The sequence below is a fragment of the Gelidibacter salicanalis genome, assembly GCF_016469035.1.
Lineage (GTDB): Bacteria > Bacteroidota > Bacteroidia > Flavobacteriales > Flavobacteriaceae > Gelidibacter > Gelidibacter salicanalis_A.
This window is the reverse complement of sequence record NZ_JAEHJZ010000053.1, coordinates 1-46,838: the sequence shown is the minus strand read 5'-3', so window position 1 is coordinate 46,838 and position 46,838 is coordinate 1. Positions and strand designations below refer to the sequence as shown.

The following is a 46,838-nucleotide window of genomic DNA, read 5'->3' as shown; positions in this document are numbered from 1 at the left end:
ATGGTATGCGTAGCGCACATAAAAAAACCCCTTGCATCCAAAAAACAAGGGGTTCGTGATTTAATTGATTTTGTCTCCATATTTATCGTAAAAATGGTATTCAAGATATGTGTAAGCATCTCTGGGCAGTACTTTTACCCATTTTTTATGTTCTAAAAACCATTTTTACTACACTGACTGTAAGAAATCGGTTAAAACAGAATTGTTTTTAATTGTTTTTCAAAATATAAGCAATCCAGCAATCGCAACGATTACTGGAGAATTTGTTGAAAATTTTTAGCTTAACAAGATATATTGTCAACCCGCGCAAAATGGAAATAGTACGGTTTTACCTTACTATGGTTACGGAAAAACCGTAATTAATAGTAAATTTTAGTTTGTAGATTGTATTTGAATAAATAAATCTCGAAGCGGAGCCGTCAGGGTATTCAACTGAAGAAAGTATTAAAATTCAATGAAAACCAATCGTATTCAAATTTTCCTCTGATAGCTTCAATGCAGAGCATCGGCGAATTCAATTTATTAAAAACCTTAAATTATGAAACAAAATTCCAAAAACCTAATTAAACTTAGCGTACTGCTATTTATTATGACATTTTTCGTCATTAGTTGCCAAAAAGAAAACGATTTAATTACTGATGTTGAAAATCAAGAAAAAAATTTTACTGTTACCCATAAAAGCTTTAGTTTCATAAAGGATAACACACCACTACTCAACAAACTGAATCTTCTATCCAAATCTAAAAGAGAAAAAGATGGATACGCTTCCAGAAGCAACATTATAAGAACAGATAATTTCACAATATTTACAGATAGAGTAACCCACATAGCGGCAACAGATGGCACAAAGGAGTCCTATTCATTTTACGTTGAAAGACCGTATGAACTGGAAGATAACATCATAGAAAACTTAGTTCTATCAAAAAAAACGATACATACTGAGTACAGTGCGTACATAATCACTTATCTCTTTCCCGGTGGATTGACCAATGAGAAAAAAAGTTTTGAGATCATTGGTTTCCAAGAGATTGATGTTGAAAGTGTTTCAGAATTGTATGCCAACAGATGTGAGGAAAGTTACGAGGTAAATATTCTTGAAATAAAACACAATTGTTATTCGGGTGAGCATTCAGGAGCAGGTCAAGCAGGGAGCTGTAACTATCAATCCGCGGGCGGAAACGCGCCTTATTCTTCTTGGATCGTACAAATGACGCTGTTTACTACGTGTGACGGTGAATCAGGCGGCGGCGGCACTACGGGAGGACAACCCGACACCGGAAGCCCAAATGGAAACAATCCACCATCGGGCTACCCTGATGGTGTAGATACCGGCATTACCTTGCCACCTAACTGCCAAACAAATGATTGTGGAGAAGATATTATTGCAAATGACATCAATGACCTGTTGGACAACACACTTTCGTATGAGCAGCTGCTTTGGCTGTACGAGAACGATGCTGAAGCCAATCTTATTAAAACGTTTTTGGGGAACAATCCAACTACAGAAATGAAAGCGATTTCGGTTATTGGTATTGATGCTCTCCAAAATGACGGTGAGATAGATTTAACTAATAGATTAATCTACAATCCATTGGTTGCACAAGATTATAAAACACGAATGTCAGAAGCTGAGATCACAATTTTTGAAGCACTTCCCACTGTTACTCAAGGTTTATATTTAAAGGCAGCCACACAAGCCTATATTTACTCCGAATCCAAATTTCCTAATCCTGTAAGGAACAGAAAAGGAGATGCGTTTAAGCACACATTTTGGAATGCCCTGAGCACTGTTTATATTGGCGAGACTCTCACTAAAAAGTTAACTACTGCTCATGAAGCTATAGATTATGATCCAAATTATTCAAATCATTATAAAGAAACTCAGATGGATTTATACAACAATACCCAAGGTAGACAAATTGCAAACGGTGCTGGAAGACTGTACCAATTGGTGCAACAAGCATTAGACGATGGAGAGTTGCGCTACTTAAATCATTTAGAATTTACAACAGGCTTTTGGAAAGCCACAGATGCTTCACAATTAACACCTACAAACAAATAGACAATGAGAAAACTTAAATCTTTAATATGGACTCTTCTCATACTCTTATCATCATGCGGTCAAGATAATAAGATCTTAATAATCGATGACTTTACCGATTCTAAAATCATTGTCTTAAAACCATACAAAAACTATCCATATGCTATGATGAATATTTGGGTAAAGGGATATACCAATGATACAATTTTAATAAAACTTGATTCTAAAGATAGTAAACCTATTTTAAAATTATCGGGAGATATAGATGAAAGATGGTATACAGACTATTATGGCGAGGGCAAAAGAATTATAATATTTGAACCTTACAAAGCATCTGATGGAAAAATAGAACTCAAAACGAAACTATAATATAGGTGGAATAAATTATTCTAAGTCAAATTAATGGTTTATATAATAAGCTTCGAGTTTAAATTTATAGAAAAAATAAAAACCCCTTACTTCCAAAGAAATAAGGGGTTTGTGATTTAATTGATTTTGTCTCCATTTTTATCGTAAAAATGGTATTCAAGATATGTGTAAGCATCTCTGGGCAATACTTTTACCCATTTTTTATGTTCTAAAAACCATTTTGACCTGATGGACGGGAATCCTTTGGTCAAAAAGGCTGCTATAAAAGGATGTGTGTTTAAGGTCACCTTTTTGTAGTCTTTTTTGAAAATCCGTTCCATGTCTTGAGTGATGCGTTGTACCACCTTAATTGGCGCTTCAATCTCCTCCCCACTAACATTCGGGTTTTCTTCTTTTGTTTCAATATTCCTTTCTGGGCGCACGCGTTGTCTGGTAATTTGGATCAGACCGAATTTGCTAGGAGGTAATATCTTATGCTTTGCTTTATCATCTTTCATTTCGTCACGAAGATGATTGTACAGTTTCTTTCGATTCTCTGCATTGCCCATATCAATAAAATCGACTACTATAATACCTCCCATATCGCGTAAACGCAATTGTCTGGCAATTTCAGTAGCTGAAATCATATTGACTTCTAAAGCAGTATCCTCTTGATTTTTTTCTTTATTGGATCTATTGCCACTGTTCACATCAATAACATGGAGTGCTTCGGTGTGTTCTATTACAATATACGCACCTTTAGCCATAGAGACTGTACGTCCGAAAGAGGTTTTTATTTGCCTCTCAATACCATGTTTTTCAAAAATGGGCACGCCATTTTGGTAATGTTTTACAATAGATTCCTTTTTTGGTGCAATTTGATGCACGTAATCTTTGATTTGCATATATAACTCTTCATCATCTACAACAATACTTGAGAACGAATCGTTGAAGATGTCCCTCAAAATTGAAGATGCTTTGTTCATCTCTCCAAGTACTTTACTCGGGTGAGGGGCCTTGTTGAGTTTCTTGCACATTGCTGTCCAACGGCTCAATAGGTTCTGCAAATCAGTATCTAGCTCAGCCACTTTTTTACCTTCAGCAACCGTACGGACAATAACGCCAAACCCTTTAGGCGTAATGCTTTTGACCAATCGTTTTAAACGATCTTTCTCTTCTTTTGATTCTATTTTTTGAGAAATAGAAATCCGATCAGAAAACGGTACCAAAACAATATACCTTCCGGCAATTGACAACTCGCTACTAATGCGAGGCCCTTTGGTTGAAATAGGTTCTTTTACAATTTGAACTAAGAGCGATTGATTGGATTTTAAGGCGTCAACAATGCTACCATCTTTATCAATATCTTTTTCAAATTGAAAGTTTTTGAGTAGAAAATCTGTGTGTTTCCCTGTGCTTACACGTTTTACGAATTTTAAAAGCGAAGGTAATTTTGGACCTAAATCATGATAATGCAAAAATGCATCTTTCTCATAGCCTACATTAACAAATGCAGCATTTAGTCCAGGAACAGCTTTACGGATTTTGGCAATAAACACATCACCAACCGCAAAGTTGTTATCCTCTTCATCTTTATGTAATTCAATAAGTTTTCCATCTTTTAATAAGGCAAAATCAACAAAGTCTGAACTTGAACGAATAATTAATTCCTTATCCATGTTGTTAATTTAAATCCGTCCTAAAATACATCAGAACAGATGGATTATACTAAATTTTTTTGACACAGGATTCCCGATAAACAATCGGGATAATTCCGGTAAATATAAGCCAGCCACAACCAGCGGTCTCACTTAAATTTTATATCAAAGAACGTTACTGTAAAAACCGAAAAAGTAGTTAAAAACTACTTTTTCAATTTATTTTTTCTTGTGACGGTTAGCGCGTCTACGTTTTTTACGCTTATGCGTCGCTACCTTATGTCTTTTTCTTTTTTTACCACTTGGCATAAATCAAGTCTTTTTTAAATTAATGTTTCCTTTTATATGTTTACTATACTTCAACATTAGATTTAACGCCTTCTACAAAAACTTTTGCAGGCTTAAATGCTGGAATGTTGTGTGCTGGTATTTTAATTGTCGTGTTTTTAGAAATATTTCTACCGGTTTTCTCAGCTCTTGTTTTAACAATAAAGCTTCCAAAACCTCTTAAATACACATTGTCTCCACTCTCTAAAGATGTTTTAACTTCCTCCATAAAGGTTTCAACGGTCGCTTGAACATCTCCTTTTTCAATTCCTAATTTCTCAGAAATTTTCGCTACTATATCAGCTTTTGTCATTGTTATTAATTTTAGGGTTTATCTATTAATTATAAGGGTTGCAAATATAGGGATTTTAATTTCAATATTTCAAGCCTAATTAATTAAAATTTAAGCTTGTAAAGGATTATTTTTGTAGAGATTAAAAAAAATAAATGGATTTTAACAAGACTTTAACTATTTGGTATTCAGAACATAAGCGCGACCTCCCCTGGCGCAAAACCAAAAACCCCTATCACATCTGGTTATCGGAAATAATTTTACAACAAACCCAAATCGCTCAAGGACTCCCATATTACGATGCTTTCGTTAGCAAATATCCCACCGTTTTTGATCTTGCCAATGCTCAAGAAGGCGAGGTTTTAAAACTTTGGCAAGGTTTGGGCTATTACTCTAGAGCCCGAAATTTACACACCACAGCCAAACATATTGCCAATGATCTTAATGGCATCTTTCCAAACACCTATAAAGACCTCTTAAAACTAAAAGGTGTGGGCGACTATACCGCCAGTGCCATAGCGTCCATTTGCTACGGAGAACCCACTGCAGTTGTTGATGGTAATGTTTATAGAGTATTGTCGCGCTACTTTGGGATTGACACCCCTATAAATTCCACAATTGGGATAAAAGAGTTTAAAGCACTTGCCGCATCTTTAATGGATCATGAACACCCATCAGATTATAATCAGGCCATTATGGAGTTTGGCGCCGTGCAATGCAAGCCTAAAAACCCCTATTGCCACACCTGCCCTTTAAATGAAAGTTGCGTAGCACTTCAAAAAAACCGGATTGATCAGCTGCCTGTAAAACTTAACAAAACAAAAGTCAGCACAAAGTATTTTAATTTTCTGGTCCTATTATCTACCGATAAAAAAACGATTTTTCAAAAGAGGGCAAGCAAAGGCATTTGGCAAAATTTGTATCAATTCCCATTATTAGAAACCGATCAGAAACTAAAAATAGCGGATTTTAAAAAGCATCCTTTTATAAGTGCTTATTTTGAAGACGCTGCTTTCGATTTTAGTCTCTATAATAATAAAGACATCGTACACAAACTTTCCCATCAGCATCTGCATACCAAATTTTGGATTGTTGAAATAGATCAGCTTCCTCAGAAGGGTATTCCCATCACCGAAATCAAAAACCACCCCACACCAATATTGATCAGTAATTTTATTGATGAGTTTTTTTAAGCCTTAAGTTTGCAATGGGCTATGACACGGGCGTTAACCGAGGCGTGGATATAAAAACGATCATCAACACCCCATAACAAATTCAAACGCAATAAATAATAACTCACATTTTTTTATTACTTTTAATAAAGTCCGTGCAAATGGTTAATTTTGCACTTAAATTCTAATAACTGTTATGTCAGGAACTTTAAATAAAGTCATGTTAATTGGTCACTTAGGTGATGATGTGAAAATGCACTATTTTGATGATAAAAACTGTGTAGGACGCTTCCCGTTGGCCACTAACGAGACCTATACAAGTAAACAAACCAATGAGCGCATTAGCAATACGGAATGGCATAATATAGTGGTTCGCAATAAAGCGGCTGAAATATGTGAAAAATATTTAAGCAAAGGCGACAAAGTGTATATTGAAGGGCGGATCAAAACAAGAAAATGGAATGATGACAAGGGTATCGAGCGGTATTCTACAGAAATCCAATGTACAGACTTTACATTTTTAAGCACTAAAAATGACAGTCAAGAACATGCGTCAAACCAGACACCTCAAGCATCAGACCCAAATAAAAATGGTGCTGAACCTGAACAGAATGATGATTTACCATTTTAAAAAATCTAAATAACTTCTTTTCTATTGGACCCTGAACCCATACAATTCCTTATCCTTCTTCAGTCTTCTGACAACATCTCCTTAATTATTGGTGTTGTCTTATTATTTATATTGCTTGCTTGCTCTGCCCTTATTTCTGGGGCTGAAGTAGCCTTTTTCTCTTTATCCCGTTCTGATATTGATGACGGATTGGCGCAAAACCCAACGACATTTCAGACCATATCAAGGCTTTTAGAACGCCCTAAAAAGCTATTGGCCACCATCTTAGTTGCCAATAACTTTATTAATATTGCCATCGTCATCCTGTTTGCTTATCTTGGAGAGTTTCTGTTTCATCAAATTAGCATTATGTGGCTAAAATTCCTGCTGGAAGTAGTTGTAGTTACCTTTCTTATTTTGCTCTTCGGCGAAATTATTCCAAAAATATACGCCAACAGAAACCGAATTAAGTTCGCCATGTTTATGGCGCAGCCGGTAAGAGTTTTAGATGTGATTTTTTCGCCCATCAGTTTACCCATGCGCTCCATCACTATTGGCATTCACAACAGATTGGGAAAACAGAAATCAAACCTTAGTGTAGATCAGTTATCACAAGCCTTAGAGCTTACTGGCGAGCATGAAACCACTATGGAAGAACATCGCATTCTGCAAGGTATTGTGTCCTTTGGAAATACAGATACGAAACAAGTAATGCGACCGCGTATTGATATTTTTGCATTGCATACAGAACAGAAATATTCTGAAATCATTCCAGAAATCATCAAAAATGGCTATTCCAGAATTCCAGTTTATAAAGACTCCATTGATTCTGTTGTGGGTATTTTATATGTAAAAGATCTGCTGCCTTATATCGATAGAAAACAATTTGATTGGACCGCATTGTTACGTGATCCGTTCTTCGTCCCTGAGAATAAAAAACTCGATGATTTAATGGCGGAGTTTCAAGAGAAAAAAGTGCATTTAGCCGTTGTTGTTGACGAGTATGGAGGCACTTCAGGCCTGGTGTCTTTAGAAGATGTTATTGAAGAAATTGTTGGAGATATAAGCGACGAGTTTGATGATGACGATTTGATCTACACCAAAATTGACGATAATAATTACTCTTTTGATGGCAAAACTCCACTGAAGGACTTTTACAAAATTGTGAATCTGGACTCTGACACCGATTTTGAAAACCATAAAGGTGAAGCCGAAACCATTGCTGGTTTTGTACTCGAAATTTCTGGACTTTTCCCGAGGCACAATAGTAAAATAAATTTCAAGAATTACGTGTTTACTATTGAAGCTTTAGATAAAAAGCGGATTAAACAAGTAAAATTCACCATTTTAAAATGATAAAAGCCAAATTTTTTGTTCTCACCTTAACGCTTGCGCTCTGCTTTTCATGTGGAGGGGATCCTGTTCCTAAACCAAAAGGCTTTTTGCGGTTAGATTATCCGCAAGCAAAGTACGAAGAAATTTCGCTCAACCTACCGTTTACCTTTGAGAAAAACAAACTTGCCACAGATATTAAAAATATTAAAGTGGACGCCAAGAATGAGACGTATGGCATAGATATTAACTACCCGTCTTTAAAAGGCACCATTTATTTGACCTATATAAAAGTAACTGAAGATAACCTGATCCCGCTAATTAGAGATTCTCAAAACCTGACCCAGGAACACACCCTAAAAGCTGATGCCATTGAAGGCAATCTCTATACCAACACTGATCATAAGGTGTACGGCATGTTTTATGAAATTGGTGGCAATGCCGCATCACAATCCCAATTTTATGTTACGGATAGCGTCAATCACTTTCTTAATGGGTCACTTTATTTTTATGCCAAACCAAATTTTGATTCTATATTACCGGCGGCAGAATACTTAAAGAAAGATATCAAGCACATCATGGAAACCTTAAGATGGAATTAAACAAGTTCTACTTTTGTAAATTACAATAATCGCTATATTTGCTAAACTTTTCAAAACAACACATGAAATGAGCATGCTAAAAATTTTAATATCCAACAGAATGATGAATGGCGAGCAGCATGTGTCCATTGAAAAACAATATGTAAACACATGAAATACAAAAGAATTCTCCTCAAATTATCTGGCGAAGCATTAATGGGAGATCGTCAGTACGGAATTGATCCGCAACGATTGGCAGAATATGCTGCTGACATTGCGACCATCACCAAATTAGGGGTAGAAGTAGCCATTGTTATTGGTGGAGGAAATATTTTTAGAGGTGTTGCAGGAGCAAGCAACGGAATGGACCGCGTACAAGGCGACCACATGGGCATGCTCGCCACAGTAATCAACGGGCTGGCCCTGCAAAGCGCCTTAGAAGATGCTGGTATCCCAACACGTTTACAATCTGCTGTGCATATCAACCAAGTTGCAGAACCTTTTATTAGAAGGAAAGCCATGCGTCATTTAGAAAAAGGCCGTGTGGTCATTTTTGGTGGTGGCACGGGGAATCCTTATTTCACCACAGATTCAGCTGCCGTTTTACGCGCTATTGAAATAGAAGCGGATGTTATTTTAAAAGGCACTCGTGTAGATGGCATTTACAATACTGATCCTGAAAAAGACACCACAGCTGTAAAGTTTGACCACATCACTTTTGACGATGTCTTACGCAAAGGACTAAAGGTTATGGATACCACCGCTTTCACCCTGAGTCAAGAAAATGAATTGCCAATTATTGTTTTTGATATGAACAAGAAAGGAAACCTCTTAAAAGTGGTTTTAGGCGAAAAAATTGGAACTAAAGTTAATTTATAACCCTAAAACGAAGCCATTTGGCTCATTTTTTGATGTTTTAGAATTTAAAATTTTTAATGATGAACGAAGACATTAAATTTATATTAGATAGTACACAAGAAGCAATGGATAATGCCATTAAGCACCTTGAAAAACAATTTACAAATATTAGAGCTGGTAAAGCCAGTCCAGCAATGTTGGGCAACGTAATGGTTAATTATTACGGTGCTCAAACGCCACTATCTCAAGTGGCCAACGTCAATACTCCTGATGGTAGAACAATTTCAGTTCAACCATGGGAAAAAAAGATGCTCCAAGAAATTGAGAAAGGGATCCAAATTGCAAATTTAGGTTTTAACCCAATGAATAATGGTGATCTTATTATTATCAACGTACCACCACTGACAGAAGAACGTCGTCGCGACTTAGCAAAACAAGCTAAATCTGAAGCTGAAGACGCTAAAATTGGTGTCCGTAGCGCTAGAAAAGATGCGAATACAGAAATCAAGAAATTGGAGGACGTGTCTGAAGACCTTCAAAAAGATGCTGAGCAAAGCGTACAACAATTAACAGATAAATACGTTAAAAAGATTGACGATTTCTTAGAGGTAAAAGAAAAGGAAATCATGACCGTCTAAATACAAAGCGACTCGCAAGTCGCTTTTTTTTAGTTCTAAATTAATAATCAGCCATCCTCACTATGCAAAAATACTGTGCTTATCTCTTTTTTATTGTTTGTATATGGTCAGCACAAGCGCAAGTCCCTTCTAAAGTTGGAGATACACTCACCGTAGTACAACAAGACTCTCTCAAAAAGAGTAAATTCTTCAAACAGATTGGAAATGGCTTTTTCCCTACCAAATATATTGATATTGACCTGAGATACTTGTTTAAATACAATCAATATGAAGGTGTAAGAACTGGTTTGGGAGGACGAACCAATGACAACCTTTCAGACAAATACCGCATGAATGGGTATGTGGTGTATGGTTTTAAGGATCATAATTTCAAATACAGTATTGGTGGCGGATTCAGAGTTTCCAAAACGTCACAAACATGGGTCAACCTTTCCTATACAGACGATTTACAAGAAACTGGAAGCTCCACTTTTTTGACTGATAAACGATTTTTTTCGTTCTTTGAGCCGCGCCTATTGAATATTGATCTTTTTCATCACCACATTACCAAAGCAATTTCTCTAGAACACAGAATTACACCGTATTTACTTTCTGAAACCCAGCTTTCAAGAAGCAATGTGACCACAACCTATAACTATACGTTTTTTGTGGATAACACAGCTTACACGGAATTTAGGATGAGTAGCGCACAACTTTCCTTACAGTGGAACCCTTTCAACACCTTCGAAACCATTGGCGATGTAGAAATGGAAAAAGAAGGATTTCCAAATTTCACCTTGCAAATGACCAAAAATTTTAAAGATGTATTGGGGAGCGATTTTAATTTCTTTAAAGCCGATTTTAGGACTATTTACAAATTAAATCACGATGAGATTGGCGACACTTTTACCGAAGCCACGCTGACTAGTGGCATTGCGACCGGCAAAACCCCGCTGACCCATTTGTACCATGCTTACCCCAACAATATTGGTAAAGAAACCATCCTGCAACGGTTTTCAGTAGCGGGTATCAATAGTTTTGAGACCATGTATTTTAATGAGTTCTTTTCGGATAGGTTTGCAACATTGCAACTGAAACACTATTTTAAGCCTTTTAATATTGCCAAACGGTTACAACCACAAATGGTATTGATTTCTCGTTTCGCCATAGGGGATATGCATGATATTGATAGGCATCAGGAAGTGAGTTTTGGCACGCTCAACAAGGGCTACTCTGAAGCTGGCTTTGAAATAAACAAAATTCTTTTCGGTTTTGGATTGAGTTTTGCCTACCGTTACGGAGGCTATCATTTACCAGAGTTTGCTGATAACGTGGCGGCCAAGTTCACTTTTAATATTACCTTATAAACGAACGGCAAATCTTTTGTTTTTTTAACTTTGCTCCAGTAAAAATTGCTATGTCTAAACTGTTTACAAAAAGTTTTTGGGAAGTTGTGGCGCGACTAATATTGCGTAACAAAATTGTGATACTCGTCGTTATCGTATTGATAACCCTGTTTTTTAGCACCCAATGGAAAAACATGCGGTTCACTTTTACCGAAGCGAATCTTCTGCCAAATGATCATGAGGTCAACCAGACCTATAATAAATTTCTCGATATTTTTGGAGAAGAAGGCAATCTTGTGGTGCTTGGGGTTAAAGATTCATCACTTTTTACGGTTGAAAAACTTAATGCATGGAACAGACTTTCTGAAAGTTTTAAACAGTATGATGAAGTTGAAACCGTTCTCTCAATAAAAGACCTACAAAAACTTGTCAAGAATACGGAAAAGGAAAAGTTTGATCTGCAACCTTTCATATCAGACTCCTTGACGTCTTTGGCACAGATTGACACCTTACAGCAAGAGCTTTTTCAGCAATACCCCTTTTATGACAACTTCCTTTTTAACAAAGAAACACGTACCATAAGAACTGCTATTTACCTTAAAAAAGATATTGTCAATACGGCCGCCAGGAAAGATTTTATCATGGACGTTCTGGAAACTAATGTCAATGCATTTGAAGAGGAATACGATTTAGATGTCAGAGTTTCAGGGATGCCTTATATCAGAACCCTCAATTCGCAAAGTATAGTGGATGAAATTGGCTTGTTTATTGGCGCAGCCCTTTTGGTAACCTCCTTTATTTTCTTTTTGTTTTTCAGATCGGTTAGGGCCACGCTCATTGCGCTTCTTGTGGTGTCTGTGGGCGTTATGTGGACTTTTGGAATTATAGGGCTCTTGGGGTATGAAATTACCGTACTGACCGCTCTAATCCCACCATTGATCATTGTTATTGGCATCCCTAATTGTATTTTTCTCATCAACAAGTATCAGCACGAGGTAAAACTTCATGGCAATAAAGTCAGGTCATTGCAACGGGTCATCACCAAAATTGGTAATGCCACCTTAATGACGAATATGACCACAGCCTCTGGGTTTGCCACCTTTATATTAACAGAAAGTTCTTTGTTAAAAGAGTTTGGTATTGTGGCCTCTTTGAGTATCATTTCTATTTTTATACTCTCCATACTGATTATCCCGATCATCTACACCTTTTTGCCTTATCCTAAGGAACGTCATCTAGACCATTTTAACAGACGTTGGACCACTGGATTTGTGGATTGGATGGCGCGCATGGTAAAACAACGCCGCATCACCATTTACATTACGGCAATAAGTTTATTGACCTTAAGTATCATTGGGATTTTCCAAATTAAAATTTCAGGAAGCCTTATTGAAGACATGCCTCAGGACACAGAGTTTTTCAAAGACATCCGTTTTTTTGAAGATGAATTTAATGGCATTATGCCTTTAGAAATCATGATTGATACCAAACGTAAAAAGGGTGTCATGAAATTGAGTACGCTTAAACGCATGAATGAGCTGGAAGAACATATTAAAGACATCCCTCAACTCTCACGCCCTGTATCTGTAGTCAGCTTGGTCAAATATTCCAAACAGGCGTATTACAACGGCAATCCCAAGTATTATCAGCTACCTACAAGCCAAGAAAATAGTTTTATATTATCCTACGCCAAAAACTCCAGCACAGAAGCTGATCTATTGAAGAGTTTTGTAGACAGTACTGGACGTTATGCGCGTATCACTACCTTTATGAAAGATATTGGTACAGATAAAATGGAACGTATTGAAGAGGATCTCCAAACCCAAATTGACAAACTATTTCCAGAAAAACAGTACACCGTTATCATGACAGGAAAAGCCTTGGTATTCCAAAAGGGCACTAATTACTTGGTCAAAAATTTAGCCATTTCACTATCACTCGCCATTCTTTTGATTGCCTTATTTATGGCCTATCTGTTCAGGTCCTTTAGAATGATTGTGGTGTCTTTAATTCCAAATTTATTACCATTAATAATTACGGCGGGACTTATGGGATATTTAGGGGTCCCTATAAAACCCTCTACAATTTTGGTATTTAGCATTGCTTTTGGGATCTCTGTAGATGATACCATTCACTTTCTGGCAAAATACCGTCAGGAACTTCAGGCCAATAATTGGAAAATTAAAAAATCAGTTTATGGTGCCCTAAGGGAAACTGGGGTGAGTATGTTTTACACCTCCATTGTATTGTTCTTTGGATTTTCGGTATTTACATTGTCCAGTTTTGGAGGCACGGTGGCATTAGGCGCTTTAGTTTCAGCCACTTTATTGTTCGCGATGTTATCTAATCTACTCTTGCTGCCTTCGTTATTGTTATCCTTAGAAAAGAGCATTGCCAACAAGGAAACCTTGAAAGAGCCTTCTATAAACATTATTCCTGAGGATGATGATAAAGAAGACCAGATCCTTTAACTTCTTTATTAAAACGGCTTTTGGAATTTGAATTCTGGAATTTGTTCTTTTTAAATCTTTCAGGCTTGAAAGCCGCTTGCCTTTTTTTATCTTTGCACTCTTAAATTTATGACGATGACATCAAAAACTGTTGCAGAATTATTAAAGTCTGATTTTAAATCACAAGACATAGACATCAAAGGGTGGGTAAGAACCTTTAGGGCAAATCGTTTTATTGCCTTAAATGATGGTTCTTCACTTCAAAATATACAGTGTGTTGTAGATTTTGAACATACGGACGAGAAAATTTTAAAGCGCATCACTACGGGTGCCGCAGTACACATAAAAGGCCAATTGATCGAAAGTCAAGGCAAAGGCCAATCTGTTGAAATTAAAGTTGACCAAATCACTATCTTGGGTGATTCTGATCCTGAAACATACCCAATACAACCTAAAAAACACTCTTTTGAGTTTTTACGCGAAAATGCCCATCTACGCACCAGAACAAATACCTTCAGTGCGGTAATGCGTTTGCGTTCAACTTTGTCTTTCGCAATTCATAAATATTTTAATGATAATGGATTTTACTATATGCACACCCCAATCATTACAGGAAGTGATGCTGAAGGTGCCGGTGAGATGTTCCGAGTTACCGGATTGGATCCTAAAAACCCGCCATTAACTGCAGAAGGTAAAGTAGATTATAAAGAAGATTTTTTTGGCAAGGAAACCAACCTCACCGTTTCCGGACAGTTAGAAGCGGAGGCTTATGCCATGTCATTAGGTAAAGTATATACTTTTGGGCCCACCTTTAGAGCTGAAAACTCAAATACCTCACGCCATTTGGCGGAGTTCTGGATGATTGAACCAGAGGTTGCGTTTATGGATCTAGCAGGGAACATGGACTTAGCTGAAGATTTCATGAAATCTGTCTTGACCTATGTTTTAGAACATAATAGAGAAGATTTAGAGTTTTTGGAACAACGGTTGTTAGACGAAGAAAAAACAAAACCACAAGCTGAGCGTTCAGAAATGAGCCTGATCGAGAAATTGAAATTTGTGGTTGACAACAACTTCAAACGTGTCAGTTATACAGAAGCCATAGATATTTTAAAGAGCTCAAAACCTAATAAAAAGAAGCAATTCAATTATATTATTGAAGAATGGGGTGCTGATCTTCAAAGTGAACACGAGCGCTTTTTAGTGGAGAAACACTTTAAATGTCCAGTGATTTTATTCGATTACCCGGCCAACATTAAAGCCTTTTACATGCGTTTAAATGAAGATGGCAAAACGGTCCGGGCCATGGATATCCTATTCCCAGGCATTGGCGAAATGGTGGGAGGTTCCCAACGTGAAGAACGCCTGGAAGTTCTTAAAGAAAAGATGAAAGCCTTAGATATTGATGAAGAAGAATTGTGGTGGTATTTGGATTTACGGAAATACGGTACCGCTGTACATTCGGGCTTCGGACTTGGTTTTGAACGCTTGGTAATGTTTGTAACCGGAATGGGTAACATTCGTGATGTGATTCCTTTTCCAAGAACCCCACAAAACGCCGATTTCTAGTCGATATACAGGCCTCGCCGTTTCATTTATTAAACCCAGACAGCAAAGTCTGAAAACGTAAATTTTTCACAAAACAATCTACATTTATCACTTATATAGATTGTTTTTTCTATTTTTAGAGTTAATCCTTTTACACGTATGCTGAAGCAGTATTTACAGTTCAAATTGTCCCAAAAGTTGTCGCCGCAACAAATTCAGTTGATGAAACTGATCCAGTTGCCTACGCAAGCATTTGAACAACGTTTAAAGCAGGAAATGGAAGAAAATCCAGCCTTGGAATCTGGAAAGGAATCTGATGAACTTGATGATGGATTTGATGAGTTTGACAACACAAACGAGGAATACGAAGACAACGATCAAATTGGTGATGACATCAATGTTGATGAATATTTGAGTGATGATGATATTCCAGATTACAGAACCCAAGCCAATAATTACAGCGCCGATGATGAGGACAAGGATATTCCTTTTGCCGCAGGTACCTCGTTTACCCAATACCTGACCAATCAGTTGAACACCTTTAGATTGACTGATGACGAACGCGATATTGCTGAATTTTTGGTGGGCAGTGTGGACGAAAGTGGGTATATCAGACGTTCATTAGCTGATATTACAGATGATTTGGCTTTTACACAAAATGTATTTACAGACGAAAAGTCCATAGAAAAAGTACTCCATGTGGTCCATCAGTTGGATCCGGCGGGAGTTGGGGCACGTAACCTTCAAGAATGTTTAAGTATTCAATTGCACCGCAGGGAAAAAAATCCGGATGTGGAATTGGCTATTGAAATCATTGACAATGCCTTTGATCAATTTACCAAAAAACATTATAAAAAATTGATTCAGAAGTTTGATATCACAGAGATGCAGCTTAAAGACGCCATTGATGAGATTGAACATTTAAATCCAAAACCCGGAGGTTCCTATTCAGGCAATAATCGCATCGTGGAACATATTGTACCTGATTTTGCCATTAGAATTGTGGATGGCGAATTGGAATTGACCTTAAATGGTAGAAATGCTCCAGAATTGCACGTGTCTCGAGAATACAGCAATATGATGAAGGGCTATAAAGAAGCCAAAGACAAGTCCAGATCTCAAAAAGATGCGGTGATGTTCATCAAACAAAAACTGGATGCGGCCAAATGGTTTATAGAAGCCATTAAACAGCGTCAGCAGACCCTATTTGTAACGATGAGTTCTATTATGCACTATCAGAAGCAATACTTCCTAACGGGAGATGAGCGCAAGCTAAAGCCCATGATTTTAAAGGATATTGCAGACGAGATTGAAATGGATGTCTCTACCGTATCTCGAGTAGCCAATAGTAAATATGTAGATACGCCGTACGGCACCAAATTGATTAAGGAATTTTTCTCAGAATCCATGACCAATGATCAGGGTGAAGAGGTGTCCACACGCGAAATTAAAAAAATATTGGAGACCGTTATTGAAGACGAAAACAAACGTAAACCGCTTACTGATGAAAAATTGGCATCTATTTTATTGGAGAAAGGCTATCCTATTGCACGACGTACAGTTGCCAAATACAGAGAACAACTCGATATTCCTGTAGCGCGATTACGAAAAAAAATATGATACACTATCTTTTAAAGAGTATCTCCTATATCTTCCATCCATTGATCATGCCCCTGCTAGGGGTGATTCTGTATTTTTCAAAAACGCCTCGTTTCATTCCGTATCCCGTAATTAAAGCGAAGTTGTTTTCAATTACCATCTTGACCTTTATACTTCCTATTCTGCTCTATTTTTTATTAAAGACGATAAAGAGAGTTGAGTCCTTGCATTTAAAAACCACCAAGGAGCGCATCATACCCTTATTATTGAACACCATTATTATGGTATTGATCTTAAAAAGAGTCTTGCCTTACCATGAAATACCAGAATTATATTACTTCTATTTAGGCATCCTCTTCTCCACTCTGGCATGTTTATTTTTAGCCATTTTTAAGCTTAAAGCAAGCATCCATATGATTGCCAGCGCAGGATTCTTTATGTTTGCCATTGCTCTGAGCATTCATTTTAAAATTAATATCAATGGTACTATCGCCTTAATGTGTATTATTATTGGCGCCATAGCAACCTCAAGATTACATTTAAAGGCGCACACAAATGCAGAATTGATTATTGGTTTTTTTGTGGGCTTGTTACCGCAATTGATCTTGTTGAATTACTGGCTGTAAAAGTTCAATTGTAGCTTTCGAAATTTCCTGGAAGACTTGGCTATGAAATACATTACTTTAAAAGCAAGTCTGTTAAAGCACATAAAACATCAATCCTATCTTGATGCTATTCACATCGATTGCCTTCCCATCAAGCTGAGCAGTATCTTTGAAAATAGGGTTAAGTCCGTAATAGATATGCAAGTTCCAAGTGGAATATCCCGCACTTAAGGTCAGCCCGTATTGAAGCGCATTAAAATCATCAATATGAGTAAGTTTGACCTCCTCAATACTTCCCTTAAATTTAGAGGAATTGTAAAACACATAGCCCACCTTTATACCGGTATAAATTCGCCAAAACTTATATTCTTTAGCAGTAGAAGTACGCCATCTGTATTGCAAGGGCATTTCTAAAGTATAGGTGGTAAACTTGTTTCTCTTGATGCTAATCTCACTCTCGTCGATAATTTGATAGTTAAAATTACCACCAGAATCTTCTGATATAAGCACATTTTGATTATACGAATTGGCTGACAATCCCAACCCAATCCCTATAGCCCTATTCCGACGTTCATTGATGGGCATATCTCTAATGACACCAAAATGAATCCCGCTTGAAAAACCACTTTGTTTGAGGTCGTTGGGCATATTGCCAATAAGATTGTAGGTTAATGCAAAATAGAATTGATCTTCTCTATAGTTAGTGTCTACAAAGGTTGTATCTGTAGGTTGCTGCGCCAACAGAAGTGAGGTAAAACAAGAACAAATAACAAAAAAAACAGCACTTTTCATACTACAAATATAATCGATATTAGTGATTTTTATAGCTACCTCTGATAAAAGGAAGTACAGTTGAAGAAAATTTCTGTTCCGACAATTCTGCTGCATCTAACCCCACGCTATCACATTGTTAAGGGGCGGAAGACCAATAAGTGAAGTATCCTTCAACAGCGACTGATAAAAATTAAAAAAGCACCCTACATTAGTAGGATGCTTTTTAGACTATTTAACTATAAATTTTAATTCTTTGTATTGCCAGTTACTTCACCTTTTCTAGTGGTGTAATTGATTTTCAACGCGTTTTCTTTTCTAAGTTCCTGTTTAACATCTCCTACTAAGCCCATATTGGCACCTTCGTCAACTTTAAGAGCAACCGTCAAAAATGGGACAAGTTCTTCTCTTTTAGAGGCTCTTTCAGCAGCAATAAAAGCTTTAATCTCGGAGAGATCAGCAAACTTATCATTAAGTTGAATACGTGATTCTTTACCATATTGACCTTGGAAAGCTTCTTGTGGTTTTCCAATATAAATATACATTACCAAATCTTTTTTATCGAGTTTCTCAACCTGATCTGCAAACGGTAATTTATTTTCAATCTTCAACGTGGTATCACGCATTGTAGTTGCCACCATAAAAAAGAACAATAGCATAAATACAATGTCTGGTAAAGACGCTGTTGATATTGCCGGTAAATCGCCTGATTTCTTTTTATTAAATTTGGCCATATTGCTTTTTTTCTAAATTATTATTGAACTTCTGATAGCTTCTGAGGATATTCAATTTTAATCCTGTCGATTTTCTCTTTAAGATTATCCTTGTTCCCTATCCAATTAACATCGCTATAATTAGCTTCCATTTCTTTTAAGGTTTTCCCATAAAGCTCCATAGCTCTTCTATCTCTTAACTGATTGTAGGCTGCTACCAACTCATTTTGAACTGAGATATAAGTACCATACTTAGTCTCTCTTTCGTTCTTTAATGAAATGATGGCCTTATCAGGATTGTCAGATGATTTCGGGTCTTTTTTACCTTTACAGTACGTACAGGCGTCATCGCCAACACCACCACCGTTATCCAAAAACTCAGCAGCTGCCTTTCTCAAATCTTTAAGTTCCATTAACTCATCTTCAACCATTAACTGGTTGTTTTTGTTAATTAGAACTGTAAAGATATTTTTCTGCTTAATAATAGGCGGTTCAACTTGCTCATCATCAATTGGAGGTAATTTCCTGTTTAAACCCGTATCTGTCTCAATGGTCGTGGTGACCAAGAAAAAGATAAGAAGTAAGAATGCAATATCAGCCATGGATCCTGCATTAACTTCGGGTGCTGATCTTTTTGCCATAATTACTTAGTTATTTTTTTGATTCCTGCTAATGCCATTGCTGCCGCAGCACCAACAATTAGGATATAAAATGCTATTAAGCCTGCACCTACCATATGTGCCTCGCCTTCAGTGGCAGGAGCTCCATTATAGAGATACTTACTTGCATCATCACCGCTAGAGAATATGTAAGCTATTATTAAGACTGCTGCAAAAGCACCCACTCCTATTAATGTATTTTTTAAAGAACCTGTGTGTGTAAACAAGTTTTTCACTACAAAAAACAGAACGAAAACTAAAGTCAGTGCAAAAATAATGTAAGTTACATAAGCCATTGGATCTATGATGGCACTGTCGCCATCAAGAGCTGCAGCTTTGATTGCATCGTCACCTTTTGAGATAATCATCACTAAAAAGATGATCCCTGCAAGGCCCAGAAGCGCAGCTACTATTTTTAATATTTTGTGTAAATTCATAATTTTCTTTAATTGTGCGGTTTATCTTTTGTATCTCACGAGCATATCCATCAATGTGATAGATGCATCCTCCATGTCATTTACAATACTATCAATTTTAGCAATGATATAATTGTAAAACACTTGAAGGATAATTGCTACAATAAGACCAAATACCGTTGTTAAAAGTGCTACTTTAATACCACCCGCAACAAGTGAAGGTTGCATATCTCCAGCAGCTTCAATTTTATCAAAGGCTTGAATCATACCAATTACTGTACCCATGAACCCAAGCATTGGTGCCAATGCAATAAACAATGAAATCCAAGAGACGTTTTTCTCTAACTGACCCATTTGAACACCACCGTAAGCTATAACAGCTTTTTCAGCAGCATCTAAATCGCCATCTGCTCTATCTAAACCTTGGTAATAAATAGAAGCAACAGGTCCTTTTGTATTTCTACAAACTTCCTTAGCAGCTTCAATACCACCTGATTGTAAAGCATCTTCTACATTTTGAACTAATTTTCTAGTGTTTGTAGTTGATAAATTTAAAAAGATAATTCTTTCAATGGCAATTGCAAGTCCTAAGATTAAACAAAGCAATACAATACCCATAAAGCCTGGGCCACCTTCAATAAAACGTTTCTTTAATTCTTGATGAAACCCAAGATCTTCTTCAGCCGAGACTGGAGTCTCATCTTGTGTTACTGTTGCAACGGTTGTAGTCGCCATTGATGCTGTAGCTGCATAGTTATTTGCACTTACAGTTCCGAAAGCCATGATTCCTGCGATGGCTAGGATAGAAAATAGTCTTTTCATTGTTCTGATCTTAATTTTATTAGTTAAAGTGTTAAAGATATAAAAAAATTGCAATTAAAAAATAAAAATACGGGAGAGTATAAGAGATTTATGAGATATCAAATCTGTACTCCCACAGTAATAACGCAATCGTATTGTTATATAAAAGGTTAACTTCTGTTAGAAAGACAACATTTTTGGTTAAAATAATTGCAGAGAGGAAGGGATTCGAACCCTCGATACCCTTTTGAGGTATACACGCTTTCCAGGCGTGCGCCTTCGACCGCTCGGCCACCTCTCTAAAATTTAGAACTTAATTGCTGTGCCAAATAACGAAAAAATCTTTTAGGGCAGAAAATTTTAAGCGTTAATTTTAAGACATTTCTCCTCTTAAAGAGGTTTCAAATATGGTTTTGAACGTTTTAGCTGAAATTTTTTCTCCCAACATGTACATTAATTTGGTCACTGCAGCCTCAGTTGTGATGTCTTTTCCTGAAATAACGCCCATATTTTTCAGTTGCGAGCTCGTTTCATACTGCCCCATATTGACACTTCCTCCAGAACATTGGGTCACATTAATTACCGGAATGCCTTTTTTAATGGTGTTTTTTACAAGATTAATAAACCAATCTTCTGTAGTTGTATTTCCTGCGCCATAAGTTTCTAATATAATCCCTTTTATATAAGGTGAAGAAAACATACACTCCAAAACCGGTTGAGAAATACCTGGGAACATTTTAATCAAAGCAATATTGTTCTCAAGTTGTTTATGAACCTTAAACATTTTTCGCGTGTTGGGCTTAAAAAGATGTTCTTTTGATACTTTTAAATGTACTCCTGATTCTGCTAAATCTGGATAATTTAAAGATTCAAACGCTTCAAAATGCTCCGCGTTGATTTTCGTGGTTCTGTTGCCTCGATACAGTTTGTATTCAAAATAGAGCCCTACTTCTTTAATAACCGGCTTACCTTGGTAGTGCAAAGAGGCCATCTGTATGGACGTAATAAGGTTTTCTTTAGCATCTGTGCGCAAATCGCCAATGGGCAATTGAGATCCGGTTAAAATAACTGGCTTTGCTAAGTTTTCGAGCATAAAACTTAAGGCAGATGCGGTATAGCTCATCGTATCACTGCCATGAAGCACAACAAACCCGTCAAAGCTTGAGTAATTGTCCTCAATAACTTCAGCAATCTGAATCCAATATTGCGGATTCATGTTGGAAGAGTCAATAGGCTCTTCAAAAGAAAAGGTTGTAATCTGACAATCCAACAATTTCAATTCTGGTATTTTCTTAATCAAATTACTGAAATCGAATGCCTTTAAAGCACCAGAATCAGCATTTTTGATCATACCAATGGTACCTCCTGTATAAATTAATAAGATATCGGGCTGTTTGTTGGACATAGATTATATTTTAAATATGGCTTTAGAATTTTCAGTGGTAATTTCGGCTATCTTTTCTCGCGACTCACCATAAAGCTCCGCTAATTTTTCCAATACCTTTATAATGTAGGCACTTTCATTGCGTTTACCCCTAAAAGGTTTGGGTGCCAGATAAGGAGAATCAGTTTCCAAAACAATATGCTCTAAGGCAATCTGATTTAAAAATTTATCAATACCGCCATTTTTAAAGGTGACTACACCGCCGATGCCCAATTTCATATTAAATGAAATGGCCAGTTTTGCCTGTTCTAAATCGCCCGTAAAACAATGAAAAATGCCAAACAGGTGGTCTGATTGCTCCGATTCCAAAACTTCAAAAATCTCATCAAATGCTTTGCGGCAATGGATAACGATGGGCAATTGATACTGTTTTGCCAACCTAATTTGATGTTTGAAAGCTTCCCGTTGAATGGCTAATGTGGACTGGTCCCAATACAAATCGATGCCAATTTCTCCAATGGCGACAAAGTTTCGTTTGGAAAGCAGGTCTTCCACATGACGTAATTCCTCTTTATAGTTCTCTTTTACGGAAGTGGGATGCAAACCCGTCATCAAGTGCACATAATCCGGAAAATCAGCTTCTAGTTGCAGCATTGCTTCCGTATACGTTGAATCGATAGCAGGAATAAAAAAACGGCTGACCTTGGCTTCAATAGCGCGTTCAATCATGGCTTTGCGGTCTTGGTCAAACGCATCACTATATAAATGGGTATGGGTATCTGTAACAATCATTTTGCAAAAGTATAGGTTCTTTTACAAATAATTGCACTTACTACCTTATAGTGTTAAAAGTTGAGATGCCAGTAACCCAATTTTATTTTGGCTTTATTATTAAGATCATCGCTATAGCTTTCAATCCTTTACATAGGAGTAGTTCCATGTAAGCGGTCAGAAAATGATTTAGCACTGATTTATAGTTTCATTAGGATGTTGGCCGTAATAATTGTTTTATTTTTAAGGGTTGATAACACCATAAAAGGATGACAAAAAAAATTGATCAGAAAGCCATATCACTTAAAGACTTACTTTTAGAAAAAGGATATATAAAAGTTAAGCTTAAATTGACCAAAACCAATCATTTCGAAATAAAAGCTACCATCAATGGAGTAAAGGGCCTGTTTATATTAGATACTGGCGCTTCAAATTCGTGCGTAGGTTTTGAAGGCATTGAAACCTTTAAATTAAATGCAAAGGATTCTGATGTTAAAGCAGCTGGCGCGGGTGCTACTGATATGCTAACGCAAGTCTCAAAAAAGAACAAGCTCAAAATAGGCAAATGGAAAAAAGATAAAGTGGCGTTGGTCCTTTTCAACCTAACTCACGTTAACACCGCCCTTCTCCATCACAATTCTAAACCTGTAGATGGCATTATAGGTGCTGACATTTTAAAGAAGGCAAAGGCTGTTATAGATTATGATAAAAATGACGTCTATTTAAAATTGTAGCCGCATTCTTAATTTCTTGATCTAAAGTAGTACCTTTAAAATCCCTAACCCGCATTAATAGCCCATGCAAGCCTCTATAATTATAGCAGACGATCATCCTCTTGTTCTTAAAGGTCTCACTGATTTTTTAGTCGAAAAACACTACAATCTTACCGGAAGCGCCAGCAATGGCCAAGAAGCTTTTGAATTGATTGTCTCTCAACGTCCGGATATTGCTATTTTAGATATTCAGATGCCGTTGATGACAGGACTCGAGATTGCAAAAAAATGTAAAGATTTAAAACTGCCTACCAAAATTGTCCTGATTACTTTTGAAAAAGACGAAGCCATCTACAATCAAGCAAAATATTTGGATATTTTTGGCTATGTATTAAAAGAATTTGCGCTTGTTGAAATGGAAAACTGTATTGCAGCCGTTTTAGAGGGCCGTGCTTATTTTAGTCCTGAACTTCTCGAACATCTTGAAATTATAGAACCTCCTGAGAAGCTAGAAACACTTACACCTACAGAAAAAGAAGTCCTCAGACTCACTGCTCAAAACAAAACGGCTAAAGAAATTGGGGACATCCTTTTTATTTCGAGTAGAACCGTTGAAAAACACAAAAGCCATATCATAAAAAAACTTGAATTAGAATCGAAGGCAGGCAGTTTAGCGCTGTATGCTAAAGAAAATGAACAGTTCCTCAAAAAAAATACGTAATAGTACGTATTGTTTGGTACTGTCTTAATAGCGATCTTTACATTGTTATTAATCAATTCTTTTAACGATGACTAGAAACTCTGGGAGATTGAAAATATTCAGATTTTTTCACACTAATTCAACCATCATGAAAAACAATTGGGGTTTTATAAACTCATTTTTTGCTTTTGGTTTGATTGCAACCTCCCTCTTGGTCATTATCTTAAATATATTGGTCACTTTTTTTTAATTAGGTAGGTTTATGGACCTCAGGCGCATCCCAAATAGGTAATGCGCTATATTTTTGACCAAAAAAGAACAAATACACCAAAATATACGTAGTTCTACGTATTGTATAGTACTAAAATAATGTCGAAATTTACATTGCTATTAATTCTTAGGGGAATTATTCTATAGAGCTCTGGGTCGTCAATGATTCAGGGCTTTATTATTTAGGGTATTGTTGAAGCGAAAACATCCCGCTGTAAGTTCCGTTTGGTCCCCTATACATTTTAAAGTTACAAGTTCGTAATTCATCCAAACACGATTGTCAATTGTACCCATACATACATAAAACAGCCATCAAAGGTTCTGATCCAAAAAATCAAATTTTAAAGCCATTATAATTATGGAAAATGATTTAAAAAATGTCCATAAGTCCGTCATTATAGCAGTACTTATCAGCGCCCTATTGGTGAACTCTGCGAATGTTCAGGTTTATTTTGGTTAGTTTCCTGCTGGTATTAACATACAAAAAGGGACACTTTAGATAAAGTGCCCCTTTTTAATTTTATAAACGTGTGTGTTATAGTTCTAATGTTCTCTTAACATCATTGTCCATAAGCAGTTCTATTGGATTTTCTAGAGCTTCTTTAATAGCCACTAAGAATCCCACACTTTCTTTTCCATCAATAATTCTATGGTCATAAGAGACTGCCAAGTACATGATTGGTCTGATTTCTACATGACCATCTATTGCTACAGGGCGTTCTACAATATTGTGCATTCCTAAAATTGCACTTTGTGGTGGGTTAATGATTGGTGTAGACAACATACTACCAAATACACCACCATTAGAAATTGTAAAAGTTCCACCAGTCATTTCATCTACAGTTATTTGACCATCACGTGCTCTAATGGCTAAACGTTTTACTTCAGACTCAACACCTCTAAACGTTAAGTTTTCAGCATTTCTAATCACCGGTACCATCAACCCTTTTGGTCCTGATACGGCAATACTGATATCGCAAAAATCAAAGCTGATCATTTCCTGACCATCAATCATAGAATTAACTGCAGGATATTCTTTTAATGCTCTCACCGCTGCAAGGGTAAAGAAACTCATAAAGCCTAAACCTACACCGTGTTTACTTTTGAAGGTTTCTTTATATTCTTCACGTAATTTAAATATTGCTGTCATATCTACCTCGTTAAAAGTAGTCAACATAGCGGTTTCGTTTTTAGCCGACACCAAACGCTCTGCAACTTTACGACGCAACATAGACAATCTTGAACGTGACTCTCCACGTTTGCCACCAGTTGGCGTACCCATAGATGGCACTGCTTTTACAGCATCATCTTTAGTGATACGACCAGCCTTTCCTGAACCACTAACATCTGAAGCGGGCATGTTCTTTTCAGCCAATATTTTTTTTGCTGCAGGACTTGCAACACCAGATGCATATGTTTTCTGTGACGGATTTGCCTGTTTCTTAGAATCTTCCTTATTTGGAGTTTCCTTTTGTTCTTTAGCTAATTCCTTTTCAATATTTTTATCGCCAGAACCTTCGTCACCACTAGGCTTCGCATCTTTTGCTACATCTGATGGTTTAGAATCTGAACCACCACTTGGTTTTTCAGCAGCTGTATCAATTAAACATACTACTTCACCAACGGCAACAGCATCACCTTCTTCTGCCTTTAATGTAATAATTCCGCTGGCTTCAGCAGGAAGTTCTAAAGTAGCTTTATCACTATCTACCTCAGCAATAGCCTGATCTTTTTCTACATAATCGCCATCTGCAACTAACCAAGCTGCAATTTCTACTTCTGTAATGGACTCTCCTGGTGAAGGAACTTTCATTTCTAAAATCATAGTTCTTATTGTTTTTTGTAACCTATTGGTTTGCGTTGTTGAATTCCTACCTAAGCAGGAGTATTTTAATTTTTATCGTTGGTTATTTTTTGTGCTGTCAAAAACATAGTCAATCACTTCTTTGTGACGGCGTTTAGAACGTGTTGAACTTCCTGCTGCTGGTGCACCGTAAGCACGTCGTGACGCAATTCTGAACGATTTTGACTCTTCAAAATGCATCATCAAAAAGCTGTAAGCCCCCATATTACGAGGCTCCTCTTGTGCCCAAACAACATCTTCAGCATACTCATATTTTTTTAAGATCTCACGCATTTGTTTTACTGGTAATGGGAATAATTGCTCTATTCTTACTAAAGCGACATCCTCCCTTTTTTGTTCTTCTCTGACCTCTAACAGGTCATAATAGAATTTTCCAGTAAGAAAGACAAGTGTTTTAACCTTCTCAACCTCTGCTTGATGATCATCGATGACCATTTGGAAACTACCGTTTGCAAATTCATCTACCGTTGACACCACCAAAGGATGGCGCAATAAACTCTTAGGTGTAAATATAATTAAAGGCTTTCTAAAGTTGGCCTTTACCTGTCTTCTCAACAAATGGTACATGTTTGCTGGTGTCGTACAATCTGCAACATACATATTGTCACTGGCACACAACTGTAAATAACGTTCCATACGTGCTGATGAATGCTCGGCACCTTGGCCTTCATAGCCGTGTGGCAATAACATGACCAATCCGTTTTGCAGTTTCCACTTGTCCTCAGCTGCAGAAATGTATTGGTCCAACATTATTTGTGCCCCATTACTAAAATCTCCAAACTGTGCTTCCCAAATGGTTAAGGTTTTTGGGCTGGCCATGGCATAACCATAGTCAAAACCAACCACACCATATTCAGAAAGTAAAGAGTTGTAAATATAGAATTTACCTTGAGTATCACTGATATTATTTAAAAGTACGATCTCTTCTTCACTATCTTCCACCTTTACCACCGCATGGCGATGAGAAAACGTACCACGCTCAATATCTTGTCCTGACATACGTACATCATGACCCTCTTCTAAAAGCGTTCCATATGCTAAATGCTCAGCCATTGCCCAGTCCAGTTTATTCTCTTCAAACGCTGTTTTACGAGATTTTACAAGACGCTCAATTTTACGGATAAACTTTTTATCTTCTGGTAAGCTGGAGATAACATCAGCAATTTTTGTTAACTTTTCTTCAGAATAGGTCGTATCAACAGCTTCCATCATTTTATTCTCGTCTGCACTTTCATAACCGGTCCATTCATCTTCCATAAATGGCGTAATGACCGTTTTTTCCTGCTTACGAGAATCTTCCAATTCTTCTTCTAAGGACCCTTTATAAGACTCTTCAAGTTTTTGAACAAAATCCTTATCAACGATGCCTTCTTTTATAAGTTTTTCAGCGTAAATATCCCTTGGATTTTCATGCTTGGCAATTGCTTTATATAGTTTTGGTTGGGTAAAACGAGGCTCGTCACCTTCATTATGACCGTATTTTCTATACCCTAAAAGATCAATAAACACGTCACGTTTAAAAGTCATTCTAAAATCTAGCGCAAATGACATGGCGTGAACCACGGCCTCAACATCATCCGCATTAACATGCAGCACAGGAGACAACGTTACCTTTGCTACATCTGTACAATAGGTACTAGAACGTGCGTCTAGATAATTTGTGGTAAAACCAATCTGATTGTTAATTACAATATGTATGGTTCCACTGGTTTTATAGCCATCCAAATTTACCATTTGAATCACTTCATACACCAAGCCCTGTCCTGCAATGGCAGCATCTCCGTGTACAATTATAGGTAGCACTTGAGATGGGTTATCACTATATTTATCGTCTTGTTTTGCTCTCGCGATACCTTCAACCACGGCGCCTACAGTTTCTAAATGTGAAGGATTTGGCGCAATATTTAAGTTGATCTTTTTACCGCCTTTAGACTCTCTATCGCTAGTCCAGCCCAAGTGGTACTTTACATCACCATCAAAAATTTCCTGCTCATAATCTTTTCCGTCAAATTCGCTAAAAATATCTTTTGCTGATTTCCCGAAAATGTTGATCAAGGTGCTCAAACGGCCACGATGTGCCATTCCCATAACAAACTCCTTTACGCCAACTTCTGCTGCATTTTCAATGAGTGTGTTTAATGCTGGGATTAAAGACTCACCACCTTCTAATGAAAAACGTTTTTGGCCTACATATTTCGTATGCAAAAAGCTTTCAAAGGAAACCGCTTCATTGAGTTTGGTTAGGATATCTTTTTTTGCCTCAGTCGAAAAATTTGGCTGATTGTCATTGATATTTAGTTTTTTCTGAATCCATTCAATTTCTTTAGGATTCCTGATATACATATATTCCACACCAATTGAAGAACAGTAAATCTTTTCGAGGTGGTCAATGATACTTTGTAAGGTTTGAGGCCCTGTGCCTAAGATTTCTCCGGCAGAGAACAAGGTATTAAGATCTTCTTTTAAAAGGCCGAAGTTTTCAATTGCTAAAGTAGGCTCGTATTTACGGCGCTCTCTAACAGGGTTGGTTTTTGTAAACAAATGACCTCTATTTCTATACCCATCAATTAAGCGCACCACATTGAATTCCTTTTGCATGTGTTCAGGAATGTCAGGTGAGATACAAACCTCGCCATCATTATAAGTGGCTTCACTGTTTTCTGAACCAAAATCGAAACCTTGAAAAAAGGCTCTCCAACTCGGTTCAACTGTATCCGGATTTTGTAAATATTGATCGTATAATTCAGCAAAGTGAGCTGAGTGAGCGGCGTTTAAAAAGGAATATTTATCCATCATTTTTTGTAAAACGTTCAGATGTTTTCAAATTTTATTCAAAAATACAACTTTTACCAAAACAAGAATGATTTTAGTATATTTATATGATATAAGTGTATCGATAAACATAATACAAAATTTATGAGATTCCCACTAAACAAAAACCATTTTATTTATCTTTTAATAGTCTCATTTTCCTTAACCGCTTCGGCACAGCTACAAAACGTTTCGGCCCCAACTGATTTTTGGAGTCACGTTCGGTTTGGTGGCGGTATTGGCTTAAGTTTTGGTGACGGTTTTTTTAGTGGAACGCTGGCTCCGAGTGCTATTTATGACTTTAACGATCAAGTGTCTTTAGGGGTTGGACTTAATGGCACTTACAACAAACGGAAAGATTTTTATAAATCGACCGTTTTTGGAGGAAGTTTGATCGGACTGTTCAATCCGATACAAGAAATTCAGCTGTCTGCAGAGTTTGAAGAATTGAACGTCAGCAGAAATTGGGATGATAATTTAGGAATTGCCGACGAAAACTATTGGTACCCAGCCCTATTTCTTGGTGCGGGTTATAGAATGCGAAATGTTGCAGTAGGCATCAGGTACGATGTGCTCTATGATAAAGACAAAAGCATTTATGCCGACCCGTGGGCGCCTTTTGTAAGAGTGTATTTCTAAACAGAAACATCTTAAATACAGTTGAGGCTTAAGATGAGTATTGGTGTCTATAATACACCTTTTGCCATTCTCGTTTTAATATTAAAAATGTGACATGCTCTGACATTTGCAAGACATCATTACCATCTAACTGTCTTATTTTTTCTTCAGAAACATCAATAATATAGAGTAGATTCAAATAGTCCATGAATTTTTCCTGAACTAATTTGTACACTTTTTCATGAAGCATCAATTTTAAGCTGGTTGGTAAAACGTCGGTATGGAACTCCAAATTGATATTTGCCAAAGACAAATCTTTATTGAGTTGCGCCACCAATTTGGCATACAACTCAAGCTGATTGGCTTGCACCACGACGTCATCAAAGGTTTCTAAATTTTTCATGGCTATTAAACTCTCCTATTCATTAAATCATTGCCAAATTCCTTTAAGACGTTCTTTTTATCTTCAGCTATAGAAAGCTCGTCTAAAACTGAAAACGCCATCTGGGTATACTTTTCTATTTCTTTTCGCGTAGCATCAGCTGCACCGCTCGACTGAAACAGCTGCTTTGCAGTTTCTATTTTGTCTGTGCTGTCTGAAGGATTGATGGCAAACAGATGTTTCAATTCTAGTTGGTCTTCGGCATTTGAAAACTCCACAGCCTTTAAAAACAAATAGGTTTTCTTGTTTTCAATAATATCGCCACCCACTTGCTTACCAAAGGTTTCTGGATCTCCAAACGCATCCAAATAATCATCCTGAAGTTGAAACGCCACACCCAATAATCGTCCAAACTCATATACATGGTCTTGATCCTGTTTGGAGGCTCCTGCAACAATAGCCCCCATTTTCATGGCTGCACCAACCAATACAGCCGTTTTGAACTCGATCATTTTAAGATATTCTGCCACTGAAACATCGTCTCTGGTTTCAAAATCCATGTCATATTGTTGGCCTTCACAAACCTCTAAGGCAGTTTTGCTGAACAATTTTGCCAATTCCTGAAACGTGTTGGCATCATAATATTCAAACAATTGATAGGCTATAATAAGCATGGCATCTCCTGATAGAATACCGGTATTCACATCCCATTTTTCATGGACAGTAGGCTGACCACGACGCAGTGGTGCATCATCCATAATGTCGTCGTGAATTAGAGAGAAGTTATGAAAAATCTCAATACTCAATGCCGCATTCAGCGCATTTTTATAATCACCATTAAAAGCGTCAGCGGTCATGAGCGTCAATAACGGACGTAAACGCTTACCTCCCAAATCTAGAAAATAATGGATGGGGTCGTACAAGGAGGCGGGCTCCTTTACTTGGATTTTATCTTCTAAATAGGCCACAAAGGCAGTGTGGTAAAACGAAATATTTTGCATATGGCAAAAATAAGGCAAATACCCTCAGTAAAACAAGCCTTAAAATCAATATTAAATTTCTATTAAACTTTGGAAACTATTTTGGTTTTTAAAGTTTCCTATTGTACATTTGTACGCAATTATGAAAGAAAAAATTATAAATAGAGCTACAGAATTGTTTTTGACCCTAGGTTTCAAAAGCGTGACTATGGATGATATTGCCAATGAATTGGGCATTTCCAAAAAAACCATCTATGTACATTTTGAGAACAAAACAAAACTCATTGAGGCAGCAACATTTACAGTCTTAGAGGATGTTTGTAACGGTATTGACTGCATTTCTGAATCCTCTGTCAATCCTATTGAAGAATTGTACGAGATCAAAATGTACGCGATGGCCTTTTTAAAAAATGAAAAAACATCGCCACAATTCCAATTGAAAAAATATTATCCGCAAATCTATCAACGTCTGCAAGTAAAACAATTTGAAAAAATGCAAGGCTCCGTGCAGGAAAGCATTCAAAAAGGTGTTGACACAGGATTGTTTAGAAGCAATATTGATGTCGATTTTATTTCGCGCATGTATTTTAACGGGATGTCAGGTATAAGAGACGAACATATTTTTCCGCACGATCAATTTTCAATTGAATATTTAATGGAAAGTTATCTCGAATATCATTTAAGAGCCATTGCAACCAACACTGGGTTATCTGTTTTAAAAAAATTCATCAACAACCAATTACAACCAAATGACAAGTAAAATTTATATCCTTATAATCCTCCTCCTTCCCATTTTGGGATTTTCACAGGAGGCACCTACAAGCTTTACTTTACAGGAAGCCATTGATTATGCGTTGCAAAACAACCGTAATTCCATAAACGCCCAATGGGATATTGAAGCGGCCAAAGCACAAAAATGGGAAACCACAGCCAGCGGATTGCCCCAAATAAGCGCCGCAGTAGATTATCAAAATTTTATAAAGCAGCAGGTACAGGTGCTTCCTGCGGAATTTTTTGGTGGTAATCCCGGAGATTTTACGGAGGTGGTTTTTAGCACCAAACAAAACATGACAGCTACCGCCACCTTAAGTCAACAAATCTTTGATGGGTCATATTTGGTCGCGCTACAATCGGCCAAAGTGTTTTTAGACATTTCAAAAAACGCTAAAGTAAAAACTGATTTAGAAGTTCGTAAAGGAGTGATCAATGCTTATGGCAATGTTTTATTGGCCGAAGAAAGTGTTCAAATTCTACAACGCAACCTTGAGGTTCTTCAAAAGAACCTTGATGAAACCACTAAGATTTTTGAAAATGGTCTGGAAGAAGAAGAGAGTGTAGAGCAGCTACAAATAACACTCGCTGGGGTTAAAAGCAATTTGAAAAATGTGACACGAATGAAAACCTTGGCGCATCAAATGCTCAACATAACACTTGGTTTGGAGATCAATCGTTCTACTGTATTGACCGATGATTTAGAACGTCTTACGCAAGAAAACATCTCTTTGGGCTTATTAGAAACAGAAGCCAATGTTGAAAACACTGTTGACTACCAAATTGCAGAAAACGATAAGGTTTCAAAAGAACTCTTATTAAAATTGGAAAAAAGCAAAGCCTTACCAACACTAAATGCTTTTATCAATGGCGGGTATTCTGCGTTTAGTGACGACTTTACATTTACCAATAAAGATCAAACATGGTTTGGTTCCTCTTTATTTGGTGTGAGTTTAAATGTACCCATTTTCAGTTCAGGCATGCGAAGGGCAGCAACCCAACGCGCTAAAATAAACTTGGAAAAAGCAGAAGTTGATCTTGTTGATAAAGAGCAAAACATAAAATTTGAAATTGCATCTGCTAAAAGCGATTATCAATTTGCTATAGAAGAGTACGACAATAAAAAACAAAATCTAAGACTTGCCGAGCGTATTGAAGAAAAAAATCAAACCAAGTTTTTTGAAGGTATTTCTTCAAGTTTTGATTTACGTCAGGCGCAAACTCAACTATACGCCGCCCAACAAGAGTTTTTACAAGCTATGTTAGACGTTATTAATGCCAAGGCGGAACTGGAAACGGCTTTGAATGTCTTTACGGAATAGAAGAAGTTGAGAAGTTGAGAAGTTGAGGAGTTGAGGAGTTGAGGGGTTTAGGGGTTGAGGGGTTTAGGGGTTCAGCAACTCCGAAGGAATTTTGAATGTTAGAATAGGTAGATTCAAATTAATTAAGATATGAGAGTTTTTTCTTTTGAAAAGTTAATAGTTTGGCAGAAGTCACGCGAGTTGTCTAAGGTTATTTATAACCTGACCCATCAATTTCCGGAAGACGAACGTTTTGGATTAATTAGCCAAATGCGAAGATGCTCAGTTTCAATTTCATCAAACATAGCGGAAGGAACAGGTAGACATTCTAATAAGGATAAAGCACGATTTACCGAGATTGCATATGGTTCAGCACTTGAATTGTTAAATCAGGCCATTTTGTCAAACGACTTGAAATTTCTATCAGATGAAAGCTTATATCAAATAAGAACCAATCTTTCAGAAATAACGGCAATGTTAGATTCACTGTATAAATCACAATTAAAAGTATAACAATTAATCACACGCGTAATAATTCACATTTAAAACCTTACAACCCCACTAAGCACTTAAACTTATAAACTCCTAAACTTTTATAAACCCCTTCTCTTACTAAACTCATAAACTTCTTAAACTTCTAAACTTCTAAAACTATCAAACATAAATACCAAACTTAAAACAATGAAAAACATACTCACCATCTTAACCATAATGCTGCTCTTCACCTCTTGTGGAGACGACAAAAAAAACACAGTTGAAAACGCTTTGGAAAGCAACAACTTGGAAACCATCAGAAAAAAGAGAGCTGAATTGGTTGATGAGCAACAAGTGCTCCACGACAAAATTAAGGTTCTTGATGAAAAAATTTCAGAATTAGACACGACTAAAAATGTACCGCTAATTACCACCTTTAAAGCACAACCCGAAGCATTCAATCACGTATTGGAACTGCAAGGCAATGTGACTACTAAAAACTTGATGATCCTTAAGCCAGAATACAATGGTATTCTGACTAATGTATATGTTAAAGAAGGCCAGCGTGTGAGCAAAGGTCAAACCCTAGGTAAAATTGACGATGGTGGCTTAAGCCAACAATTGGCGCAACAGCAAATTCAATCTGATTTGGCTAAAACTACTTTTGAGCGCCAAAAACGCTTATGGGATCAAAAAATTGGAAGTGAAATTCAATTTCTTCAAGCAAAATCAACTTATGAAGGTCAGTCAGAAGCAGTAAATCAGATTAAGCAACAAATCGCAAAAACGGTCATTAAAGCACCTTTTTCAGGAACTATTGATAATATCATCACAGAACAAGGAAGTGTTGTTGCTGCAGGACAAACCCAATTGATGCAGATTGTAAATTTGGACGATATGTATATTGAAGCTGAAGTTCCAGAACGTTATGTCAATGCGGTTACAAAAGGCAAAGCTGTTGAAGTCAATTTTCCCGTACTCGGAAAAACAATTACCTCTAAAGTACGTCAGACCAGCAGCGTCATCAATCCTTCAAACCGAACATTTAAGGCAGAAGTTGCCATCCCGAACAAGGACAAGATAATCAAACCAAACTTGACGGCCCGTTTAAAAATCAATGATTACACCAATGAAAATGCAGTGTTGATTCCTCAGAGTATTATTTCTGAAAATGCCGAAGGCGAGCAATATGTTTACGTGGTTAAAGATAAAAACGATAAAAATCAAGGTACAGCAACACGAGTGGTGATTAAAACAGGCAGAACACAGGGCGATCAAATTGAAGTGTTGGAAGGCATAGAAAACAATGCAGAACTTATTCAGGAAGGCGCAAGAAGTGTAAAAGACGGGCAGACTGTAGAAGTATTAACTATTGATAACAGACAGAATGACTAAGAAGAAAAAACAAGTAGAAAAGAAATTTGGCTTGTCTTCATGGGCCATCAACAATAAGACCACAATGTATGTGCTTATTGCGGTGATTTTCTATCTCGGAATTGCTGCGTTTTTCAGTATGCCACGGGAGAGTTTTCCGGAGGTCAATGAAACCAAAATTTATATCAGTTCTGTTTTTCCTGGGAACACTGCTGAAGATATTGAAAAGCTGATCACTGATCCGTTGGAGGACAAGTTAAAAACGGTCAGTAATGTGGTAGACATTACCTCAACATCTCAAGAAGATTTTTCTATGGTGGTGGTAGAGTTTGACGAGAACATTACTGTTGAGCAGGCCAAACAAAAGGTAAAGGATGAAATAGAGAGTGAAACCTCTAGTGAAGATTGGCCTACATTTAATGAAGCCAAAGTGGAGCCGGATGTTTTTGAGTTGAGCCTTTCAGAAGAAATGCCCATTCTTAATATCAATATTTCTGGAGATTATACCGTCGAAAAACTTAAAGAATTTGCGGAATACCTTCAGGATGAAATTGAGGACATTCAAGAAATCAAAAAGGCGGATATCCGTGGTGCTCAAGATAAGGAAGTAGAAATAGCGGTAGACATCTATAAAATGATGGCCTCAGAAGTGACGTTTAATGACATCATCGGCGCCATCAAAAATGGCAACGTGACCATGTCTGCCGGAAATTTAATTGCCAGCGGACAACGTCGTACAATCCGCATATTGGGCGAAATCAATTCGCCTAAAGAATTGGAAAACTTTGTCGTAAAAGCCGAAGATGGCAATGCCATCTATTTGAAGGATGTGGCTACGGTAACGTTTCATGAAGAAGATAAAACAACCTTTGCGCGCGAATTTGGAGAACCTGTCGTCATGTTGGACGTTAAGAAACGTGCAGGAAAAAACATGGTGGCTGCCGTTGAGCAAATTACAGTTATTGTAGAAAAAGCAAAAAAGGAGGTCTTTCCGCCGGACTTAAAAATTACTATTGCCAACGACCAATCGTCGGTAACCATTGGGCAGGTTGACGACTTGGTAAACAACATCATTTTTGGGGTCATCTTGGTCGTCACCGTTTTGATGTTCTTCCTAGGATTTAAAAACGCAATTTTTGTTGGGTTCGCTATTCCGATGTCCATGTTTATGTCTCTCATGATCTTGAATATGCTAGGCCAGAGTTTAAATACCATGGTGCTTTTCGGACTGATCATGGGTCTGGGGATGTTGGTGGACAATGGTATTGTGGTGGTAGAGAACGTGTACCGTCTGATGGACGAAGAAGGCATGAGCCGTATTGAAGCTGCTAAAGAAGGGATTGGCGAAATTGCTTTCCCTATTATCATCTCTACAGCCACAACAGTTGCCGCGTTTATTCCTTTAGGCTTATGGCCAGGAATTATGGGCGAATTTATGATGATCTTACCAATTACCTTATCCGTTGTTTTGGGATCATCTTTATTTGTAGCCATATTTTTCAACTCGGTGTTGGTGTCCCAATTTATGAGTATTGAAGACAAAAACATGCCTATCAAACGCATTATTATTACCACAAGTATTATGGTGGTGATTGGCTTGATCGTGTTTTTTACCGCTGGCGAATACCGTGCGTTAGGAACCATCATGATTTTTACAGCCATTATGCTATGGGTTTACCGCTTTTTCTTAAGAAAATGGGCCAACAGTTTCCAAAACAATACGCTTGTAAAATTAGAAAACTGGTACGAGCGCCAATTGCGCAGTGCGCTTTCTGGTAAAATGCCGTATATATTGAGTGTTGGAACCTTTGGTTTGCTGATTTTAGCCTTTGTGGCCTTCGGTGCCTCCTTGGCTGCAAAACGCACTAAAGTCGAGTTCTTTCCGGATAATAAGCCCAATCAGATTATTGTATATATCGAGTATCCACAAGGGACCGCCATTGAAAAAACCAATGCCATTACCCATCAAATAGAAAAGCGTGTTTATACGGTGTTGAACGACAAGCAATACATGGACGGAGACTATAACTTTTTGGTAGAAAGTGCCGTCTCACAAGTTGGTGAAGGTGCAGGGAATCCACAAACAGATATGGGCTCTGCTGCCGAGATGCCGCATAAAGCAAAAATTACCGCCTCCATGCGGGAGTACAAGTTTAGACAGAAGGCTGACAGTGAACTGTTGCGTCAAAAAGTACAGGAAGCCTTGGTAGGCATCTATCCTGGCGTCTTGATATCAGTAGAAAAAGACGCAAATGGCCCACCTGCAGGATCACCCATCAATATTGAAATTGAGGGTGACGATTACAACGAACTGATTGCGACCGCTGAAAACATGCGTGAATTTATAAACACCAAAAACATTGCTGGTATTGACGAGCTTAAAATTGATGTCAATAAAGACAAACCCACCATGCGCGTTACGGTAGATCGTGAAAAAGCTGGAGAACTGGGCGTGAGTGCCGCCATGGTAGGACAGCAATTGCGTAATTCGATATTTGGGGCGAAAGCCGGCATTTATAAAGAAAGCGGCGATGATTTTGATATCTACGTGCGTTTTAATGAAGAAAACCGCTACAGTACGAGCGCCTTGTTCAACCAGAACATTACGTTTAGGGATAATAAAGGACAGATTAATAACATCCCTTTATCTACGCTTATCAAATATGAGAACAACTCTGGGTTTAGCGCCATCAAACACAAAGGCACCAACCGTGTGGTAACAGTCTATTCTGCATTGTCTCCTGGATATACGGATGCAGGCGCCATAGTAACGCAGATTCAAAATGAGATGAAGAGCTACGAAGGTTTGCCAGAAAACATTAAAATTGATTATACAGGACAGATTGAAGAACAAAATAAACAAATGACCTTCTTGATGGGTGCCTTTTTTACAGGCCTCGGCTTGATTTTCTTTATCCTGATCTTCCAATTCAACTCCATTTCAAAACCAGCCATTATCATGCTGGCCATCTTTTTGAGTTTTATCGGGGTGTTTGGTGGTATAGTCATTACTGGGAGTGCCTTCGTCATTATGATGACCATGGTTGGAATTATCTCTCTAGCGGGAATTGTGGTGAATAACGGGGTGGTACTGTTGGATTACGCCGAATTACTCATAGAACGCAAAAAGAATGAACTGGATCTCGAAAAAAGTGATTATCTAGAAACAGAAGACCTTTTTGAAACCATCGTCAAAGCTGGGAAAGCACGTTTGCGTCCTGTATTATTGACCGCTATTACGACCATATTAGGGTTGATCCCGTTAGCCATTGGATTAAACATTAACTTCTTTACCTTATTTAAAGACTTTGATGCCAACATTTATATGGGAGGGGATAACGTGGTGTTCTGGGGCCCATTAGCCTGGACCGTGATTTACGGATTGCTTATTGCAACATTCCTCACCTTAATTGTGGTGCCTATTTTATTCTTTTTAGTGACCAAATTTAAGATGTGGTTGCGGACTAGGGTAAAATCGGTCAATCAGGAGATGGACAAGGAATTGGCGGAGTAATACCGTAATATTTATAACATTGAAAGGCTAAATGACAACGTTAATTTAGCCTTTTTTTATACCCCAACGAAAAAATCCATCAAGATGTAAATAACTAGAAACACAAGCGTCCTAAACAGATCTCAGGTCAAATTAAGGGTGTTTTACGCGAATTTATCTCCTTTCATTGAATACAGTTAAGTCCAACTTTGATCACCGTAGAACAGTAACCATCTGTAATAAAAAACACCTTAAAAAGATATCAAATCTGTTTAGGGTGTTAGATATTAAATCATCAGTGTCTGGTAAAGAATTAAGATCGCTGCGCTTATAGTCCCGATAGCTACCGGGAAAAGAACAAAGACTTGATTGTAACTGACTGATCAACAGTCGTTATTCTAAATTAAATTTGCCTAATCACTCTAAGTAAATTTGGTTTCAAAAACAAGGTGTCATTTTTAAGTTCTCGAACCAGATCATGCTTTAAGTGGGTTTGCAAAATTTTCACCTGTTTTATCGGACAATAATGATATTAAAAATGATATTAAATAATAGAATCCGGTCTTATTTTTTGTGTTTGTCTGGGAAAGGAATAGGTTTTACTGAACTGTCGTGGGCCAGATAATACTCTTCCATAAGATTCATTGTCGCCACTAGCAAATCTTTTGTTTCCAACAAAATACTAAAGTATAAGGTGGTGTTTTTCGGACTCGATTCTTCGGTACGTGTACGTTCTACCTGTTTTTGGATTTTATCAGTAACCAGACTGATAATTTCTTTTTTCCTACCCAAAATAATGCCAATCTCTTCAAAAGAATGCGATTCAAAGGCGTTTCTGGTATTGTTAAACAAGCGCTCAAAACGTTCATCCACTTCCTTCAGCTCCTTAATCTGACTGAACTTTAATTTCTTGTGATTATTGTGGATGTGTTTATGACTCACTTTAGAAATGTATTCCAAAGATTGGGTCATGTCCTGCAAATACCCTAAAATATTGATGTAGAAATTACTCGCGCCAACACTCGAGTCGTCCAAATTCTTGATAAAATAGAAGATATTGTCACGCAGCTCATCAACTTCATCAGATAGTTTTTTAACCTGCTTTTTATTTTTCTTCAATAAGGACAAGTCTTGTAATGCGAGACCATTAATAGCGTTGGTATAAATTTTATTACCGCGTTTAATGACATTGGCAATATTATTGGCACTTTCATGAATTACGCCTTGTACAGAGCTACTTTCAGTTTTATTCAAGCGGTCTTCAGCTTTGGTCTCTTTCAATTTTTTACTGTGTGCCATGGAGCTTTTGATAAGCAAACCAAAGGCCACCAACAATAAAATTGGAAACATCACCTTAATATTCAAATTTAATAAATATGCAACTAAAGCCGCGGCGAAAAATGCACTGATTGCGGTAAAGAACCAACCCCCTATTACATTAATAACACCAGCTACTCTATATACCGCACTTTCCGCTCCCCAAGCTCTATCCGCAAGTGAAGACCCCATAGCCACCATAAACGTGACGTAAGTGGTTGATAGCGGCAACTTGTAAGAGGTTGCAATAGCAATCAATACGGCGGCAACCATTAAATTGACCGCAGCTCTTACCAAGTCAAAAGAAGGCAATTCGTGCACTTTATCCTTTGCGAGTTTGATAACAGGTGCTTCAAATTGTTTATCAATTTTAGCTTCCCACGATTTTGGTAAGATATATGATGTAACATAGGATATGCCCATCGCCATTCTTACAAAATTTCTAGACAAAAAGTTGGGTTGAAAACGTTCTTTGGTTTCACCTTGACTTGCCAAATCGAGTGAAGTTTTAACCACGTTTTTAGCTTTTGAAGAAAACCAAAGCGTTAGTACCATAACCAACCCTGCACCTAGCAATAATAAGGTAGGAGTTGAAGCTTTTTCACCCAAGCTCACCATTGGAAATTCTGTGGCCGATAGACCAAGCGTGTTGACAGCAGGATTTGTAAAATCTGAGTAGGCTTGAAATGCACCCATTGAAGGGCCGATAAAGTTGACCAAATCATTCCCAGCAAAAGCCAATGCCAATGCGAAAGTACCCACTAAAATAACCAATTTGTAAATGTTGGTCTTTAAGAATGCAATGACTGCATAGGACAATGCGGTCCATAATAGAAAACTTATTGCAACTATATAAACTGCTTGATGTTCTAAAAATTCTTTGATGGTTTCCCCACCTGTAATGGCATAACTCTGGTTGGCCAAATTGGTGCCGCCAATACCTTTAAGAAAAATAAAATAAGTAATGGATGTCAATGCAAACCCACCAAATAAGGCCCCTACCCAATCCGCTTTTCTTTCAAAATCATAAGAGAGCAATAATCGGGCTATCCATTGTACAAAGGCACCCACGGAAAACGCAATAACTACAGAGAGCAGTATTCCAAAGATAATTTCGGAGACTTTGGAGGTGTTGATATAGTTCATCACATCAGCAAGTTCACCGCCATTATGGCTAATTTTTATCAGGGTCATCGCTACAGACGCTCCCAACAATTCAAAGACGATAGATACTGTTGTAGAGGTGGGCAAGCCAATAGAATTAAAGAAATCCAACAGCAGAATATCCGTAATCATTACCGCCATGAAAATAATCATGATCTCGCTAAACATAAACTGTTCAGGATTGAAGATGCCTTTACGGGCAATTTCCATCATCCCACTGGAGAATATGGCTCCGATGGCAATTCCGAGACTGGCGACAATCATCAGCGTTCTAAAAGAAACCGCTTTAGAACCAATGGCCGAGTTCAGGAAATTCACTGCATCATTACTAACGCCGACCACCAAATCTGCCACCGCTAAAATGGCCAAGGCAATGATCATGTATAAATAAATATTCTCCATAATGTAGTTTAAAATAGTTTGCAAATATCCTTCGTGTTTTTAAAGGCAATGTTACGTTAATGTTATGTTTTTAAAATTGCACTGCAAATTGCAAGCGAAACAAAAGTTGATCATCTGAACCCGTGACATCTAAATAACTGAAATCTGACTGCACTTTCAATTTATGACCCAATATATATTTAGAAACCCCAAGGGTGTATTGATTTTCTGAAGGGTCGCCGGTGATAGGGGTTTCTGGAGTAATGTTGCTATATCTTCCTGACAGCTCCCAATTGTTTTCCAACACGTAGCCCAACTGAACATTCAATCCGGTTCCTACTTCTACAACATAACCCGTGTCTATGCCATCAGCATTTTTAGCAATCGGTTCATCGGCAGTTCGTTCAGCGAACGCTGCCAACAAAGAAAAGCCTCGATACTTAAATACGGCATCAATATATACTGTTGAAATATCGGTTTGGTGCAAACCTGCATCGGTTATCATGTATGCACCTTGATTGCTACGTGTTTTTACGGCATTGTTGTTATAATCGTAAGCCAGGGCAACCGCTAATTTTGGAGTGGGCTCTCTAAATAAATCACCGCCAACAAAGGCACCTCCTTTATTAAAATCGCCAAACGGATACAATTCCAATCGCGATGTAAATTGCAAACCACCAAGGTTGCCATAAGTTATATTGCGGCCCTCACCTTGCGAGACGGCAAATGCTTCTTTTAAAAGTATTTTTTCAGAAAGTTGGGTTTGATGGTGCAATTGTAAGCCTAGATCTCTATCAATAGTATAGGTTTTACTAAGCAGAGACCGGTCTACAAACTGAAGGTTAGTGGAAGAGGTTAGCGTTTCTAAATCTCCTGGAAGTTTAGTTTGGCCAAACCACAATTCGAAATTTCGGTAAAAATTCCATTTCATCACCGCATCCAGAATGTAACGCGGTGCATTACCGGTATAAATGGAAGCACCAGACACATCTCTGTTAGAAAGACCTAAGGCTACTTTGTACGTCAGTTTTGGAGAATAGACAAACCCATCAAATTTTAAACGGGCCCTTCTGATTAAAAATTGAGATTGGGCATCTGAAAAGGAACCGTCCTGTTCTTCCCATTGTGCCGCACCTTGAAATTGCAATTGCAACCCCATTTTCATCGTAAAGGTGCTGTCCTTTCCGATAACATTAAAGATACCGTTGCCCAAACTAGGACCTTCAATATGTTGCGCATTAAGAAAATTACCCACGCCTAAAAAAAGCACAACAAGTGCTGAAGAGAGCTTCATAAGTCAATATTAGTTTTTGTCACTGCAAAGAACTCTAACTAATCTGTATGTAATGTTTCCTTAATATTAAATTTTCGCATAAAAAAACTGCCTTGGCCAAAGGCAGTCATCACAATTCAGGATACAATAGTCGACAAAAACTAATAGTGTATATGAAGTCCTAATTGTGTACGTCTAAAGACAGCAACAAATATGAGATTTTAAATGGGTTTAAATGTCAACCTAATATTAACGATTGCTTATCGCTGTAAAACAGTTAATTAATTAAAATTCAGATAATTACGGATTTAATGTTAATTTAAAGTTACCAAAACGTTGTTTCTAGGTTAACAGTCCTTTATGTTTGTGTATCGTCAGGAACCAGATCTATTAAAACACCACCTTTTATGCTGACCAGTTCCACTCTGCAAGACATAAATAGATCCTAAAAACGAAAAAGCATCCTCAGGGAATGCTTTTTTATGAAAAATATTAAGCGACACGGTTAGTTACTGTCCGTTAAAGGTATTCATCGTGATGGTAATACCTGCCATTCCGAAAGATTTAATAAGCTCCACAGCTTTATCCAAACGCTCTACCAATTTCGCTTCCTCTTCTGGGGTCCATTCTCCCAACACATAATCCACTTGTCTGCCCTCGCTAAACACGTCACTAATTCCGAATCGGAAACGGTTGTAATTTGTAGTCTGTAGTTTATCCTGAGTATCTTTTAATCCATTATGGCCACCAGCACTGCCTTTGGTCTTTAAACGGATGGTACCAAACGGCAAATTCAAATCATCTGTAATGACCAATACATTTTCTAAAGAAATGTTTTCTTTGGTCATCCAATACACAATAGCCTTTCCGCTCAAATTCATATAAGTATTCGGTTTCAACAGGATAAACTGGCGTCCTTTAAACTTATATACAGTGACATCTCCCAATTTTTGGGTGACAAAATTTAGGCCTTCCTTTTTAGCCAAATGATCCAAGACCCTAAACCCAATATTATGTCTTGTATTCTCGTAATCACTGCCTATATTGCCTAAGCCTACAATAAGATGTTTTTTCATAGTGTTGTCTTCAACCTCTGTTGACCGATGTGATGATTTAAAAAGATAGCTTAAAAACTTTAACATGTCAACTCTATTCTATTTTACAACAGTTGTGTTAATTTGAAAAATAACCATAGTCACAGAACAGTTATAATTATCCAATCAAACTTTTTGGGGTTAGGTAAAAATAAAAGATATAACAGCTTAAGTCAAATCTTGAGGCATTAAAAACCGAGCGAATCCCAAAAGCTTGCTTGATAGAGGTTAAAATTGATATCTCGCAAAAAAATGGATAAATTCAAACATCTCTTTTGAATGCGTTGCTTCGATAATTTTATGAAACGTGCCAAAGTTGAGATCCCGCCCGAAAGCGGGATTAGTTCAACTATCTGTTTTGAATGCGTTGCTCCGATAATTTTATCAAACGCACTAAAGTTGAGATCCCGCCCGAAAGCGGGATTAGTTCAACTATCTGTTTTGTATGCGTTGCTTCGCAACTTTTCAAAACAGAGTTTCACTAAAAAAAGCATCCTGAATAAACAGGATGCTGTAAAATATGTTGTGAAACAAGATTTATTCTTGACCTTCAGCTGCAGTTTCAGTAGCTTCTGCTCCTGCTCCTTCTGCTCCTTCTTCAAGTTCTTCTTCATCCTCGCCTTCAAACTCAGCTACACTTGCTCTAGAACGTCTCACTTGACAAACTACAGTGTTATCTGGGTGTAAGAATTTGTAATCAGGGTTTTCCAATTGCGTAATGTACAATTTACTTCCAATTTTTAAAGGTGTAATATCAGCCTCAATAAAATCTGGTAAGTTTGATGGTAATGCTTTTACTCTAAGTTTACGCTGATTTCTACGTAAGACACCTCCATTTAATACACCTTTAGAAGTCCCAATGATATGTACAGGAATTTCCATTGCAATTTCTTTATCCTCAAATAACTGATAGAAATCGATGTGTAAGATTCTGTCAGTTACGGGATGTAATTGGATGTCCTGCATGATTGCATTAAAAGACGATCCGTTTTCTATGGCAATCACAACTGTATGCGCATTTGGCGTATAAACCAGTTTTGAAAAAGCCAATTCAGGTGCTGAGAAATGCACTGGGTTGTCTCCTCCGTATAATACGCAAGGAACCTGACCAGCATTACGTAAGGCTTTTGTTGCTTTTTTGCCCACGCTTTCTCTTTGAGATCCGTTGATTGTAATTGATTTCATAATTGTTTGTTTATTGTTATTTAATGGTATTATGGAAACTTTGTTGAAACAAAACGAAAAGTTTTGCTCCAAGTCGTTTTCATTTTGAAAATTTATAGTTAATAATTAATACTCTATATAAGATGTAGCCTAATTTGATTGTGACTACATTAAAAATTTGGAGCTAATTGATTTGTTGTAATGCACGTTATGCATTACCTCCGCAAATAAATTAGCGCAACTGATCACTCTGATCTTGTCGCTTTGTTGTTTTAAAGGAATAGAATCTGTAACGATCAATTCTTCTAATTTTGAATTTTCCAAACGCTCATAAGCATTGCCAGATAAAATGGGATGCGTACAAATGGCTCTCACACTCAAAGCTCCACGTTCCATCATCAAGTCGGCAGCTTTGGTCAACGTTCCGGCGGTATCCACCATATCATCTACCAATACCACGTTTTTACCCGTAACATCACCTATCAATTCCATATGCGAAATGACATTGGCCTTTTCACGTTGTTTATAACAAATAACCACATCACTTTCTAAGGCTTTAGAATAGGCATAAGCTCTTTTAGAACCACCCATATCTGGCGAAGCAATAGTTAAGTTATCGAGGTTTAAACTTCTTAAATACGGTAAAAACACTGTAGAGGCAAACAAATGATCCACAGGTTTTTCAAAAAAGCCCTGAATTTGATCAGCATGTAAATCCATAGTGATAATACGGGTTGCGCCCGCAGCTTCCAACATTTTCGCTACTAATTTAGCCGCAATTGGAACTCTAGGTTTGTCTTTTCTGTCTTGTCTTGCCCAACCAAAGTAAGGCAACACTGCGGTAATGTGTCTTGCTGAAGCACGCTTTGCGGCGTCAATCATCAATAACATTTCCATCAAATTTTTGGGTCCAGGATGGGTCGATCCAATGATAAACAATCGTGTTCCTCTTATTGATTCTTCATAAGACGGCTGAAACTCACCATCACTATAGGTTGATGTAATCACCTTACCAAGCGGCTCACCGAAGGTGGCGGCTATTTTTTCTGCAAGTTCTGTACTCTGTGAACACGCAAAAATTTTGGCTTTTGTAGCAACGTTAGGCATCTGTAATGAAGTGTTTTATAACGAATTAATCCTCGTTCTGTTTAACAGGCTGCAAATTTAAGAATTTATTTGGACAGATATGTATAAATGGAAGATATTTTTAGCTGTTGGCGATGAATATGCGGAAAGAGAATAAATACTGCTTTGCTGTTAGAGCCAAGAATAAAGACTTTAAATTAGTGAAACTCAATTTTTAAAAGTTGCGAAGCAATGAATTAAAAATTGTTAGTTGAACTAATCCCGCTTTTTAGCGGGATCCTTGGGTTTTATTCCNNGGAACTTCTACTTGATACCTCGTGCCCTTGAGTCGAGGTTGTTCATTTGGATCAACATGGATAATTTGGGAGGTGTAGCATTCAGCCAGTTGTGCCCTTGCTACTCTATAAAACTTAGAAAAATGGTAACTATTCAGGCTTCAATATAGCAATAGTTTTAAAAGCGCCGAATATGTTTTGTCCGTTTTTAATACAGGTGTCAGTTACTGATCTTATGACCGCATAGACTTGTGCACCATTTTCAGTTTTGAACTGACCGGATACTTTTTGTTTCACTTTCACATTCCTAATTGCTCTTTCCGATGCGTTATTGTCAGCAGGCACATGGAAATGATAGAGAAAAGTAAGAATATATTCTTTGTGCTTTATCATTCGCTTATGAAATGCACGCAGTTTCTTTTGATTTTCCGGTA

40 protein-coding genes and 1 tRNA gene are annotated in these 46,838 nt (G+C 37.4%); 21 read left to right on the top strand and 20 right to left on the bottom strand.

All coding sequences use genetic code 11. The features are described from left to right. Positions 1–538: 538 nt before the first annotated feature. Positions 539–2,062 carry a DUF6973 domain-containing protein gene (locus tag JEM65_RS19330; RefSeq protein ID WP_199603112.1) on the top strand — a complete coding sequence of 508 codons (1,524 nt, stop codon included), beginning with the start codon at positions 539–541 and terminating at the stop codon, positions 2,060–2,062. 3 nt (positions 2,063–2,065) lie between these two features. After that, on the top strand, positions 2,066–2,410 hold the full coding sequence (locus JEM65_RS19325; protein WP_199603110.1) for a hypothetical protein: 345 nt from the start codon (positions 2,066–2,068) through the stop codon (positions 2,408–2,410). Positions 2,411–2,526: 116 nt separating this feature from the next. Here JEM65_RS19325 and JEM65_RS19320 read toward each other — a convergent pair whose 3' ends face one another. Together JEM65_RS19320 and JEM65_RS19315 are read right to left on the bottom strand one after the other, a co-directional pair. Beyond that, positions 2,527–4,068, bottom strand: a complete 1,542-nt coding sequence (locus JEM65_RS19320) for an Rne/Rng family ribonuclease (RefSeq protein WP_199603108.1) — start codon at positions 4,066–4,068, stop codon at positions 2,527–2,529. A 331-nt stretch (positions 4,069–4,399) separates the two neighbouring features. Next, positions 4,400–4,687 (bottom strand): HU family DNA-binding protein, encoded by a 288-nt coding sequence (locus tag JEM65_RS19315; RefSeq protein WP_066431871.1) that lies wholly within the window; start codon positions 4,685–4,687, stop codon positions 4,400–4,402. Positions 4,688–4,821: 134 nt separating this feature from the next. Here JEM65_RS19315 and mutY point away from each other — a divergent pair, with 134 nt between their 5' ends. From mutY to JEM65_RS19260, 11 genes are all read left to right on the top strand, one after another. Further along, positions 4,822–5,859: an A/G-specific adenine glycosylase gene (gene mutY / locus JEM65_RS19310; RefSeq protein ID WP_199603106.1), complete on the top strand. Its 1,038-nt coding sequence runs from the start codon at positions 4,822–4,824 to the stop codon at positions 5,857–5,859. Positions 5,860–6,034: 175 nt separating this feature from the next. Continuing rightward, positions 6,035–6,469, top strand: a complete 435-nt coding sequence (locus tag JEM65_RS19305) for a single-stranded DNA-binding protein (RefSeq protein ID WP_199603104.1) — start codon at positions 6,035–6,037, stop codon at positions 6,467–6,469. 24 nt (positions 6,470–6,493) lie between these two features. Continuing rightward, positions 6,494–7,804 (top strand): gliding motility-associated protein GldE, encoded by a 1,311-nt coding sequence (locus JEM65_RS19300; protein WP_199603103.1) that lies wholly within the window; start codon positions 6,494–6,496, stop codon positions 7,802–7,804. Further along, positions 7,801–8,382 (top strand): gliding motility lipoprotein GldD, encoded by a 582-nt coding sequence (gene gldD / locus JEM65_RS19295; protein WP_199603102.1) that lies wholly within the window; start codon positions 7,801–7,803, stop codon positions 8,380–8,382. Before JEM65_RS19300 ends, gldD begins: the two co-directional genes overlap by 4 nt. Positions 8,383–8,532: 150 nt before the next feature. Then, positions 8,533–9,240 (top strand): UMP kinase, encoded by a 708-nt coding sequence (gene pyrH, locus JEM65_RS19290; RefSeq protein WP_199603101.1) that lies wholly within the window; start codon positions 8,533–8,535, stop codon positions 9,238–9,240. A gap of 59 nt (positions 9,241–9,299) precedes the next feature. Then, positions 9,300–9,857, top strand: a complete 558-nt coding sequence (frr, locus tag JEM65_RS19285; RefSeq protein ID WP_199603116.1) for a ribosome recycling factor — start codon at positions 9,300–9,302, stop codon at positions 9,855–9,857. Between the two features lie 62 nt (positions 9,858–9,919). Then, positions 9,920–11,203, top strand: coding sequence for a hypothetical protein (locus JEM65_RS19280; protein ID WP_199603100.1), 1,284 nt, complete (start codon positions 9,920–9,922; stop codon positions 11,201–11,203). Positions 11,204–11,253: 50 nt separating this feature from the next. Further along, a complete protein-coding gene (locus JEM65_RS19275; RefSeq protein WP_199603099.1) occupies positions 11,254–13,653 on the top strand; it encodes an efflux RND transporter permease subunit in 2,400 nt (799 codons plus the stop codon). A 114-nt stretch (positions 13,654–13,767) separates the two neighbouring features. After that, positions 13,768–15,201: an asparagine--tRNA ligase gene (asnS, locus tag JEM65_RS19270; protein WP_199603098.1), complete on the top strand. Its 1,434-nt coding sequence runs from the start codon at positions 13,768–13,770 to the stop codon at positions 15,199–15,201. 138 nt (positions 15,202–15,339) lie between these two features. Further along, positions 15,340–16,800 carry an RNA polymerase factor sigma-54 gene (gene rpoN / locus JEM65_RS19265; RefSeq protein WP_199603097.1) on the top strand — a complete coding sequence of 487 codons (1,461 nt, stop codon included), beginning with the start codon at positions 15,340–15,342 and terminating at the stop codon, positions 16,798–16,800. After that, positions 16,797–17,405, top strand: a complete 609-nt coding sequence (locus JEM65_RS19260; protein ID WP_199603095.1) for a hypothetical protein — start codon at positions 16,797–16,799, stop codon at positions 17,403–17,405. Before rpoN ends, JEM65_RS19260 begins: the two co-directional genes overlap by 4 nt. A gap of 72 nt (positions 17,406–17,477) precedes the next feature. Here JEM65_RS19260 and JEM65_RS19255 read toward each other — a convergent pair whose 3' ends face one another. The 8 genes from JEM65_RS19255 to JEM65_RS19220 form a co-directional block, all read right to left on the bottom strand. Then, on the bottom strand, positions 17,478–18,176 hold the full coding sequence (locus tag JEM65_RS19255; protein ID WP_199603094.1) for a porin family protein: 699 nt from the start codon (positions 18,174–18,176) through the stop codon (positions 17,478–17,480). 227 nt (positions 18,177–18,403) lie between these two features. Continuing rightward, positions 18,404–18,889, bottom strand: a complete 486-nt coding sequence (locus tag JEM65_RS19250; protein WP_199603093.1) for an ExbD/TolR family protein — start codon at positions 18,887–18,889, stop codon at positions 18,404–18,406. Between the two features lie 20 nt (positions 18,890–18,909). Next, on the bottom strand, positions 18,910–19,509 hold the full coding sequence (locus JEM65_RS19245) for an ExbD/TolR family protein (protein WP_199603092.1): 600 nt from the start codon (positions 19,507–19,509) through the stop codon (positions 18,910–18,912). Between the two features lie 2 nt (positions 19,510–19,511). Continuing rightward, a complete protein-coding gene (locus JEM65_RS19240) occupies positions 19,512–19,964 on the bottom strand; it encodes a hypothetical protein (protein ID WP_199603091.1) in 453 nt (150 codons plus the stop codon). 21 nt (positions 19,965–19,985) lie between these two features. Continuing rightward, positions 19,986–20,765 (bottom strand): MotA/TolQ/ExbB proton channel family protein, encoded by a 780-nt coding sequence (locus JEM65_RS19235; RefSeq protein ID WP_199603090.1) that lies wholly within the window; start codon positions 20,763–20,765, stop codon positions 19,986–19,988. A 192-nt stretch (positions 20,766–20,957) separates the two neighbouring features. Next, positions 20,958–21,045: transfer RNA gene (locus JEM65_RS19230), tRNA-Ser, on the bottom strand. A 72-nt stretch (positions 21,046–21,117) separates the two neighbouring features. After that, entirely contained in the window at positions 21,118–22,149 is a 1,032-nt protein-coding gene (locus JEM65_RS19225) for an asparaginase (protein ID WP_199603088.1), read from the bottom strand. A gap of 3 nt (positions 22,150–22,152) precedes the next feature. Further along, positions 22,153–22,920 carry a TatD family hydrolase gene (locus tag JEM65_RS19220; RefSeq protein ID WP_199603086.1) on the bottom strand — a complete coding sequence of 256 codons (768 nt, stop codon included), beginning with the start codon at positions 22,918–22,920 and terminating at the stop codon, positions 22,153–22,155. Between the two features lie 248 nt (positions 22,921–23,168). Between JEM65_RS19220 and JEM65_RS19215 the strand changes: the two genes are divergently transcribed. Next, positions 23,169–23,633, top strand: a complete 465-nt coding sequence (locus JEM65_RS19215) for a retropepsin-like aspartic protease (RefSeq protein ID WP_199603085.1) — start codon at positions 23,169–23,171, stop codon at positions 23,631–23,633. 64 nt (positions 23,634–23,697) lie between these two features. Further along, positions 23,698–24,333, top strand: coding sequence for a response regulator transcription factor (locus tag JEM65_RS19210; RefSeq protein ID WP_199603084.1), 636 nt, complete (start codon positions 23,698–23,700; stop codon positions 24,331–24,333). Between the two features lie 784 nt (positions 24,334–25,117). On the opposite strand, the gene odhB is transcribed toward JEM65_RS19210, so the two are convergent. Together odhB and JEM65_RS19200 are read right to left on the bottom strand one after the other, a co-directional pair. Continuing rightward, positions 25,118–26,407 (bottom strand): 2-oxoglutarate dehydrogenase complex dihydrolipoyllysine-residue succinyltransferase, encoded by a 1,290-nt coding sequence (odhB, locus tag JEM65_RS19205; protein ID WP_199603083.1) that lies wholly within the window; start codon positions 26,405–26,407, stop codon positions 25,118–25,120. A gap of 72 nt (positions 26,408–26,479) precedes the next feature. Then, positions 26,480–29,239, bottom strand: coding sequence for a 2-oxoglutarate dehydrogenase E1 component (locus JEM65_RS19200; RefSeq protein WP_199603115.1), 2,760 nt, complete (start codon positions 29,237–29,239; stop codon positions 26,480–26,482). Between the two features lie 123 nt (positions 29,240–29,362). Here JEM65_RS19200 and JEM65_RS19195 point away from each other — a divergent pair, with 123 nt between their 5' ends. Then, complete coding sequence (locus JEM65_RS19195; RefSeq protein ID WP_199603082.1) at positions 29,363–29,896, top strand: alpha-ketoglutarate decarboxylase; 534 nt, start codon at positions 29,363–29,365, stop codon at positions 29,894–29,896. 28 nt (positions 29,897–29,924) lie between these two features. On the opposite strand, the gene JEM65_RS19190 is transcribed toward JEM65_RS19195, so the two are convergent. Continuing rightward, positions 29,925–30,278, bottom strand: coding sequence for a hypothetical protein (locus JEM65_RS19190; protein ID WP_199603081.1), 354 nt, complete (start codon positions 30,276–30,278; stop codon positions 29,925–29,927). Between the two features lie 5 nt (positions 30,279–30,283). Beyond that, the gene (locus JEM65_RS19185) at positions 30,284–31,258 is read right to left on the bottom strand and encodes a polyprenyl synthetase family protein (protein ID WP_199603080.1); all 975 of its coding nucleotides are present in this window, start codon (positions 31,256–31,258) and stop codon (positions 30,284–30,286) included. Positions 31,259–31,379: 121 nt separating this feature from the next. Here JEM65_RS19185 and JEM65_RS19180 point away from each other — a divergent pair, with 121 nt between their 5' ends. The 5 genes from JEM65_RS19180 to JEM65_RS19160 all read left to right on the top strand — a co-directional run bounded on the left by JEM65_RS19180 (position 31,380) and on the right by JEM65_RS19160 (position 38,671). Next, positions 31,380–31,997 carry a TetR/AcrR family transcriptional regulator gene (locus JEM65_RS19180; protein WP_199603078.1) on the top strand — a complete coding sequence of 206 codons (618 nt, stop codon included), beginning with the start codon at positions 31,380–31,382 and terminating at the stop codon, positions 31,995–31,997. Then, on the top strand, positions 31,987–33,330 hold the full coding sequence (locus JEM65_RS19175) for a TolC family protein (RefSeq protein WP_199603076.1): 1,344 nt from the start codon (positions 31,987–31,989) through the stop codon (positions 33,328–33,330). The genes JEM65_RS19180 and JEM65_RS19175 overlap by 11 nt, the downstream gene beginning before the upstream one ends. 129 nt (positions 33,331–33,459) lie before the next feature. Continuing rightward, on the top strand, positions 33,460–33,822 hold the full coding sequence (locus JEM65_RS19170) for a four helix bundle protein (protein WP_199603074.1): 363 nt from the start codon (positions 33,460–33,462) through the stop codon (positions 33,820–33,822). 168 nt (positions 33,823–33,990) lie between these two features. Continuing rightward, complete coding sequence (locus JEM65_RS19165; protein WP_199603072.1) at positions 33,991–35,178, top strand: efflux RND transporter periplasmic adaptor subunit; 1,188 nt, start codon at positions 33,991–33,993, stop codon at positions 35,176–35,178. Further along, entirely contained in the window at positions 35,171–38,671 is a 3,501-nt protein-coding gene (locus JEM65_RS19160; protein WP_199603070.1) for an efflux RND transporter permease subunit, read from the top strand. The genes JEM65_RS19165 and JEM65_RS19160 overlap by 8 nt, the downstream gene beginning before the upstream one ends. 543 nt (positions 38,672–39,214) lie before the next feature. On the opposite strand, the gene JEM65_RS19155 is transcribed toward JEM65_RS19160, so the two are convergent. The 6 genes from JEM65_RS19155 to JEM65_RS19130 all read right to left on the bottom strand — a co-directional run. Further along, positions 39,215–41,533, bottom strand: coding sequence for an inorganic phosphate transporter (locus tag JEM65_RS19155; RefSeq protein ID WP_199603069.1), 2,319 nt, complete (start codon positions 41,531–41,533; stop codon positions 39,215–39,217). Positions 41,534–41,603: 70 nt separating this feature from the next. After that, positions 41,604–42,806: a porin gene (locus JEM65_RS19150; protein ID WP_199603067.1), complete on the bottom strand. Its 1,203-nt coding sequence runs from the start codon at positions 42,804–42,806 to the stop codon at positions 41,604–41,606. A gap of 488 nt (positions 42,807–43,294) precedes the next feature. Then, positions 43,295–43,861 carry an aminoacyl-tRNA hydrolase gene (gene pth, locus JEM65_RS19145; protein WP_439953516.1) on the bottom strand — a complete coding sequence of 189 codons (567 nt, stop codon included), beginning with the start codon at positions 43,859–43,861 and terminating at the stop codon, positions 43,295–43,297. A gap of 555 nt (positions 43,862–44,416) precedes the next feature. Then, positions 44,417–45,064 carry a 50S ribosomal protein L25/general stress protein Ctc gene (locus JEM65_RS19140; protein WP_199603063.1) on the bottom strand — a complete coding sequence of 216 codons (648 nt, stop codon included), beginning with the start codon at positions 45,062–45,064 and terminating at the stop codon, positions 44,417–44,419. 144 nt (positions 45,065–45,208) lie between these two features. Next, positions 45,209–46,150, bottom strand: coding sequence for a ribose-phosphate pyrophosphokinase (locus JEM65_RS19135; protein WP_199603061.1), 942 nt, complete (start codon positions 46,148–46,150; stop codon positions 45,209–45,211). Between the two features lie 404 nt (positions 46,151–46,554). Then, positions 46,555–46,838, bottom strand: a 284-nt coding sequence (locus JEM65_RS19130) for an IS66 family transposase (RefSeq protein WP_199603059.1), incomplete at its 5' end; no start/stop codon positions are given.

What these genes read in the sequence shown, in the direction of transcription:
- odhB (WP_199603083.1), bottom strand. Translation starts at nt 26,407, where the DNA reads ATGATTTTAGAAATGAAAGTTCCTTCACCAGGAGAGTCCATTACAGAA.
- JEM65_RS19175 (WP_199603076.1), top strand. Translation starts at nt 31,987, where the DNA reads ATGACAAGTAAAATTTATATCCTTATAATCCTCCTCCTTCCCATTTTG.
- JEM65_RS19225 (WP_199603088.1), bottom strand. Translation starts at nt 22,149, where the DNA reads ATGTCCAACAAACAGCCCGATATCTTATTAATTTATACAGGAGGTACC.
- JEM65_RS19305 (WP_199603104.1), top strand. Translation starts at nt 6,035, where the DNA reads ATGTCAGGAACTTTAAATAAAGTCATGTTAATTGGTCACTTAGGTGAT.
- JEM65_RS19210 (WP_199603084.1), top strand. Translation starts at nt 23,698, where the DNA reads ATGCAAGCCTCTATAATTATAGCAGACGATCATCCTCTTGTTCTTAAA.
- JEM65_RS19250 (WP_199603093.1), bottom strand. Translation starts at nt 18,889, where the DNA reads ATGGCCAAATTTAATAAAAAGAAATCAGGCGATTTACCGGCAATATCA.
- JEM65_RS19140 (WP_199603063.1), bottom strand. Translation starts at nt 45,064, where the DNA reads ATGAAATCAATTACAATCAACGGATCTCAAAGAGAAAGCGTGGGCAAA.
- JEM65_RS19165 (WP_199603072.1), top strand. Translation starts at nt 33,991, where the DNA reads ATGAAAAACATACTCACCATCTTAACCATAATGCTGCTCTTCACCTCT.
- JEM65_RS19330 (WP_199603112.1), top strand. Translation starts at nt 539, where the DNA reads ATGAAACAAAATTCCAAAAACCTAATTAAACTTAGCGTACTGCTATTT.
- JEM65_RS19150 (WP_199603067.1), bottom strand. Translation starts at nt 42,806, where the DNA reads ATGAAGCTCTCTTCAGCACTTGTTGTGCTTTTTTTAGGCGTGGGTAAT.
- JEM65_RS19220 (WP_199603086.1), bottom strand. Translation starts at nt 22,920, where the DNA reads ATGATTGTTACAGATACCCATACCCATTTATATAGTGATGCGTTTGAC.
- JEM65_RS19320 (WP_199603108.1), bottom strand. Translation starts at nt 4,068, where the DNA reads ATGGATAAGGAATTAATTATTCGTTCAAGTTCAGACTTTGTTGATTTT.
- JEM65_RS19160 (WP_199603070.1), top strand. Translation starts at nt 35,171, where the DNA reads ATGACTAAGAAGAAAAAACAAGTAGAAAAGAAATTTGGCTTGTCTTCA.
- JEM65_RS19275 (WP_199603099.1), top strand. Translation starts at nt 11,254, where the DNA reads ATGTCTAAACTGTTTACAAAAAGTTTTTGGGAAGTTGTGGCGCGACTA.
- JEM65_RS19180 (WP_199603078.1), top strand. Translation starts at nt 31,380, where the DNA reads ATGAAAGAAAAAATTATAAATAGAGCTACAGAATTGTTTTTGACCCTA.
- frr (WP_199603116.1), top strand. Translation starts at nt 9,300, where the DNA reads ATGAACGAAGACATTAAATTTATATTAGATAGTACACAAGAAGCAATG.
- JEM65_RS19235 (WP_199603090.1), bottom strand. Translation starts at nt 20,765, where the DNA reads ATGAAAAGACTATTTTCTATCCTAGCCATCGCAGGAATCATGGCTTTC.
- JEM65_RS19255 (WP_199603094.1), bottom strand. Translation starts at nt 18,176, where the DNA reads ATGAAAAGTGCTGTTTTTTTTGTTATTTGTTCTTGTTTTACCTCACTT.
- gldD (WP_199603102.1), top strand. Translation starts at nt 7,801, where the DNA reads ATGATAAAAGCCAAATTTTTTGTTCTCACCTTAACGCTTGCGCTCTGC.
- JEM65_RS19190 (WP_199603081.1), bottom strand. Translation starts at nt 30,278, where the DNA reads ATGAAAAATTTAGAAACCTTTGATGACGTCGTGGTGCAAGCCAATCAG.
- JEM65_RS19195 (WP_199603082.1), top strand. Translation starts at nt 29,363, where the DNA reads ATGAGATTCCCACTAAACAAAAACCATTTTATTTATCTTTTAATAGTC.
- JEM65_RS19240 (WP_199603091.1), bottom strand. Translation starts at nt 19,964, where the DNA reads ATGAATTTACACAAAATATTAAAAATAGTAGCTGCGCTTCTGGGCCTT.
- mutY (WP_199603106.1), top strand. Translation starts at nt 4,822, where the DNA reads ATGGATTTTAACAAGACTTTAACTATTTGGTATTCAGAACATAAGCGC.
- JEM65_RS19200 (WP_199603115.1), bottom strand. Translation starts at nt 29,239, where the DNA reads ATGGATAAATATTCCTTTTTAAACGCCGCTCACTCAGCTCACTTTGCT.
- JEM65_RS19315 (WP_066431871.1), bottom strand. Translation starts at nt 4,687, where the DNA reads ATGACAAAAGCTGATATAGTAGCGAAAATTTCTGAGAAATTAGGAATT.
- JEM65_RS19280 (WP_199603100.1), top strand. Translation starts at nt 9,920, where the DNA reads ATGCAAAAATACTGTGCTTATCTCTTTTTTATTGTTTGTATATGGTCA.
- pth (WP_439953516.1), bottom strand. Translation starts at nt 43,861, where the DNA reads ATGAAAAAACATCTTATTGTAGGCTTAGGCAATATAGGCAGTGATTAC.
- rpoN (WP_199603097.1), top strand. Translation starts at nt 15,340, where the DNA reads ATGCTGAAGCAGTATTTACAGTTCAAATTGTCCCAAAAGTTGTCGCCG.
- JEM65_RS19185 (WP_199603080.1), bottom strand. Translation starts at nt 31,258, where the DNA reads ATGCAAAATATTTCGTTTTACCACACTGCCTTTGTGGCCTATTTAGAA.
- JEM65_RS19215 (WP_199603085.1), top strand. Translation starts at nt 23,169, where the DNA reads ATGACAAAAAAAATTGATCAGAAAGCCATATCACTTAAAGACTTACTT.
- JEM65_RS19155 (WP_199603069.1), bottom strand. Translation starts at nt 41,533, where the DNA reads ATGGAGAATATTTATTTATACATGATCATTGCCTTGGCCATTTTAGCG.
- pyrH (WP_199603101.1), top strand. Translation starts at nt 8,533, where the DNA reads ATGAAATACAAAAGAATTCTCCTCAAATTATCTGGCGAAGCATTAATG.
- JEM65_RS19135 (WP_199603061.1), bottom strand. Translation starts at nt 46,150, where the DNA reads ATGCCTAACGTTGCTACAAAAGCCAAAATTTTTGCGTGTTCACAGAGT.
- JEM65_RS19260 (WP_199603095.1), top strand. Translation starts at nt 16,797, where the DNA reads ATGATACACTATCTTTTAAAGAGTATCTCCTATATCTTCCATCCATTG.
- JEM65_RS19170 (WP_199603074.1), top strand. Translation starts at nt 33,460, where the DNA reads ATGAGAGTTTTTTCTTTTGAAAAGTTAATAGTTTGGCAGAAGTCACGC.
- JEM65_RS19325 (WP_199603110.1), top strand. Translation starts at nt 2,066, where the DNA reads ATGAGAAAACTTAAATCTTTAATATGGACTCTTCTCATACTCTTATCA.
- asnS (WP_199603098.1), top strand. Translation starts at nt 13,768, where the DNA reads ATGACATCAAAAACTGTTGCAGAATTATTAAAGTCTGATTTTAAATCA.
- JEM65_RS19245 (WP_199603092.1), bottom strand. Translation starts at nt 19,509, where the DNA reads ATGGCAAAAAGATCAGCACCCGAAGTTAATGCAGGATCCATGGCTGAT.